This is a genomic window from Prosthecobacter sp. Pr1 (genome assembly GCF_057652315.1).
Map to the genome: position 1 here is coordinate 57,135 of NZ_JBYFBS010000007.1, position 57,279 is coordinate 114,413.

Sequence of the window (57,279 nt, forward strand, 5' to 3'; positions counted from 1 at the left end):
GTGAAACACCGGTACCAGCGGCTTCGGAAGCTGCTCCGTCAACGGTTTAAGCCTCTCACCAATGCCTGCGCCCAATACAAATGCCTGTTTCACGCGCGGCATTTACGCGGACACGATGGCGGCGCAAACGGAACTTGCCCCTGAGGATCAAGCAGTTCGCTTCTTTCGCAGCCAGGCGACGAGCCCAACAAGGACTGCCACGGATATCACCACCGGCAGAAAGTATCCTCCATCCGAACCGGTGCCGCACAGCGCGCACATGGGATCTGCGCCGTCCAGCGCATTTGCGGCCTGTACGGAATCCGCCGTGATGGGCGGCGGTGCCTTGGTGCGCGGCGTGAAGGTTTTCAAATCCAGCACGTAGCTCGTTTCACCAGGAAAGAGGATTTGGTAGCGCTCCACTTTCTTGCCCAGGGCGGTGTTGTGATACAGGACGCTCAGTGTTCCCGTCGGCAGGGCCTTGATCGAGTAGCCCGTGCTGCCTGCAGGAAGCTTGGTGCGCCAGGTGCCGGTGAGCATGACCGGGTCTTCTGGCAGTTTAAGCGGGGCATTTTCTGCTGCGGTAAACTCCCAGGCAAGATCAGGCTTCACCTCCACCACGGGATCGAGAACGACCTCGACCACCTTCTTCACATACTCACGGGCTTGGGCCTTGAGTTTTTCCTGCTGCTCCGCCGGGGTAACGCCCAGGTCGGCATTGGTAAGGTATGGGGCCACATTGGGATCCGGCTGGAAGCTGCGAGGGTCAATCTCTACCTGCATCATCCAGTCCCCGTTTTGCTCAAAATGGGCACGCACCGCGACATCTGGCAGCGGATGCGCCAGGCAGGGGGCTGTAAACGCCATAAAGGCGAATATGGAAAAGAGGGCCGGGAACTTCATCCAGCCAGCGTGGCACAGCCCGGGGCCATGTGACGAGCTTTTTTCAAAAACCCCACATTTTTTGATTGTCAGGGGGGGCGGCTTTCGTTTTGAATAGGTGCAAATCCGCTCGGTCACTTCCTGACGGAAAGCTAACCAAACTCAACTCAACATGAAATCCATCCTCACCACCCTCGCCGTCCTCGGCCTCTCCGTGTCCGCTTTCGCAGGCTGCGGCAAAACCGAAACCACCAGCGGCAAGCTCAAGTCCGTTAACGCTGACTCCAAGTCCATCGTGATCGACGCTGGCGGCAAAGACGTCACGCTCACCCTGACCGCTGCCGTCACCGGCGCTGACAAGCTCGTCGGCAAGAAAGTGACCGCCGTCAGCTCCCACAAGAAAGTGGAATCCCTCAAGGAAGGCTGATTTACAGCGAGGTGATTCATTCGCCTTTTGAAGCCCGGAAGCGCCCCTTCCGGGCTTTTTCATGCCTGGGAGCAGACCCAAGATCTCAGCGAATTTTTAATTATTCTTGAGATTGCATGAAATAACTTGTTTGTTTTGCCCTCTTAATGCTGCTCAGAGGTCATCCGACCTTTGCCAGTCACAAGACATACACACCACACACTATGAAATCACTTCTCACTCTTGCCCTCATCTCCTCCGGCCTCCTGCTGAGCAGCTGCGCCAATGGCCATTGCGTCTTCGCCAAGAAGAAAGAAAACTGCTCCTCCTGCTGCACGCCTGCCGCCAAGAAGAGCACCGCCGCCTGCTGCGCAACTCACACTCCCGCAAAGAAGAAGTAATTTCTGGCAGATCGGATCTCAAAACCCGGAGGGAACACCTCCGGGTTTTTTTTGTCATCGAATTAGACCACTTTTGTTCTCCACTGCGTCTCTATTGTTGCAGTTTGTTTAAACATGCATGCCATATGCAAGTTTAATCTCATGCACTCGTAAATCGAGGCATGCGACTCAGCCTTTTCTCTGATTACTCCCTGCGCGTGCTCATGTTTGCCGCGCTGAAGGGGGAAACATTTTCCCTCAGCGAAGCCGCTGAAGCCTACGACATCTCGCGGCACCATCTGGTGAAGGTGGTGAACTTCCTGGCCAAGCTCGGCTACCTCGAAACCCGCCGTGGCAGAGGCGGCGGCATCGCTCTGGGCATGCCGCCGGAGGACATCCGCATCGGCATGGTCGTTCGCCGCACGGAGGACACACCTTTCATCGTCGAGTGTTTCGACAAGCAGCACAACACCTGCGCAATCAACGGTTCCTGCCGTCTCAAGGGTGCGCTTGCCCAGGCCGTGAACGCCTTTTACGAAACTCTCGACCGCCACACGCTGCGCGATCTTGTCAACGGTTCCGCAGGCAAAGACATGAAAGCAAGGCTGCTGCCGCAGCAGTGACGAATACCGACTCATCCGCCATGACATCCCCTGCCTCCAAGTCTCCGATGCGCTCAACATTCTTGCCGTTGAGCCTGGCCATTTTGGCTTCGTCACTCCTCACGATCCATGCCGAGGATGAATATGAAAACGCTCCTATCCGCTATTCTGATAGCACACCCAACGACGCTGCTCAGCAGCTCGAAAGCCAGATGGCCGCAGGCAAAGTTAAAATCGACCGCACCGATGCCTGGACCGTTTTGCGCGATGTCATGAAGCAGTTCAACATACCGCAGGAGTCGCAGGTCATGGTCTTCTCCAAGACCAGCAAGCAGAACGACCGCATAAGCCCCCAAACACCACGCGTGGTCTATTTCGGTGACAACGCCTATGTCGGCTACTGTCTTGGTGGCTCGATCGAGGTTGCCACCATTGATCCGAAGCTCGGCCCCATCTTTTACCTGCTCGATCCTTATGAAGTGCCCGCCAAACCCCTGCATTTTCAGCGCGACAACAGCTGCCTGAGCTGCCACGGCGGCCCCTTCACCCCCGAGGTGCCCGGCGTCATTGTTCGCTCCGTGTATCCCGGCCCAGAAGGCCATCCCATCATGAGCCAGGGCAGCACCGTCGTCGATACGACAACCCCATTCACCGACCGCTGGGGCGGCTGGTACGTCACCGGCAGGCATGGCAGCATCCTGCACCGCGGCAACGTCACCGCCACAGAGAAGAATGATCAAACCATCAACATCGATTTCAAAGCAGGGGCCAACATCACCAACCTCGCCAAGTTTTTCGACGTCACTCCCTACAAGCGCAAGCAGAGCGACATCGTCGCCCTCATGGTGCTGGAGCATCAGACCAGCGTGCAAAACATCCTCACCAAGGCGAACCACGCCGCCCTGCGTGCCATGCACATGCAGACGAGTCTTCAGCGCGAACTGGGCGAAACCGTCATGAGCGAACCCACCGGCACTGCCCGCCGCATCATTGACCATGCCGCCGAGGACGTCGTCGAAGCCCTGCTCTTCAAAGACGAAGCCGCCCTGCCCGAAGGCGGCATCGAAGGAGATCCCGCCTTCCAGACGGCCTTCACCAAACGCGCCCCGCAGAGCAGTGACGGCCGCAGCCTGAAGGATTTTCAGCTCCTGCATCGCCTGTTCAAGCACCGCTGCAGCTACATGGTCTATTCCCTCACTTTCCAGCACCTGACCGCCCCGCTGAAGCAAACCGTCCTCACCCGCCTCTGGAACATCCTTGATGGCAAGGATACCTCCGGCCACTTCGACTACCTCACCACCACCGAACGCGGCCACATCCGCCGCATCCTCGCAGAGACACTGCCCGGAGCCCCGGCGGAGTGGAAAAAGGCGCTGGCCTCAAAGTGAGCAGAGCTGCGAGTTGAAAACCCGCGCTCCATCTTCAACCTGCGTGTATGAAACAGCTCCTCCCCCTCCTGCTCTGCGCCCTCAGCCTGACTTCCTGCGGAGAAAAACAATCCGCCCCGGTCGAAAAGCAGCCGGCAGAAGTCAGCTTCGCTGACAAAGAAGTCGAAATGCTCAACGATGGCAAAGAGGCGACCTACAAGGGCAAGCCCTACACCGGCCTCATCCGTAACAAACACTCGAACGGCAAGACGGCTGGTGAATACCCTTACATCGACGGCAAGATGCACGGCGTGATGAAAGAATGGTGGGAGAATGGCCAGCAGTCTGCTGAAACCAACTTTGACCACGGCCAGCGCCACGGTCTGAACCGCTACTGGGACATGAAGGGCCATCAGACGAAGGAGCAAATCTACGACCACGACAAATCCATCAGCGAGAAGCACCTCTAATCCAGCGTCATTCTGAGGTAATCATTCGTCGTCTTCCTTCATGGTCGCCCCTGTCATCGCACTGTTTATCATTGCCCTCGTCTCGCTGCTGGTGGTGCGGGTGGGTTCAACCGCGCTGATGATGACCGGCATCAGCTGGGACACGGCGAGTTTTCAGGCCTACTCCGCTTTTTTCGGGGTCGGATTCACCACCAAAGAGACGGAACTCGTCGTGAACCACCCCGTGCGCCGTCGCATCATCCGCGACCTCATTCTGGCCGGGAATGTGGGTCTCACCTCCGCGCTCGCCACGCTCATTGTCACCCTGCTGCAAAGCAGTTCGGGTGGAGACACCATGCTCATGCTCGGCTGGCTCACCGGAGGGCTCATCGTGATGCTTTTCATCAGCCGCCTCACCTGGTTTCAAAAAGTGCTCGACCACATCATCCAGCGCACCCTTGAGCGCACCGGCATGGTGCATGCGCTCGATTACGAACTGCTGCTGCGCATCCAGCACGGCTACGTTGTTTCTGAGATTGAGGTGCCGCCGGGAACCTACCTCGCGGGCCGCACTCTTCGTGAGTCACGCCCCTGGGATCGAGGCGTCGTGATCCTCGCCATCAAGCGCGACGGCCACACCCACTCTGGTATTCCTGCCCGGGACGATATGATCCTGCCAGGCGATGCACTCACCGCTTACGGCAAAGAATCCGCCATTCAGGCCATGACCCAACCCTTGGAACAACAAGGAACCAAGAACAAAGAACCATGAACCTCACCAACCAAGTCTGCGCCGTCACCGGCGGTGCCAAAGGCATCGGTCTCGCCACTGCTCAAGCCCTCCTCGCTCGCGGTGCGCGTGTGGCTTTGCTCGATCTCGAAAACGTCGCGCTCGACCATCCTCACGCCCTGTCGATCCGTTGCGATGTCTCACGCGCCGCTGATGTGCAGTCGGCCGTCAATCAAATCACTGAACGACTCGGCCCCATTGACGTCTGGGTGAACAACGCGGGTCTCGCACGTCATCGCTGGATTCCTGACTACACCGAAGAGGAGATCGACCTCATGCTCGCGGTAAACCTCAAAGGCACCATTCTCGGCTCTCAGGCCGCATTGAAAGCCATGATCCCGCACAAGCGCGGCCACATCATCAACGTGATCTCCACCGCCAGCCTGCGCGGCATTCCCAGCGAGACCGTTTACTGCGCCGCGAAGTGGGGCGTGCGCGGCTTCACCCAGGGCCTCGCCGAAGAAGCCGCCGCCCATCGCATCCGCGTCACCGCCATCCTGCCCGGCGGCGTGGACACGGCGTTCTGGGACGATGCCTCCCAGCGCCAGGCACCGAAGCAGCTCTTTCTCAAACCCGAGCACATCGCCAACGGCATTGTGAGCTGCCTTGAAATGGACGATTTCTGCGTTCCCCGTGAGCTCATCCTGCGTTCCCTCGACGACAGCGATTTCTCGGTGAAGCCTGCGTGATCATTGGATACCCGATTGTGCGGCCTTGGCGCACGAAGGGGGCGAACGGCATGTCTGCTGCGCGATGAACCGGCGCAGCACATGCCCGTATGAATTCCTCCCGCCATGCGTTCTCTCAGCATGAATTGAACCTCTGGAGCCATCACATGAACACACTGATCCATTCGCAGGCCTCCCGACGTGATTTCATCAAAACCTCGGCTTTCAGTACCTTGGCCAGCATGATCGCCGCTCGCATATCAGACGGCAAGACGCCGCCATCCGGCGAGGATGGCCAGCGCTTAGGAGGAGAGCTGCCACCCGCAGATTTCATTGATCTCTTCGATGGACGTACCTGGGCCAATTGGCAGCATGACCCGCATCTCGATGGCGTGTGGGAGATCACGAATGGCACCATCCGCCTGCGCACTGACGAACCACCGCGCGTGGCCGGCAAGGACTACAACCTTTCCACCTCGAAGGAATACAAAGACTTCACCCTGATGATCGACTGGCGGCTTACTGGCAAACCGGTGGTGAAACCGCACCAATGGCTCATGGACGACGGGCAGTTCCATACCGATGCCGCCGGCAAGGTGATCATGAAAGACAACCTCACCTGGGGCGACAGCGGCTTGTTTCTACGCGGCACACGTGCGGCTCAGATCAACATCTGGTGCCAGCCCTGCGGCAGTGGCGAGGTGGGCACCAAGTTCAAAGACACGCAGGCCACCAAGGAAGAGCGAATGAAAACCATGCCCAGCGTCCGCGCCGACAAAGGCCCGGGCGAGTGGAATCGCTTCATCATCACGCTGCGTGGAGATCGCGTGGATGTCTCACTCAACGGCAAGGGTGTGATCCAAGGCGCACGCGTGAAGGACATACCAGTCGAAGGACCAATCACCCTGCAAAACCACAAGGACGGGGTGGAGTTCCGCCACATCTTCATCAAGGAGTTGTAGCACTGAGCTTCCTCACCAACACCATGCCCCTATGAAGCTGTTCGTTTCCCTTCTCCTCTTCTCCACAAGCCTGCACGCCGCGGCTCCTCTCGACACCCTCATCGAAGAACAACGGCCCTCGTTGATCCAGCTTTATGAGCATCTGCATGCGCACCCCGAGCTTTCGTTTCATGAGGAGAAAACGAGCGCCCGCATGGCGGACGAAATAAGAAAAGCAGGCTTTGAGGTGACAGAAAAGGTTGGCGGTTTTGGCGTGGTGGCTGTGTTGAAAAACGGGCCGGGTCGGACGGTGCTCGTGCGCACCGATCTGGACGGACTGCCAGTGCGCGAGATCGGCTCTGTTCCTTACGCCAGCAAAACAACCACCAAGGATGACGCGGGCAACGAGGTCTCCGTCATGCATGCCTGCGGACACGACATGCATATGACCTGCTGGATCGGCGCGGCGCGCGCGCTGGCGGCTTCCAAAGATCAATGGAAAGGCACGCTCGTCTTCATCGCACAACCGGCGGAGGAACGTGGCATGGGTGCGCTGGCCATGATCGAGGACGGCCTGTTTCAACGCTTTCCCAAGCCTGATGTCTGTCTGGCGCTTCATTGCGATTCAAGTCTCGCAACCGGCACCTTCGGGTTCACCAGCGGTCCGGCCACCGCGAGCACCGACACCATTGATATCGTCGTGAAAGGCATCGGCGGCCACGGCGCGATGCCGAACCTGACCAAGGATCCCATCGTGCTCGCCTCGCAAATCGTGCTGGCGTTGCAAACGATCGACAGCCGTGAATTGCATCCGGTGGAACCGGTCGTGATCACAGTGGGCAAGTTCATCGGCGGCACCAAGAGCAACATCATCCCCGACAAGGTCGAACTCGGCCTGACCGTACGCACCACCAGCTCCGAGACACGCAAACAGGTCCTGGATTCGATCAAACGCATCTGCCGCGGTCTCGGCATCGCCGCCGGACTGCCGGAGAATCTGCTCCCGGAAATCTCGCTGGTCGGCCCTGGCACCCCCTCCCTGCACAATGATCCAGCGCTCACCACGCGCGTGACCCAAGTCTGGGCGGACGCCTTTGGCAAAACCAGCCTCGTCGAACGCAAGCCCACGATGGCTGGCGAGGATTTCTCCCGCTACACGATGACGCCTGACAAGATCCCCGTCTTCCTCGCCTGGCTCGGCACCGTGGCACCGGAGAAAATGGAGCAGTCGAAAGCGACCGGCGAAATCCTGCCCAGCCTGCACTCGCCTTTTTATCGTCCCGAACCAGCGCCCTCGATTACCTTCGGCGTCAAAGCGATGACACTCGCGGTGCTGAACGAACTCAATCGAGATTGAAGCGAAGCACCCGTTCGCGCCGTTGATAGTCGCATGATCCGCCTCCTCGCCGCATTCTTCATCCTCCGAAGCCTCGCGCTCGCCGAGTTCCAACGACAGTTGCCTGACGTCTTTCTCTGGCAGGACAACTGCAACGTCTATGTGCTGAAGCATGATGACCGCGCCCTGCTCATCAATCTGGGCGATGGCAGTGTGCTGGCTCATTTGGCGGAAATCGGCGTGAAGCAGGTCGATTGGGTTCTCTTCACCGATCATCATCGCGAGCAATGCCAGGGGACATCGAAGCTTGACCGCCAAGCGACCCAAGTCGCCGCACCAAAGGAGGAGCAGACTTTCTTCGAGACGCCCAACGAGTTTCGTCACTGGAACCCGCGCCTCAGCGACAAATTCACCGTGCATGGCTCCAGCTACCTCCGCCCGCCTGCTCAGGTGGTGAAGATCGACAAAGGACTCGTGGATGGCGAAACCTTCACCTGGAACGGCATCACACTCACCTGCATGAGCACACCGGGCCATTCCCCAGGCGGGATGAGTTTCATGCTGAAGCAAGGCGAGCGCACTCTAGCCTTCACCGGCGGCGTCATGCACGACGGCGCAAAAATGACCAACTGGTTTGACACCGAGTGGGACTACGGCTTTGCGAAGGGACTCGATGCGCTCACCGCCACGGTGGACCAACTGATCGCACGCAAGCCTGACACCGCCTTTTCATCACAAGGCCCGGTAATCGCAAATGCCACGGCACAGTTCGTGGTCTACAAGGAACGGCTCACCCAGTTTCGTCCGGATTACGTGCGCGGTTATCCCGTGGAATCCTTTGGCAAACGTCCACAGCACCCGGCAACAAAAACCACGAAAGCCCACTACATCGTGCAGGTGACACCCCACCTCTACATGTTCGGCCCGGAGATGGCGGGGAAGAACTTTGCCATCATCATCTCCGACAGCGGCCACGCTTTGCTGCTGGACTGCGGCCTGTTTCCGAAGCTCGTGCTCGAACGCATCATCAGCGACATGAAGGAGTTTCTGGGGCTGAAGCAAATCGATGCCTGCTGGATCTCCCACTCGCATGGCGATCACTTCACGCTCTTTCCGGCGCTCAAGGACCATGGCGTGAAATTCTGGACGATGGACACCATCGCCGACAAATGCGAAAACCCGCGCTACTATGACTACCCCGCGATGATCGGCGCCTACAACGCCGGATTTGAGCAGGCCAAGATCGACCGCGTCCTCAAAGCAGGTGAAGTGATCGAGTGGGAAGGCTTCAAGCTTCACATCGACTGGATGCCCGGCCAGACCGAGTTTGGAAATGCCCTGTGGCTGGAGCTCGATAGCAAAAAAATCGTCTTCACCGGCGACAACCTTTTTGGCGATCCCGCCGACCCCTCGCAGAACGGCCACGAATGCGTCAACGCACGCAACAGCGCCATCGTCGATGAGGGTTATCTCGTCGCTGCCAAATACCTGCAAAAGCTCCAGCCAGACATCATCATGGGCGCGCACGGCGTGCTCATGACCGAGCCCAAGGCTTTCATCGAGCGCTATCACGACTGGGCGCATCGCATCATCCGCGAATACAAGGAGCTGCTGCCCGACGCGAACTATGAGTATCTCTACGATCCCTACTGGGTCAGCGCCTATCCGTATCGTGTGGACCTCCAGAAGCAGAGCACCCAGGAAGTCAGCATCACTGTGCGTAATTTCCGCGACACTGTGCAGCAGCATCGCATCGTGCTTCAGCTTCCTCCCGGCATTACCGCAGATTCCGCCTTCCTCGAAGGCACTGTCCCTGCGAAATCACGCCAAAGCTTTAAGATCAAACTCACCGCCGATCCCGCCCAAGTCTCAGCTGGCGTGCAGATGGTGCCCATGGACATCACGCTCGACGGCAGGCATTACGGCCAGCTCTTTGATTTCATCATCCAGGCCAAAGAACCCGCAAAAAAAGAAACTGCTCCATGAACCGCCGCTCCATCCTGACCTTGCTGACCGGCCTTGCGGCGACGAAAAGCCACAGCATCACTCCTGACCGCATGCAAGCCGCCGCCCAGATCATCCAGCAACAAGTCGATGCCGGCATTCTCGAATCCGCCGTGCTGCATGTGAGGCAGGGCAAAGACACGTTTCAGCAAGCCTTTGGCCAAGCGGGAAATGCAGATGCTGTTTTCCTTCTCGCATCCATCACGAAAACGATGACAGCAGCGGGCGTGATGGTGCTGGCAGATCGCGGAGAACTGCGGCTCAGCGATCCCGCGATGAAATTCATCCCGGAGTTCAACGAAGGTGAACGCAAACAGATCACCATCGAGCAATTGCTCGCGCATACTTCCGGTCTGCCGGATCAGTTGGAGAACAACACTCAGCTGCGTTCCCGCCACGCACCCCTCGCAGAATTCGTGCAAGGTGCGATCCGCACGCCGCTGCTGTTCACTCCGGGGACGAAGTATCACTACCAAAGCATGGGCATCCTGCTCGCGGCTGAGATTGTGGAGCGCATCACCAAAACGCCACTGCCGGATTTTCTGGCAAAGGAGGTTTTCACACCGCTCGGCATGACTCACACCTCTCTGGGCCTTGGCCGCTTCAAACTGGCAGACACGATCCGCTGCCAGACTGAACACGCCGCGCCCGAAGCCGGTGCAGGCGATCCGCAAGCCGCCTCCTGGGACTGGAACAGCCCCTACTGGCGCAATCTCGCGGCACCGTGGGGTGGTGCGCATGGCTCCGCCGCCGATGTGGCGCGCCTTCTTGGAGCCTTCATGCACCCATCAGCCAAGATGCTTCGTGAAGAGACGATACGCCTGATGCTGCAAAACCACACCCCGGGCCTCGCCGCCCGTCGAGGCATCGGCTTCGCCTTGGGGCCGGAAGGATTCGGCAAAAACTGTTCCCAGCAGAGTTTCGGCCACAGCGGATCGACCGGCACACTCGCCTGGGCCGATCCGGCGACCGACACGACCTGCGTCATACTCACTTCCCTGCCCTCGCGCATCTCAGCCGAGACGATTTTGCATCCGGTCTCGGATGTGGTGGCCGCAACAGTCTGAAATCTGGGTCTTCACTACCGGATTTCCCATGCGCGATGTGAGAATATCCCATGCTTTGGTTCCGTTCTTTAGATGCACCCTTGTTATGACCAAACCAACCTGTCTTCTTCTGCTTGCCACACTCGGCCTCCACGCCGCCGAACCGCCTGTTCCCGCCAAGATCGAGTTCAATCGCGATGTGCAGCCGATCCTGTCGGACAACTGCTTCTACTGCCACGGCAACGATCCCAAGCACCGGGAGGCTGACCTGCGGCTCGACATCCGCGACGAAGCCGTGAAAGCGGAGGCGTTCATTCCCGGCAAGGCGGCGAAGAGCGAACTCGTCTCACGCATCTTCACCGCTGACGCGGATGATCTCATGCCGCCGCCGGATTCTCACAAGAAGCTAACGCAGCGGCAGAAGGACATTTTGAAAAAATGGATCGATCAGGGTGCGGCCTATCAGCAGCACTGGTCCTATGAGAAACCCGTTAAGGCAGCGATCCCGGCTGGCAAGAACGGTGTGGACGTACTGGTGCAGCAGCGCCTCGCACAGATCGGCCTCAAGCCTTCGCCACAGGCCGACGCTCGGACTTTGATCCGCAGGCTTTACCTGGATCTGATCGGCATGCCGCCCAAGCCGGAGGAAGTGGCTGCTTTTGAAAAGGACGCATCGCCTGCCGCCTATGCAAAGCTGGTCGAAAGCCTGCTCAAAAACCCGCATTACGGAGAACGCATGGCCATCGGCTGGCTCGATGTCGTGCGCTTTGCCGACACCATCGGCTACCACAGCGACAATCCCCACAACGTGTGGCCTTACCGCGACTACGTCATCCAGTCCTTCAACAGCAACAAGCACTTCGACCGCTTCACCCTCGAACAAATCGCCGGCGACCTTCTGCCGGACGCCACTCAGGAGACACGCGTCGGCTCCGCCTTCAATCGGCTGCTCCTTTCCACCGAGGAGGGCGGCGCACAGGCCAAGGACTACGAACAGCGCATGCTCACCGACCGGGTGCGCGCCGTCGGCAATGCCTGGATCGGTCAGACCACCGGCTGCTGCCAGTGTCATGATCACAAATTCGACCCGTGGACACAGCGTGATTTCTACTCGCTGGGCGCTTTCTTTGCCGACATCAAGGAGCCGATTCTTGGCCGCCGTGAACCCGGCATAATGGTACTCGATGAAGCAGGTCTGAAGCGTCAGACCGACATCGCGCAGCGCCTAGCTGCACTGCAGGCCGAATTTGCCAAACCACGCCCCGAACTCGCCCCCGCACAGACGGAGTGGGAAAAGCAGGCGCTGGAGGCCGTGACCGCCAGCGGAATGTGGCAGCCATTGAAACAAGTCACGGCGTCATCAGCCAAGAAAAATGTGGCTCTCAAGGCCGACAAAGAAGGCGTGGTGCGTGCCACCATCGACGCCAAACGCAATGAGCGGAAGCAAAACGACGGCACCGAAACCTACACCCTCACCACTAAGCTGCCGCTGGGCACCACCGGCATCCGCATTGAAGCGCTCAAGGAAAAGCTGCCCGGCATCGGCCTCGCCTCGAATGGCAACTTCGTCCTTAGCGAAGTCACTCTTACAAGCGGAAAGAACAAGATCCCCGTCGCTTTTGCCAGCGCCACTTATGAGCAAAAAACCTTTCCCGCCGCCACCGCTATAGATGGCATCGCGGACAAGAAAGAAAATGGCTGGGGTGTTCTGGGTGCCACAGGAGCAGATCAGTCCCTCTACCTCGAACTCGCCGCGCCTGTCACGGAAGCCAATGCCGCTGTGACGTTCACGCTTACTTTTGGCTGGGGAGAAAATCATGAGATCGCCAATCTGCGTCTCAGCTCCACCAACTCATCCAAGCCCATCCGTGCGCCCGGCACTTCACTCCCGGCTGCTGAAATCGCCGGCATCCTCAAGACAGCGACCGAGCAGCGCACACCTGAGCAAAAGCAGAAACTCACCGCTGCCTACAAGCAGATCGCCCCTGAACTCAGCGACCTCCGCACCAAGATCGCGACCGTCGAAAAGGAGAAGGCGGATTTCGAAAACAGTGCGCCCAAGTGCATCGTCTCCATCAGCGACACCAACAAGCGCACGGTGCGCATTCTGCCGCGTGGCAACTGGATGGATGAAAGCGGTGAAGTCGTGAAGGCCGCCCTGCCCGGCTACCTGCCAAAACCCAAAATCGAAGGCCGTGATCTCACCCGCCTCGATCTCGCCCAGTGGCTCGTTTCCAAGGACAACCCGCTCACCGCCCGCACCGTGATGAACCGCCTGTGGAAGCAGTTCTTCGGCACCGGATTGAGCAAGGTGCTCGACGATCTCGGCGCGCAGGGTGAGCCCCCTGTGAATCCTGCGCTGCTCGACTGGCTGGCCTGTGAGTTCATGGACAGCGGCTGGGACATGCAGCACATGATCCGCGTCATTGTAAGCAGCGCAACCTACCAGCAGGTCTCCACCTCCACGAAGGAACTCACCGCCGCCGATCCCTACAACCGCGAGTGTGCACGCCAGAGCCCGTTCCGTCTGGATGCCGAACTCGTGCGCGATAATGCGCTCACCATCTCCGGCCTGCTCGTCCCCAAAATCGGCGGCCCGAGCGTGAAGCCCTACCAGCCCGCCAAATACTGGGAAAACCTGAACTTCCCCACGCGCGAATGGCAGAATGACAGCGGCGAAGGTCTGTATCGACGCGGCCTCTACACCTGGTGGCAGCGCTCCTTCACCCACCCATCGATGCTCGCCTTTGACGCGCCAAGTCGCGAGGAGTGCGTGGCCGAGCGCAACCGCTCCAACATCCCGCAGCAGGCCCTCGTGCTGTTGAACGACCCGACCTATGTCGAAGCCGCTCGCGTCTTTGCAGCCCGCATCCTGACCGAATCAAGCGGCGACATCAGCCAGCGCATCACCTGGGCCGTTCAGCAGGCCCTGCAACGCAAGCCGAGTGCCGATGAACTCAAGACACTCTCGGCACTGTTCGCTCAGCAGCTCGCAGATTATCAAAAGGAGCCCGCCGCCGCGGCAGAACTTCTCAAAACCGGCGCCTCACCTGTCGCACCTGGTTTGAACCTTGGCGAACTCGCCGCGTGGACCCACGTGTCACGCGTGCTCCTGAACCTGCACGAAACCATTACGAGGAGCTGAACCATGAATTCGACCTCCGCCCAAACCCGCCGCGCCTTCCTCGGCCGCACCACACAAGGCCTCGGCAGCGTGGCCTTGGCATCGCTTTTGCAGCCCCAGCTCTTGAATGCCGCATCTCGTGGAGTCCTCGGCCCATTGCCACTGCCACAAAAAGCGAAGCGCGTCATTTGGCTCACGATGGCAGGTGGACCATCGCAACTGGAGTTGTTCGACCACAAACCGAAGCTGGCAGAAATGGATGGCAAGCCGATGCCGGAGTCGTTCACGAAAGGGCAGCAGCTTGCGCAGCTCCAGGGCCAGAAGCTCGTGTGCAAAGGGCCGATGTTCCGCTTCCAAAAGTATGGCAAATGCCAGATGGAACTCTCAGAACTGCTGCCTCACATCGGCGGAGTCGCGGACGATATCTGCCTTGTGCGCTCGATGACAACGGACGCGATCAATCACGATCCGGCTCACATGTTCATGAACACCGGAGCACAGATCGCCGGACGTCCCAGCATGGGGTCATGGGTGACATACGGCCTCGGCTGCGAGGCGGATGATCTTCCAGGCTTCGTCGTGATGATGTCCACCGGCAAAGGCCGCAATCCGCAGCCCATCGCCGCACGGCAGTGGAACAGCGGCTTCCTGCCTTCCAAGTATCAGGGTGTGCAATTGCGCTCGCTCGGCGATCCCGTACTCTACCTCACCAGCCCAAACGGCGTCACACGTGAGCGCCAGGGCCGCGATTTCGCCGCCATCAATTCTCTCAACAAACAGCATGCCGCGCTTTGTGATGACCCCGAAATCGCCACCCGCATCGCCCAGTATGAGATGGCTTTCCAAATGCAGGCCAGCGTACCTGAGCTGATGGACATCTGCGGTGAAGGTGCCAAAACGCTCGAACTCTACGGCTGTCAGCCAGGCGATGGTTCCTTTGCATCAAACTGCCTTCTCGCCCGCCGTCTCGCCGAGCGCGGCACCCGTTTCATCCAGCTCTACCATCGTGACTGGGATCATCACAGCCTGCTGAAGGAAGAACTGCCATTGCGTGCCAAGGAAGTGGATCAGGCCTGCGCGGCGCTGATCAAAGATCTCAAGCAGCGCGGCATGTTTGATGACACGCTCATCGTCTTCAGCGGTGAGTTCGGCCGCACGCCCATGGCGCAGGGAAACAAAGGCCCCATCGGCCGCGATCATCACAACAAGGCCATGTCCATGTGGCTCGCGGGTGCGGGCATCCAGCGCGGCGTCGCCTTTGGCAGCACCGATGACCTCGGCTATGCCGCGCAGGAAAACATCACCACCGTACACGACCTCCACGCCACGATGCTCCACCAGCTCGGCATCCAACACGACGCCTTCAGCTTCAAATTCCAAGGCCTCGACGCAAGGCTCTCTGGCGTCGAAGGTGCCAAAGTCATTCAAAAAATTCTCGCATGAAACCCACCGCCCTCATCCTTCTCGCTCTAGCACTCAACGCCGCCGCCTTCGATATCAAGGTCGCTGAAAAAGATCACGTCGATATTTCAAACGACGGCAAAGTCGTCGCCCGGCTCATGATGGCTAATGATATGAGCACGCCCGAGAAGCATCACGAAACCTACAAGCCCTATCTGCATGTGTTTGATGCCAGCGGTGCCACCCGCCTCACCAAAGGTCCAGGCTTCAACTTCACCCATCATCGCGGCATCTTCCTCGGCTTCAGCAAGATCAGCTATAATGGCAAATCCTACGACCGCTGGCACATGAAAGGTGGCGATCAGGTCGTGACCAAGGTCGAACCCGGCGTCTCCAGCTTCACTGCCGCCATCGACTGGCAGGGAGATACCAAAGATGCGTTTTTGACGGAAGAGCGCCGCTTCACCTTCTCCACACCCGCAAAGCCCTTCTATCTCGGCATCGACATGACCAGTGCCATCAAGCCCGTCAGTGGCGAAGCCGAGATGGGTGGCGATCCTGAACACGCCGGCGCTCAGTTCCGCCCCTCCGAACTGGCGGACACCAAAACGACGACCTACATCTTCCCCGGTGAGAACATTGACGCACACAAGGTCAAAGACCTGCCATGGGCCGCCGAAGTCTTCACCGTGGAAGGCAAGACCTTCACCGTCGTGATTCTCAATCATCCCGACAACCCGAATGGCACCGCCACCTCCGCCTATCGCGATTACGGTCGCTTCGGCATGTTCCCGAAAGGCAAAGCCACCGCCGAAGCTCCATTCAAGCTGCACTACCAATGGCTCGTGGCCGAAGGTGATGTGCGCGATGCCGCCGTGCTTCAGCAGGCATGGAATTCCTTCGCAGGCAAGAACGAGCCCGTGCCCGTGCTCACCATCAAAGGCTCTGAGCAGCCAAAGCCGAAAAAGGAGAAGTGAGGCAAAAACCGCGACGTCAGAAATACCAACTTTGGTCATCGAGCGACTAGGATTTTGCCCGGCATATGGTTTGGTGATTGCACCCCCTCAAAACCAAAAAACCGCTCCTCCATGCCTCCCCAAAGGTTCCCCTCATTCATCCTGCGTTCGTCGCTGTTTATTCTAGCGTCGTCGTTCCTGCCTTCTGCACAGGCCGTTCATCAAAAAAACGCCGGGCCTGAAAAGGTCGAACTGAAGTTCAAGCTGCCACCGCCCGCTCCATTGTCTCCGGAGGAGGCGATGAAGACCTTCAAGGTTGAAAAAGGTTTCCACATCGAACTCGTCGCCAGCGAGCCGATGATCGAATCACCGGTGGCGATGAGCTTTGATGAGCAAGGGCGGCTCTACGTCGTCGAAATGCGCGGCTACATGCATGACCTTGAGGGTGGCGGCGAAAAAGAACCCACTGGCCGCGTTTCACTGCTCGAAGACACCGATGGCGATGGCCGCATGGACAAAGCGACGTCATTTCTCGACAATCTCGTCATGCCCCGAGCCGTACTGGCCGTGAATGGCGGAGCCTTGATCGCCGTGCCGCCCAATCTTTACTTCTGCAAAGACACCGATGGCGATGGCAAAGCCGATGTGAAAGACGTCGTGGCAACCGACTTCGGCACCCTCGGCGGCCAACCGGAGCACATGGCCAATACTCCAATCTGGGCCATGGACAATGCCATCTGGAGCGCGGGCTATACCACACGTTTCAAACTGCGAGGTGGCGTGTGGCAAAAGGACACCGGTCTCGGTCGCGGCCAGTGGGGCCTGTGCCAGGACGACTTCGGCAGGCTCTACTTCAACTACAACTCCGACATGCTCCGTGCCGACCTCCTGCCCACGGAGGCCTTCACGCGCAATCCGCTGCTGCGCAACGCGACGAGCATCAATGCCAAGGTGGCCGCAGATCAAACGCTCTACCCTTCCCATCCCACCCCTGGCGTGAACCGCGGTTACGAGGCAAAATCACTTCGCGCCGACGGCACGCTGCCAAAACCGACTGGCACCTGCGGCGCACTGATCTATCGCGGCGATGCTTTTCCCGCCGCCTATCGTGGCAACGCCTTTGTGCCTGAGCCCTGCGCGAATCTGGTAAAACGATTCACCATGAGCGAAGCGGACGGCATCGTGAAGGCCACCAATACGGCCAAGACCACCGAATTCCTCACTTCCACCGACGAGCGCTTCCGCCCCGTGCAGGCCGCCAATGGTCCCGATGGCGCGCTTTACCTCGTGGACATGTATCGCGGCATCATCCAGCACCAGAGCTTCCTCACCCACTACCTCATTGCGAACATCAAGGATCGCAAACTGGAGACGCCGTTCAATCAGGGCCGCATCTGGCGCATCGTGCCGGACGCAAAGGAGCGCCCGCAGCCGGTGAAAGTGAGCAAAGACGTGAGCCTCCTCACCCATGCCAATGGTTGGGTGCGTGACACCGCACAGCGCCTCATCGTCGAATCTGGCGATGTCTCCGCCGTGCCCGCACTCAAAGAAATGCTGACCAACAAATCGGCACTCTCCCGTCTTCACGCGCTTTGGACTCTCGATGGTCTGGCAGCTCTCACTCCAGATCTGCTGCGCGCCACATTGGCGGACAAAGACGCCCAGGTGCGCGCTGCAGTCGTCCGCATCTCCGCACGTGACATGGCTCCGGATTTAATCGCACTCACCACGGAAAAAGACGCGCTCGTCCTCGCCCATCTCGCCATCAAGCTCACCTCATTCAATCTGCCGGATGCCGATACCGCCGTTGCAAAACTGCTCGCGAGCAACGGCAAAAATGTTTTGGTTCGCGAAGGTGCCATGACTGGGATGCGCGGCAGGGAGGCGGCCTTTGCCAAGCTCATGGCCGGCCAGCTCACCAAAGACAACAGCGCACAGATCATTCCCGTGATGGAGGCCCTCGGCTCGCTCCTGGCCCAGGCTGGCAAAGCAGGACCGTTTGAAGACATGCTCGAGCTCGCCGCCGCACAGCCTCAGGGCGGCGCGATGCAGATGGCCGTCATCAAAGGACTCGCCAACAATGGTGGCGACCCCAAATCCAAAACACCCGCCAAGCTGCTCTGGCTCGACGCCGAACCTGCATCCTTGAAAACACTCAAGTCCGTGATGAGCGATAAAGCGGGAGCCAAGCTGTTTACAAGTGTCGAGGCGCGTCTCGCATGGCCCGGAAAACCGGGTGCTCCACCGCCCCCGAAAATCGTGCCGCTGAACGAAGCGCAGACAGCCTTGTTTGAGAAAGGCAAAACCATCTACGTCACCCTTTGCGCCGCCTGCCATCAGCCGCACGGCTTCGGCCTTGATGGCCTCGCGCCACCGCTGGTGGACAGCGAATGGGTGCTCGGCAAGCCGGAGATTCTCACCCGCATCGTCCTCCACGGACTCGCCGGCCCGGTGAAGGTGGGCGGGCGTAGTTTCAACCTCGCCATGCCACCGCTGCCACAGCTCACCGACGAAGACATCGCCGGCGTGCTGACCTACATCCGCCGTGAATGGGAGCATAACGGCTCGCCGGTTGAAATCAAATCTGTCACCACCCTGCGCGCGCAAAACAAGGCCCGCATGGCGATGTGGACGGAAGAAGAATTGAAAAATCTCGGCAAGAAACCGAGTTCCAAGTAACCATGCACTCATCACCACTGCTCCAGCGTCGCGCTTTCCTCGGCAAAACCTCCCAAGGGCTCGGAGCAGTGGCGCTTGCATCGCTGCTCCAGCCAGCCCATGCCGCACCGGTGCGCGGCGTGCTAGGAACTCTGCCTCTCCCGCAGAAGGCGAAGCGAGTCATCTGGCTCACCATGGCAGGCGGCCCCTCGCATCTGGAGACGTTTGATCCCAAACCGAAGCTTGCCGAAATGAACGGCAAGCCGATGCCCGAATCGTTCACGAAAGGGCAGCAGCTCGCCCAGTTGCAAGGCAAGCCGTTGAATTGCTTCGGGCCGCAGCACCCTTTCGCCAAATTCGGGAAAAGCCAGACCGAGATCTGCGCGCTGTTTCCGCAGATTGGCAGCGTGATCGACGACATCTGCCTCATCCGCTCGATGACCACGGACGCGATCAATCATGATCCGGCGCACATGTTCATGAATACCGGGTCACAAATCGCTGGCCGGCCCAGCATGGGCTCATGGATCACCTACGGGCTTGGCACCGAGGCCTCGGATCTGCCGGGCTTCGTTGTTTTGACCTCGCTCGGCAAAGGCGGGCAGAACCAGCCCATCGCCGCACGGCAGTGGAGCAGCGGCTTTTTGCCATCGAAATACCAAGGTGTGCAACTGCGCGCCCAGGGTGATCCAGTACTGTATCTCACCAATCCGAATGGCATCACACGCGATCAGCAGGGCCGCGACGTGGCGGCGATCAACGCGATTAACAAGCAACACGACACCCTTGTGGACGATCCTGAAATCGCCACACGCATTGCTCAATACGAGATGGCCTTCCAAATGCAGGCCAGCGTGCCCGATTTGATGGACGTGAGTGCTGAAGGCGCGAAGACGCTGGAGCTCTACGGCTGCCAGCCCGGCGATGGCTCTTTCGCATCCAACTGCCTTCTCGCACGCCGTCTCGCCGAACGCGGCACGCGCTTCATCCAGCTCTATCACAAGGACTGGGACCATCATGGCGGCGTTAAAGAGGGCATCGCGCTCAAAGCGCAGGAAATCGACCGTGCCTGCATGGCGCTCATCGCCGACCTCAAACAACGCGGCATGCTGGACGAGACCCTCATCGTCTGGGCCGGTGAATTTGGCCGCACCCCGATGTCTCAGGGCGGCAGCGGCCGCGACCATCACAACAAGGCCATGTCCGTGTGGCTGGCAGGTGCAGGCATTCAGGGCGGCATCGTGCATGGAACCACCGACGATCTCGGCTATGCCGCCATTGAAAAAGTCACCACCGTCCACGATCTGCATGCCACCATGCTGCATCAGCTCGGCATCAATCATGATGCATTCAGCTTCAAATTCCAGGGACTGGATGCACGCCTGAGCGGCGTGGAAGGAGCCAAAGTGATCAAGGACATCCTCGCGTGAGATGAGTTTCCGCACCTTTGAATCAGCCCACATCGGCAACGGCATTCACCACGCCACGGTGAAGTCAGCCGCGCTAAGCCGTCGTGCGGACATCAGTTTCTACGTGCCGCCCGAGGCCAAGGCAGAAAAGCTTCCTCTCGTGATTCTGCTGCACGGCGTTTACGGCAGCCACTGGGCCTGGCTCTACAAAGGCGGGGCACATCAAGTGCTCGACCGATTGATCAAAGAAGAAAACCTTCCCCCGATGATGCTGGCCATGCCTTCAGACGGCCTGTGGGGCGATGGCTCGGGCTATGTGCGACATGCTGCGGCCGATTACGCCAGTTGGATTGTCGACGAAGTGCCCGAGGCTGCCGCTGAAATCGATTCACGCTGCGTTGAAGCACCTCGCTTCATCAGCGGCTTGTCCATGGGCGGCTACGGTGCGTTGCGGCTCGGGCTGCTGTACCCGAAAAAGTTTACGGCCATCAGTGCGCACAGCAGCATCACCGACGTCCCGCCGCAGATGCGGGAATTTGTGGAGGAGACCCTGGCAGAATTTGAACTGGCAGAAACCGAGCCACTCGCGGTCATTGAATGTGCTAAATTGAACTCACGCCTGCCTCATCTGCGCTTTGACTGCGGCAGCGAGGATGTTTTGATCGAGCACAACCGCACGCTGCACCGCGATCTGGAAGCCGCAGGCATCCCGCATATCTATGAGGAGTTCCCCGGCAGCCACACCTGGGACTACTGGCATGAGCATCTGGCGGACACACTGCGGTTTTTCAGCGCGTGCCTCTCTCTATAGCGTCACTTCTTCACCGACCTCGCCTTGTCCGTATAAAACACCATCGGCAGGCTCAGGTGTTCTTTGTCACCCACGGTCTGACCGACGAGCGGAATGAGGTTCTTGAAAGGAAACTCAGGGCTGGGGGCAAAATCACGATCGAAGGCGAGCATGGGTCCACGCACGATGAGGTCACGCCATTCGGCATAGGGGCCGGTGTAGATGTCGGTGATGCGCTCCACTTTGGCGGAGACAGGCGTCATGACGAAACCGGCCAGCTTCACACCACGTGCCTCGGCTTTTGATTTCATGACTTCGTAGTCGCCGCGCTGCGTGCACAGATCCACACAAGGCACATCGCCATACCAAGCGATGAATGCGGGTGAATCTGAGATGACGAACTCATTCTTCTCCATGAGCTGTGGCAGAAGTGAAACACGCTCCGGCAGGAAGGGCGGCCAGTGGGGCGGAATTTTGCCGCCCATGGTCAGGCCAAACTTCATCAGCACAGGCAGATTCACCGCCAGTGGCAGCGCGGTGATAAGCAAGGCCACCAGCGGCGCGCCCCAGCGTGCCATGAAGTCGCCGGACATGTGAAAGCGGGACCACAGCACTACGAGCATCGCCGCACCGAAGGTGCACATTGCGGGCATCAGCACGATGTACAGAGCGTTGTCGTCCTTCTCCTTGTCGGCCAGACCCAGGAGTCCCATGCCGATGGTCACACAGGCAAAAACAACCGCCAGCGTCCAGCGTGTGGAAGCGGCATCCGCCTTGCGAAAGCGGTGCATGAGGGAAAGGAAAAACAGCAGGGCGGGCACGACGTAAGCCAGATGCGCCATCAACAGCCCCAGCTGATCCTGCCAGCCAAGACCGAGACGCCGCAGCAGGTCATCCACCTGCAGCAGCGGCACGCTTGGGGAAAAGTCACGCAGCAGCAAATCATGCGCCACAGCAGAAGATTGCGCCTGGAACAAGGCCTTGATGCCACCGAGTGGATCACCGCAGAGCTGGACGTTCCACCAGCCCCAGGCGGCCAGTGTCAGCACTGGAAACAAAGCCACCAAAATGGCCCCAGCTTTCCCGCGAGGGAGAAACAACACCATGCCAATGATGATTCCCGTCACGATCCAAAGTGCCATCCAATGCGTGAGCACCATCAGCGAGCAGACGATTCCCAGCAGCGTGAGCGGCACAAACATGCCGCGATTTTCCACCGCACGTCCCGCCGCCGAGGCATACAGACGAAACGCCAGCGCAAACAGCAGCACCAGCAGTCCCCGTGGCGCACCGCTGACCATCAGCTCCCACGCCGGCTCGCACACCAGCAGCGCGATGGCGGCAATGGCGGCTACTTGTTCATCAAACAAGCGCCGTGCTGCGCCATGCGTGAAGAAAATCGTCAGCAGATACCACGTCACGCCGAAACACGCGATCACTCGGTCCAGCATGAAAATCGCACCGCCGGTCACCGGATCATAAACCTCCCAGCGCTTCAGGAAACGAAACGCCACCGACCACAGCAGCGGCTGGAGCGGCGGCTGCACGGTCTCGGGCATCGCCAGCGGCGTCGGTTGCTTTTGCGCCGCCTCCATCTGCGCCCAGGCGTAAGGCTCGATCACATGCGTCTGATACGAGCCCGTACGGGCGATCTGCCGCGCGAGCTGCGCCTGATTCATGCCTTCAGCACTGCTCAGGCCGCGAAACGTCACAAACACATGCAGCAGCGCCATGACGATGGCGGCGGCATAGAACACCAGTCGAAGCAGAGCGCCGGGGCCGGAGGAGTTGGGAGACATGGCCGTTACATGCCACAGACGGGCACTGCGTGCCAATAACGATCTCGCATCTCACTGATGCGGCTCGAAAATCACCCCGCCACACTGGCGCTGCCCGTCCGCGCCCGCACAGCGCCAGTACCAGCGCACCGCAGGCTTCACAAACGATCCCAGCTTGCCTTCCAGAATACGGAACTGCCCCAGCAGCTCGCCGCCATCCAGCACCTGGAGTGAACGCGCCGCCACAGTGCCTGACAAAGTGCCACCCTTTTCCAGGATCACCGGCCCTTCACACACAAAATCCCCCGAAGCATGGCCCGCGACGGTGATCGAACGCGCCCGCACCTCCTGCAAAAACGTCACTTCACAGCCTGCAGCCACTTCGAGGCGATCACAGACTATGCTGTCGGCAATCAGTCCGTCCATGTCGATCGTCCTTGAAGGCAGCTCCAAAGACTCCTGCTCGATGCGCTGCAGCTTTTTCATGCAGATCGGGCAGGAAGGCGTGGCAAAGTCGCCCGCCGTGGTCACGACAAAGAGAAAATCACTTTTTTCAGTCGGCAGTGCCCTAACCGCAGCATCCAGCGCCACCGCATCCACCGCTTCGATACGCAGTTCCTGCGCCGTGCTCAGCGCCGCCGGGCTGAAACCCGCAGGTGCGATCAAAATGCCACGGGTATCGCGGGCGGTGCGCAGCTCCTGCGCAAAACGCTGCACCGTCTCCGGCGTGGCCCCCCATTCGTTCCATGGGGCGGTCTTCACCATCGCTCGCCGCGCCTTCACCGATCGGGGTTCCTCGATCATCCCAAACAGCACCGCGCCATCCGGCATGATGCGTGAGCCTGAAAGTTCGCAGCCAGCCTGCGCAGCAATCGCACGTGCCAGCTCTGAAAGGCGCGCCCAATCCAGGCAGGCGATCAACTCCGGCGACCAGCCGGCCAGCCGGTCTACACCGCCACTCCGCCGCAGGGAGAAACCTGCTTCTTCGAGAGTGACAAACGGATCAAGCATGGGGGAGGACTGGAGTCTGGCAGCCGGGTTTCAGGTAATAAACGACCGTATTAATGCAGATTCAAGGAGGGCACCAGCCAACCATGGTTCAAACCATCCGGCAATCGGGCATCCAACAGCCGGCGGCAAGCAATCCGCCTTGCCGCTTCTCCAAAACCCTGTTTCTTCCGCGCCTCATGTCGAAGGCCGTCAAAACAGAAGAAACCAAATTTTTCCAAACCGGAAGCGCCAAGGAACCTTTCACGTTCGCCAGTGGCGCTCAACTGCCTGAAATCACGGTCGCCTACGAAACCTACGGCAAGCTTAACGCTGCCAAATCAAACGCCATTCTCCTGTTTCACGCCCTCTCTGGCAGCCAGCATGCGGCAGGCGTCACCACCGAAGTGCCAAACACGGATGAACGCTGGACGGAAGACATCCACAACGGCTGGTGGGATCTCTTCATCGGTCCCGACAAAGCGCTCGACACCAACCGCTACTTCATCATTTGCGCAAACTACCTGGGCGGCTGCTATGGCAGCAGCGGACCGGCCTCGATCAATCCTGCCACTGGCAAGCCCTACGGCAGCACCTTTCCCGAAGTACGCACGAGCGATGTCGTGAAGTCGCAGCTGGCCCTGCTCGACGGCCTCGGCATCAAAACACTCCACGCAGTCATTGGAGCCTCCGTGGGAGGCCTGCTGGCGATCAATCTGGCCACGCTGCACCCTGAGCGTGTGAAACTCGTTGTCCCCATCGCCAGCGGCTGCCGCACTACGGTGCTCACACGCCTCACGTTGTTCGAGCAGGTGCTCGCCATTGAAAACGACCCACACTTTCGTGGCGGAGATTTTTACGAAGGAAAAGCACCCGAGTACGGCCTCGCCTTGGCTCGCATGATCAGCCACAAAACCTTTGTCCACCTCGACGCCATTGAACGCCGTGCGCGGCAGGACGTGAAGTCCGGCGGAGCATCGCTCTCATGGTACCGCGTGCAGCACAACGTGGAGAGCTACATGCTGCATCAGGGAAAAAAATTCGTGAAACGCTTCGATGCCAACACCTATCTACGCATCGCCGACATGTGGCTGCGCTACGATCCGCTCGGGGATGCAGGAGTGAAAACCTATGAGGCGCTGTTCGCCCGCAGCGCCGCCGCCGGGCAGCACTATCTCGTCTTCAGCATCGACAGCGACTTCTGCTTCTACCCCGAGGAGCAGGCCGAACTCGTCAGCCACCTGGAAAAAGCCGAGGTCTCCAACATGCACATCACCGTGCATTCCGACAAAGGCCACGACTCCTTTCTTCTCGAACCCCAGCTCTACACCCCGCATCTCTCGTTCACCCTCGATGGCCGCTGGAACAAAGGCTCGGTGGATCGTCCGGTGGCGGAGGTCGAATAAATCCCATGTCCATGCAACTCACATTCCTCGGCACCGGCACCTCCGTCGGCATTCCGGTGATTGGTTGTGACTGCGACGTGTGCCGCAGCACCGACCCCAAGGACAAGCGGCTGCGCAGTTCCGTGTACATCCACACTCCTGAGGCGTCATGGGTGGTGGACACCGGGCCGGACTTCCGCATGCAGTGCCTGCGCGAAAACATCCGCAGCCTGGATGCCGCCATCTTCACGCATCCGCACATGGACCACCTCACCGGCTTCGATGATCTGCGTCGTTTCACCACCGAGGCGGATCATTTCCTCCCGATCTACGGCACACCGGAGTGTCTCGCCGTGCTGGAGCGCATGTTCATCTACGCCTTCAATGGAGAGAACCGATACCGCGGCTATTTGAAGCCGTTTCCGAAACCGATTCACGGCCCCTTTCATCTGGGCGAAACCACCATCACTCCCCTGCCCGTGCAGCATGGCAAGGTGGACACGATCGGCTTTCTCTTCTCACGCGGCGGCAAAAAACTCTGCGCCTACATCCCGGACTGCAAAACGCTGCTGCCCCATTCTCTCGAGTTGCTGAAAGGGGTCGATACGCTCATCATCGACGCCCTGCGCCACACGCCGCACCCCACGCACATGAGCTTTGAAGAAAGCCTGGCCGTGCAGCGCGAACTCCAGCCGCGCCAGACCTGGTTCACCCACATCCAGTGTGAGATCATGCACTCGGTGGAAGACCCCAAACTTCCATCCGGTGTGAACATCGCTTACGATGGACTTAAACTGGAGTGGACTTGAATGAGGCCAGGGATTCCAAACCTGAATCAGAAGATGCGCGGCAGAGCTGCGAGAGCCTTCATTCGTCATTTCTGCCTCTTCCTCCTGGCCTCCGCCTTCTCAGTCCACGCCCAGCTCATCGCCGATTGGGATGCCGCTGCTGAGACCGCTGTCATCTTCAATCCAGATTTTCCCGGCTCCGCTGAACTGGCCGCCTACTATGCCGAACAGCGCCACATCCCCAAGGAGCGCGTCATCGGCCTGCGCTGCTCGCAGGAGGACTCCATCTCACGCGGTGAGTTCGAAGCCCAGCTGCGCGGTCCGCTGCTGCAGCTCTTTGAATCGAGGCACTGGTGGAACGCAGCCCCGCCCCCCCCCGGCAAGCCGCTCACCGGAGAGGGCATCACCACCACCCCGTCCAGCAAGGTGCGCGTGCTGGTGCTCATGCGCGGCATCCCCTTTCAAATCCGACGTGCAGCGCAAAAGCCCAAACAATCCGAGGAGGACGAGGCCAGCGTCGACTCCGAACTTGCGGTGCTCGGCCTCAACAATCCCCCCGTCAAAGGCGGGCTGCGCAATCCCTACTTCGACCAGCAGACGCGGTTCCCCCATGCTCAAAACTCACTTGGTCTCCTGATCGTCGGCCGGCTCGACGGACCTGATGCCGCCACCGTAAAACGCATGATCGATGACGCGATCTATGCCGAGCAAACCGGCCTGCTTGGCCGCGCCGTCATTGATCTCGCTCAAAAAACCGGCGCCTATCAGGAGGGCGAGGACTGGCTCAAGAACAGCGCCGAATCTTATCGCCGTGCCGGCATTCCCGTGTTCATCGACCGCTCCGCAGAGGTGCTGCGCGATGGCTGGCCGCTGCCAGACACCATTTTCTACTTCGGCTGGTACACGGATCACATCGTCGGCGCGCTGGCCTCTCCCGCCTTCCGTTTCAAACGGGGGGCCATCGCATGTCATCTGCATTCGTTCAGCGCCAGCATCATTCGCTCGCATGACAAAGCCTGGGCAGGCCCGCTGCTCTCGCACGGAGCCGCCGTCACTTTTGGCAATGTGTTTGAGCCCTACCTCGCGCTCACGCTGCACTTTGACATCTTCAACAAGCGCCTCCTCGAAGGCTTCACCGTCGGCGAGGCCGCATGGAATGCCACACCGGCGCTGTCTTGGATGAATGTCGTGCTGGGTGATCCCTTGTACCGCCCCTTTGGCAAAGGCATCGGGGCCAAGCTCGGCGAAGGATCGGACCGCGACTATGCGCTCTATCAAGGCATGGCGCTGCGTCTGGCAGGCGAGCCTGATGGGCACATCAAGACCGCCCTCACAGAGTTCGCCGAGAAACGTCACAGACCTCGCCTCCTCGAACTCACCGCCCTGCTCTCCGCCCTGCAGTCCAAGCTCCCCCAGGCCATCGACCTGCTCGAACACGCCGAATCCACCACCCAGGATGCCGCCGAACTGCTGCGTTTGAGATTGTACCGCGCGGAAATGCTCCGCCGCAGTGAAAAAGCCGATGCCGCACGCAAGCTGCTGCGCGAGACACTCGGTGACGCCCGTTTCAAAGATCAACCCGCCCGAACTGCCGCCGAGTCCCTGCTCAAGGACATGGGCGGATGAAAAACCGCTGCCAGATAGAATGCAGCGAAATTGGCAGTCTGTGCTAAAACCGGGGGCTCGTTGCCCGTTTGAAAGGGGCCGCTCATTCACACCCATCCATGAAGATCACCACCACCGCTCTGTTCTTACTTTGCCTGACCCTCGGGGCCAGCGCTGAAATCCGCATCTGGAAGGACGCCTCAGGTGCCCACGAAATCAAAGCCGAACTCGTCAGTGTCGCCGGCGGAAAAGTCACCCTGAAGCGTGAAAACGGCACCTTGCTCACTCTGGCGGTCGCCTCTCTCAGCAAAGCAGATCAGGCTCTCCTCGGTGGAGGTGCCTCCAGCAGCGCTGGCGGCGCTCCAGGCGACTGGCCGCAGTGGCGCGGCCCGGGCCGTGACGATGTCTCCAAGGAAACGGGGCTGCTCAAAAAGTGGCCTGCAGGTGGCCCGAAGCGGCTGTGGGTGAACGAAGAAGCCGGGCTCGGCTATTCCGGTTTCGCAGTCGTCGGCGGCAAGCTTTACACCATGGGTTTGTACGATGCTGAGGAAAAGCTCATCTGCATCGACACCGCCACCGGCAAGAAGCTGTGGGAAACCGCCGTCGGCCCGATTCTCAAAAACGGCTGGGGAGATGGACCACGTGCCACCCCATCAGTCGCCAACGGCATGGTCTATGCCACAGGTGGCAATGGTGACATCATTTGTGCCGATGCTGCATCCGGCAAAAAAATCTGGGAAAAAAGCCTCCAAAAAGATCTCGGCGGCAAACTTCAGGGCTGGGGCTACACCGAATCTCCGCTGGTGGATGGTGATCTCGTCATTGTGACTCCAGGCGGCTCCAAAGGCGCTGTCGCCGCCTTGGATGCCAAGACCGGCAAAGTCGCATGGCAGACCACCGACGTGACAGAGAATGCCCAATATTCCTCTGTCATCCCCATCACCCAGGGTGGTGAGCGCGAATACGTGCAACTGCTCATGAACAGCATCCTCGGCATCTCCAAATCGGGCAAGGTGCTGTGGAAGACCGAATTCCCCGGCAAAACCGCCGTGATTCCAACCCCCATCTACAGCGACGGCCAGGTGTATGTGGCCGCTGGTTACGGCGTCGGCTGCAAGTCGGTCAAAATCGACGGCAGCACCGTCACCGAATTGTATTCCAACACCAACATGGTCAATCACCACGGCGGGGTGATACTCATCGACGGCCTGCTCTACGGCCATTCCGACAAGGGCGGCTGGACCTGCCAGGATTTCAAAACCGGGGACATCGTCTGGCAGGACAAGGGCATCGGTAAAGGCGCCGTGACCAGCGCAGATGGCAAGCTCTACTGCCTCTCGGAAGACTCCGGCACGGTCGCCTTGGTGGAAGCCTCTAAAAAAGGCTGGCAGGAGATCAGCAGCTTCAAACTCGAAGCCACCTCCTCTCAGCGTAATCCCAAGGGCAAGATCTGGACGCATCCCGTCATCAGCAACGGCAAGCTTTACCTGCGTGACCAGGAGTTCATCTCCTGCTACGATGTGAAAGGCTGATGCACAGTTTCATCAAATCTCTCGGAGGCAGGGCCGCATGGCTCTGCCTCTTTTTTATGCTCACGCACTGCGGTCCGGCGCCCCGCAGCGAGTGGAAGCTGCTCTCTGAGGAGTTTGCACCTGCCTGGAAAGCCTCCGGCATGCCCGAAGAAGGCAAAGTTTTGATCCACGACGGCGAGATCACCTTGCGGCCCGGCCAGCCAATGACCGGCGTACGTTTTGATGCCTGGATGTCCGCCAACCTGCCGCTCACACGCTATGCCATCGATTACGAGGCCATGCGCGTGGAGGGGAATGACTTCTTCGGTACCGTGACCTTTCCGGTCAATGATGCTCATGTCTCGCTAGTCGTCGGCGGATGGGGAGGCACGCTCGTCGGCATCTCCAGCATCGATGAAATGGACGCCAGCGAGAACAGCACCCACGGCAACGGCTACTTTGAAAACAACCGCTGGCACAAGGTGCGCATCGAGGTGCGCGATGATGAACTGCGGGCCTGGATCAATGACAAGCTCTTCGTCAATATCAGCACCAAAGGCCACAGGCTCGGCCTGCGTACCGGTGACATTGAAAAATGCGTCCCCTTCGGCTTCTCCAGCTATGCCACACAGTCGCGCATTCGTGGCGTGCTGATTCGGCGCCTCTAAACTATCCGACCTGAGGCTTGACCTTGCATAGCCACCCCATATCCTCCGCAATCATGGCAACCGAGCACTTTCAACGAGGTCAGGTCATTTTTCGTGAAAACGACAAATCGAAGGAGGCCTACTTCATCGTTAGTGGGCTGGTCGAGATCTCCATCAACACCGCTCACGGGGTCCAGTCACTCGCCCAGATCGGCCCGGGTGAAATCTTCGGTGAGATGGGCATGATCATGGACCGCCCGCGCTCCGCCACCGCCACCGCGCTGGAAAACACCACGCTTGAGACCATTGCTGAAGAAGAGTTTGAACAGCAGATCATCCAGCGCTCCGACCGCCTGCATGTGTATCTCGCCACGTTGTTTGAGCGCATCCGCAGGACCGATCTGCTGCTGACCACCACCACCAATGTCACCGTGCCACTGGTGACCAAACCCAAGCCAGCCAAGGAGCCCGTCTTCCGCGTGAAAATCCGGTCGCATTACGATGAAACCGGTTTCGATCATCCTCCGGTGGAAAAAACGATCACCAAGCTCCCCTTCCGCATCGGTCGCACTTACTTTGACACCGCAGTGTCATCCCTTGCCCGCAACGATATCTCCATTGAAGAGCATCATCCGTATCAGCTCTCGCGCAATCATTGCGAGATCGATTTCGAGCATGGTCATTTCGTCCTGCGTGATCGCGGCAGCAAGCTCGGCTCCTGGGTGAATGGCGAGCACGTCAGCGTTGATGCGGGCTGCATCACCAGTCTGCTGAAAACCGGCGAAAACAAAATCATCTTCGGCAACGCCGACAGCCCGCACCGCTACACGATCACGATTGAGGAGCTGCCGTAAGCACGCGCTTCACTTCGTCTGCACGATAGCCAAATCCCGGGCCGCTGAGCGTGCTCAGGTCCACGATGCCATTGCGCCGCTGGAACAGGCCGGGGTGAATCTCCTGCTCCGGCAGTGACGCGTCGGGATAGAACTGCATCGCATTGCACTCCACGCCCTGAATCGTTCCTGCATGGGCGGCCAGCCGCACGTGCGGAATCATCGCCAGCATCGGATTCGTCAGATCCTGCACCATCAGCGGCATGCCATGTGCCTTGGCCCAGCACAGGCTCAGCAAAGCGCCAGTCTGGGTTTTGCAGGTCTTCAAGGCCACACCAGACCAGCCGAGGCGGCGCCCCAGGCGCACAAACTCCCAGTCATGCGCGCTTTCGTCCAGGAACAACGGCTTGCGCGCCGAGACGCTGCGCACGTCGATTTGATGCGCTTCAAGATCATACGGGAAGGGCTGCTCCACATACAAGGTGCGGGCAAAAATTTCTGGTTCATCACGCAGCAACCGGTCAAGGATGTCATTCACATACCCAGGCTCCTTGACGGTGCAGTTGAAGTCAGCGCTGAGCCACTGGACGCCCCCGGCGAAACCAATGCGGCCGATGCGCTGCATACGCTCAAAATCCCACGCTGCATCCGTGCCGCGCAGCTTGACCTTGAGGCATTTCAAGCCATCGCGCTTGATCCAGTCTGCCAGCAACAGTGGATGCTCGTCTTTCGGCTCCGTGCCGTTCAAATCCGCTGCCTCCAGCGCATCCACACCGCCCACGAGATGCCACACCGGCAGTTGCTTCGGCGCATCCATCACGAGGTAATCCTGCGGATAGCGTCCCTTGAAATCAATGCCGCTGCCTTCTTCAGGTGTGATGAACGCAGACAAATCCCGGCTCATGAACTCCGCGTTGTAGGTGGAGTAGATGTCACGGTTGTGCAGCACGCCATACGCATCATGCACGGCGATGTCGAAGGCGCTGAACGCCACGAGCGAGCCTAGGTAGGGCATCTCATCCCCGCCTGCAGCAGCGTTGGCTTCCTTCAGGGTGGCCGCCAGCGGGCCGTGCATGAAGTCCTGGCCGATCTCCATTGGGTGGCCGGTAAAACCGCTTTCAACGAGGCGCTTGGCCAGCAGTGTGGAAAAATCCTGCATCCGCTGCGCACGCACCGCCACGCTCAGGCTGCTGGGCCAGACCCATGACACGCTGAGCGGCGTTTCGCCCCAGCCCTGCGCCGTTTTGCCACTGCGGTCCGCCACCGTCACGCGCACCCGCAGGCAGACGGCGCTGGTCACTGTTTCCGGGCCAAACTTCAGCGGCACACGCATCGTGACAGGCAGAAAGAAAACTTCGGCGGCGGTGACTCGGACGTCAGTGGGTTTGGTGGTGGGCATGAGTTCAAAATGAAGCGCCTCAGCAAGCTCGCAAAGAAAACATTGCCGTGGCGATCTGCTTCCGCTTCATTCCTCTCCATGCGCATTTGGGATCTGCACTGCCACATGTCCGGTGTCCCCGGCCTCACCCCGGAGGAACGCCTCAAGGCGCTGCTCGTTTATGCCGACCGCATGGGCATCGAGCGGCTGTGCGTTTACATGGGCTTGAAATGGTCGCAGGATCCCTCCCCGGCCGATCTGGTGCAGCAGAACAATGAAGTGTTGCGCGCCATCGCAAAATTCCCTGATCGGGCCTTTGGATTTGTCTATCTCAGCGCCAAGCATCCTGAGGAAAGCCTCGCGGAGCTGGAACGCTGCGTGGCCAACGGCCCGATGGTGGGCGTGAAGCTTTGGGTGGCTGAAAGATGCCACGTGGCCGCCATCGATTCGATCATCCGCCGCGCCGCTGAACTGAAAGCCGTCATTTTCCAGCACACCTGGTTCAAAACCACCTCCAACTACCCCGGTGAATCGACTCCGGACGATCTCGTCGCGCTGGCAAAACGCTTTCCTGATGTCCCCATCATCTGCGGCCACACGGGCGGCACTTGGGAGCTGGGCATTCGTGCCATTCGCGCCCAAACCAATCTCTATGCCGATCTTGCCGGCTCAGATCCCACGGCAGGCTTCACGGAGATGGCGGTGCGTGAGCTCGGCGCCGAGCGCGTCATTTACGGCAGCGACTGCGGCGGGCGCAGCTTCGCCAGCCAGCTTGCAAAAGTTCACGGCGCGCAGCTCAGCGATGCCGACAAACAAAAAATCTTCTGCGACAATCTGCGCAACCTCATGCTGCCCATCCTGCGGGCCAAAGGCATCAAAGCGTGAGCTCAGTCCTTCTTTTTGCCGAATCCAAAGAGACGCCTCAGGAACCCACCGCCTGATTTGGTCTCGGCGGCCTCAGTGTTCGGGGCGTTCGGTCCGGCCAGCCTGCGGACCCCTGAGTCCGATTTTTCTTCAGCAGGCTTTTTGGCCGCCACAGGCGCAGGTCGGCCTGCCGGGGTCGGCAACGATGCCGCCCACCAGGCAGGCGCCAGCGCGGCCACCGTCTGCCAGGCTTCCAGTCCCGCATGCCAGATCAGAGAATCCGAAGACAGCTTTTTGGCACGGACCAGCTCGGTCATCGCCTGGTCATCCATCGGACCCTCGGCTGCGCCTGCGTTGTTGTAGTACCAGTTCATCTTGATGTGTCGTTAGGCTACCTTCACATCAAAACAGCGCAAGGCAGGAGGAAATGCTTTTCACAGCCCCCGAATCGTTCAAACTACCGGCATGAATCGCCGGAATTTCATGCTGACCTCCAGCGCCATGCTTGCAGCCACATCCCTGCGCGCGGTGGATGAGACGAAAAAACTAACCGACTGCCACGTCTATCTGGGCTCCCATCCGTTTCGGCAGCTTGGTGCTGAAAATGCCAAGGAATTCATTCAACGTCTGAACCTGCGCGGCGTGACGGAGGCCTGGACCGGTGCCTTTGAAGGCCTGCTGCGGCGTGATGTGGCCAATGTGAACCGAGAGCTCGCCAAAGCCTGCCAAAACTCCATTCTCCGCCCCTGCGGCACCATCAATCTCTCCCTCCCAAACTGGCAGGATGACGTCAAACGCTGCGCTGAAGATCACGACATGCGCGTGATTCGCCTGCATCCGAACTATCATGGCTACGACTTGCAAGCCCCGGCCTTTCGCCAGCTGCTCCCCCTCGCTGCCAAGCACCGTCTGCTGGTGCAATTGGTGATCCAGATGGAGAATGAACGCACTCAGAACCCGCAGGTGCGTGTGGCACCGGTCGATCTCAAGCCGCTCTCAGGCATCCTGCAGGAAATCAAGGAATCGCGTATCATGCTGCTCAATGCCAACGCCACCATGCTGCTTCACGATTTGCAGGAATGCCCGAACGTGTGGATCGATTTCGCGATGATCGAAGGCGTGGGCGGCGTGGAAAACCTGCTCAAAACCTGGCCTCTGGAGCGGCTCGTGTTCGGCTCATTCGCCCCAGTGTTCTACTGGGAGTCCGCCCGCCTGAAAATGCAGGAGTCTGCGCTTGATCCAGCGCAAACACAGGCAGTTCAAGAGCGCAATGCAGCCGCCTTGCTGAGCTGAGCAGCAGATCGTTCACCGGCTAACAGCAGCCTGCCAAGGTCAACCGCCAGAGCGGCGATAACCAGATTGAACACAATTCGTAACGCCTGCAGAACCTGCTCCGACACGCCGAGATCATCCACTCCACTGGGCACATAGCAAAGATAGAGAACCCAAGTGATGAGACGAGATCGCTGGAACCATGACAGCGAAGGGTGGGCGGGAGAGCAGGCGATCCACAGCACTGGCAGGCCATACATGTGGGAAAAAATTCGCGAGCTGACCGCCAGGAGGGACAGCAGGAGCAACACCGCCGTCCATCGAATCAAGTTGTGGCGGTCAGTTTTTTTTCTGCGCAGCCAAAGCCACAGGAGCCCGCCCAGCATCAACAACAGGAGCATGGATCCAGAGAGCTGAGCCGGAACAGCAAGATTCGGAAACATCTCGTTCCATGAGCGAAACGGCATCCAGACCGTCAGCAGGCTGTTGCTGTTAAAGACCCTCGTGTTGCCGCTGAGGACATCCGCGAAAATCGTGATCGGATTCGCGTTGATGATGCGGCATAGAACCAAATGCACTCCAGCGTGAATGCCCCCTCCGACCAGCAGGCAGCGCCAGCGCCATTGCATGATGAAGAAAAACAGCACCAAGGGCCAGATCAGCGCATATTTAAACACCCCAAAGGCGAGCAGCACCCCGGCCAGCAGGGGCCGCCGGGCGCAGTCGGCACGAAATGCAGCCAGGGTGAGCGCCATTGAGAAAATGGACGCCTGCCCCATGGCAAGACAGCTCCAGAATGGAATGCCACAGATCCAGAGACAGGTCATCAGCATCTGATCCCCATTGCATGGGCCGCCCGCTGCCATCATCCAGCGCATGGTGCAAACAAGCAGCACCAATGCCCCCAGGTTGATGAGGAGCCACAATGTTTTGACTGCATTGAAAGGCAGCCTGGCCATCAGCAGAACTGGCAGCAGGGTCGATGGAAAGTAATCTGCGCCTACAAGCTGGCCCGCGCCAAGCAAGCTCGCGGTGCGCAGATTGAGGTCTTTGGAGGCGTCGAGTTGATAAATATTCTCCCCCATCAGGAGCATGCGCACCTCATTGTGACGCAGCAGAAGATCCTGTGAACCGGACAACGCGTTTCGCACATTCCCATCAAAGCCCCGGGGTTCACTCAGGGCAAAGAATGCTCCCACACCCAAAAAAGCGGCGGCAAACAACACGGCGCCCACTCGAATGATCCGCATCAGCCAGGGTTGGAACAAAGAACGCTTCATGGTGAATGGGCGGAGGTGCGCCTGCGCATTAGGCTCAAATAGGCCCATGCCGAAAGCAAAGTCACATAAACAGAGTCCAGCAGATGTTCAAAATGGTGCGCTGCAGCAAGCTGCCACAGACCTGTCTGCCGCTGCGCCAGGGAGCCGATGTTCACCTCTCTCAGCCGCCAGACAATCCAAAGAGGGATCAGCGTGGCCAGGACAACCCAAGCCACCCCCAGCCGGATCATCCGCCAATTGACCACTGGCAGCCTGGATGAAGCGGCAAAGCGCAGATCAAGCAACAACAAGCAGGCCAGCGCCGGACAGAGCGTCAATAACCGGTGAGTTTCGATTTCTCGTGCCTGATGCGCGAGGTAGAGCGGATCTGTCAGCGCTCTGAGCGGCGATCCAAATCCCAGGGTGATCACGACAAAAGCCACCCCCAGGACCGCCAGCCAGCCGAGCGCTCTTCGATTCAAACCACCCGCATTTGTCAGCCCTCGGCTCACCAGCAGCATGCCCATGCAAAACAGGAAGCTGTCCACGATGTGCAGGAGATGGTAGCGCCAGTGGGAACCAAAATCGGCCAGTTCATCCCGTGTGCGATACTGGGCGAGTTCGGTCCAGGCTTCGTTCCGGTCATATTGCACCCAGGTGATGGTGATCGCAGTTGCTGCCATCAGGAGAGCGGCCAGACCAGCATGGCGGCATGCTTTTCTCGACTGTGCGGAGCTGTCCTGCTCCAGCGGCGAATGCAGCCCCGCCAGCATCCCCAGCGCCATGGCGATCAAGGTGTTCACTGGCAGTTCACGCACGAAATGCCTAAAATAGAAAATCGTTTCCGTGAGCGTGTAACGACCATTCTCATGCACCACGACTGGAAATACATTCCAAACCCCATGATGCAGTGCCAGCAGTACATAGGACCCCAGCAAAACGGCAGCAGGACACCCCAGCAGAATCATCCAGATCCAGTGAGCCTGCCGGGTCGTCCGAGTTTCAAGAGCGCTGGCCTTCATAACTTATGCTGCGCCTGCACCAATGCAGCCACCACATCATGCCCGGCACGCAGCATGTCATGCGTGTGAGTGTAGCGGAATTCTCCGTTGCGGCCCAGAATGGTGAGATTTTCAAACCGGGAAAGCGCATCCATAATCCGTTGCACCCGCTCCCGGATGCCTTCTTCGAGAACCGGGTAGGCTGCGGGAAGACGCTTCACGCAGCCCCCCAGCACTTCGTCCTCTCGAAACCACCCGCAGACTTTGAGCTTGTCCGCCACGAGACGGACCAGTTCGGCGTCATCCTGCCGCCACACCTCATCGGCTGCATTGCACGGAATTTCGACCGCCAGCATGGTCTGGCCAGCAGGTGCCATGGCAGCACTGCGGTTCCGAGGTTCATAGACGCGCGTCATGGGGAAATCCGGATCGGAGAAATACACTGATCCCACCTTCGTGACGGAAGGCTTGTTCAAATACAGGGCCACCAGTACGACATTGCGAAATTTGAGTCCCGCGACGTCATCTCGGATTGAGGCTGGCAGCCCAGAAGCAAGGAGACTGGCCATCAGCGGTAGCGGCAGGGTGCTGATGATTCGCTCCACCGGGACGGTTTCTTCGCCGTTGATTTGCAGCGAGAGAATGCGCCTGCCATCATGCTGCATGCCGGTGACGCGCGCGTTGGCCCGCAGGCGCTCCCGCCCGCAGGAGGCGGCCAGTCCTTCCGTGATCATGCCAAAGCCGTGACGAGGATAATAAAAATGGCCGTCGAGGTGCGCAGATTTGGCGCTCCTGCCACGAAACGCCTCCAGCAGAAATGTGCGCAAATCCAAGCCCTGCAAACGCTTGCCGGAAACGGAAGGACAAAGCCGCGAACAGGGCAACCCCCACAGCTTGGCAGAGTAACGCAACAAAAAACGATCCGCGATGTCACGGCCATAAGCCCGGATCGCCTGCATCTCAAATGACTGCGATGCGCTGCGTCGCGACATCCTCGCAGAAATAAAAGCACCCAATGCCCGCACGCTGGCAGGCACGCCCAGCGCACGAATCAGATTCAACGGCGACAGCGGAAAATCGACAAAATTCCCATCGTGATAAATCTGGCTCGGAATGTTGCATTCAAGCAAATCATCTCCGAGCAGAGCTTTGACTTCCTGCGTCATGGCCTTGTCCCGGTCATGCAGCCGGTGCGCCCCTGAATCAAAACGAAATCCGTTTTCAACAAAGGTCGTCGCATTGCCGCCAAAACGGGATGAAGCCTCCATGAGTTGAAATTCGAGTCCTGCTTTGCGCGCAAAGTGCCCCAAGGCAAGCCCCGCCGGACCGCCACCAAGGATCATCAGTCTGGGGTGCTGGCCGGAAACGCTGTTGGCTATGTGATGTTCAGAGCCAGAGATTGATTCGGCCATTTTTCAGGTATGACGCCCCCCCGCGCAAGTTCAAGAAAAGACTCCTCCCCTGTCGAGAATAACGGCTGGCCCCACTTGCCCTCCCTCAGCCGGTCATTTTTTGTCAAAGCCAAACCTTGCGCTCCAGCCCTCTGCATCCATCAATCCTATCTACCGTATCCCCATCCCCCGACCATGATCAAACTCACCGGCATCGCAGACGAAGCAGGCGCATCTTTGGATGTGCAAATCCAGGCCCACCAGGAACTCGGCTGGGACAGCATCGAGTCACGCATCGTCGAATTCGACGGAGTGAAGGGCAACCTGCATGAGATTCCCGAAGCCACCTTCGACAAGGTCGTGGCACGCCTGGCTGAGAAAAACATGAAGGTCAGCGGCTTCGGCTCCCTCATCGGCAACTGGGCCAAAAAAATCACCGACGACTTCAGCATCACCGAGGCAGAGATCGGCCGTGCCATCCCGCGCATGCAGCGCCTCGGCGCCAAGCTGATCCGCGTCATGAGCTACGCCGTCTGCAAGGACGAGGCCGGCAAGGATCTGGAGGAGCAGTTTGCCCCCGAGCGTATCAAGCGCATGAACGAAGTGAACAAACGCTTCGCCGATGCCGGCCTCACCGTCGTGCATGAAAACTGCATGAACTGGGGCGGCATGAGCCCCACCTACGTGAAGCGCATGGCCGAAGCCGTTCCCGGCATGAAGTGGGTCTTTGACACCGGCAACCCCGTCTTCATCGACGACCGCGACAAGCCCGGCCACAAGCAGGACGCCTGGGAGATGTACCAGGCCGTGAAGCCCTTCATGGCCCATGTGCACGTCAAAGATGGCATCTGGGACAAAACGAAGAACGATGCCATCTACACCTTTCCCGGCGAAGGCGAAGGCCAGACCGAACGCATCATGAAAGACTTGGTAGATACAGGCTACAATGGCTACATCAGCATCGAGCCGCACGTGGCCGTCGTCTTCCACGGCGCAGGTGCTGCGGATGAACTCTCCCCTGAGCAGAAGGCCAAGGAGCAGTACGACAGCTACATCAAATACGGCCGCATGCTGGAAGCGATGCTGAAGAAGGTGGGCGCCAAGCTGAGCTGAGTCAGAGCTTCACACTCGAAATTCGTCAAAGGGGCAGGAGGCGCTCAATGAGCTGCTCCTGCCCTTTTGGCTGTTCAGCCCTTAAACCTCAAACACGCCAGTCCCGCCTGCGAGAAACATCTCCCAGTCGCGCACGCGGTGGTGGTTCTTGATGAGGTGCGTCACGGGAATCTCGCGTGGCACTACGGGACGCCGCAGGAGTTTCAGACCCGCCTCCTCGGGCAGTTTGTTCCCCTTGCGGCTGTTCACCCGGCGGTCGGCCAGCACACAGTTTTCCCAGTTGCTCGCGCCACCACGGGAGACAGGAACGATGTGATCAATGTTGCCCTCATGCGGACGCAGCTTGCGGCCCGTGTACTGGCACATGCCGCCATCGCGCTCCCAGATCGCCTTCGCACAAAATTTGGGACGGCGCTTGGGCACCTTGTCAAAGCGGGCCAGCACCAGAACGGACGGCACACGCACGCGACCATGTACGGTGCCTATGCTGTTGTCGCCTTCGCGTACTTCCAGCTTCAGCCAGTCATCCCAGGTCACAGGACGCATGTCACCCGCGGCTTGGATATCGAGTGCGGTCGCATTGCCCGCCGCCATCATGCTGAAGGACTCAATGGGCGTTTTAGAGTCGATGGCCTGCCAGTGCCGATTCAGCACCAGTACGGTCGTTTTGGTCAACGTTTCATTCATGCACAGCTCCTAAGTTGGAATTTCGGCACGAAGGAACTCACACTCGCGGTGATCGTTCCTTGATGTTGGACCCCTATGCTGGCGAGTCTTGGCCGTTTGCCAAGTGCCAAGATCGTTTCCGCGCCCAAATAGGCAAAATGCCGCCGGGTTGCCCCGGCGGCACAGGTCATTTGGCCAGAAACATCTCCCAGTCGCGCACCTGGTGCGTGTTGCGGATCAGGTGGGTGACGGGCAGTTCCCGGGGCACGGCAGGTTTTCGCAGCAGCTTCAGGCCGGCCTCTTCAGGCAGCTTGCTGCCTTTGCGGCTGTTGACGCGCTTGTCGGCAAGGACGCAGTTTTCCCAGGAGGTGGGCCCGCCACGGGACAGCGGCACGACGTGGTCGATGTTCCCTTCATGAGGACGCAGCTTGCGGCCGGTGTACTGGCACAGGCCACCATCGCGTTCCCAGATGGCGCGCACGCCGAACTTGGGCCGCTTCTTCGGCACTCTGTCATACCGGGCCAGCACCAGCACGGAAGGCACACGCACCGGACCATTCACGGTGCCGATGGCGTTGTCGCCATCACGCACCGGGAGGCCCAGCCATTCCTTCCATGTCACCGGACGAATGTTTCCGTCCGCTTCGATGTCGAGCGCTGTGGCAGCTCCGGTGGCGATCATGCTGAAGGCCTCCAGCGGCGTTTTCACGGCGATGGCCTGCCAGTTGCGGTTGAGCACCAGGACGGTGGATTTGGTGAGGAGGTCTTTCATACCTTTCTTGAACTTCATTTTTTAATCTTCTGCTTTCTCTCCAGCCGGACACATCTTGACGATGCGTGGCTCAAACTTGCCGAGGACTTCGACAAGATCCTGCTGCGCGGCCATGACGCTGTGGATGTCCTTGTAAACACCCGGCACTTCATCAAGACCGGCGCTGAGCAGCTCGACACCTGCGGCGGCAAGCTGTCTCTTCACATTTCCCCAGGCGAAGCTCTGCAGCGCCTGGCTGCGGCTCATCACACGACCTGCGCCGTGAGAGGCGCTGTGGAGTGACTCGGGCTTCCCCTTGCCACGCACCACAAAGCCGGGCGTCGCCATCGAGCCCGGGATCACTCCCAGCACGCCTGCTCCTGCAGGTGTGGCACCTTTGCGGTGCACGATGACTTCGCGCGATTCGCCGTTCACCACATGCGTTTCCTTCCAGGCAAAGTTGTGGTGGTTCTCGATGTCAAGCATGACATGGGCCCCAACCTTCTTCGCAATGTGCTTGTGAATGAGCGCATGATTCGCCTCGGCGTAACGACCCATGAGATTCATGGCCGCCCAGTATTCCTGTCCGGCCTCTTCCTCAAAGGTGAGCCACGAGAGGTGCTTCATCTCGTTGGGCAAATCGTAGCGACGATCCATGGCGATGCGGCTGTAGTGCTGGCACACCTGCGCCCCTGCACCGCGTGAACCGCTGTGAGTAAGCAGCGCGATGTACTCGCCCGGCTTGATGTCGAAGCCCGACTCCTTCAACGCGACGGCATCATCTGCCGACACACTGAATGAACCAAACTCCACGAAGTGATTCCCCGAACCGCTGGTGCCAAGCTGCGCCCACGCCTTGTCTTTGTGACGACGCGTGATCGGAGACACGCTCCAGTCCTCGTCCATCACATCGTGCTGACGGCGCTGCTTGAACTCACAGCCCATGCCAAAGCGGGTTTCACTTTCGATGATGTTCGCCAGTCGGTCCTTCTGCCCCGCAATGGTGCTGGCCTTGCGGTCATAAACCGTGAGACGCATGCGGCACGCGATGTCCACACCGACAGCATAAGGAATCACACAATCCTCCGTCGCCAGCACGCCACCAATCGGCAGGCCGTAACCTGAATGAGCATCCGGCATGAGTGCCCCCGCCACGGCGACTGGCAGCGCACAGGCGTTCGCCAGCTGCTGCACCGCACTCGCATCGAGTCCGACGCCCCATTGATGCCAGGGCGCAATTTGATCGCGCTGCTTGTAGGCAGGCGCATAGAGATCACGAGCGAAGGCCTCCCGCAAAGGATCGCCCAGGAATGATTCCGGCTTGGAGATGATGGCGCCAAGCTCTTCCTCCAGGCGCGCGGACTCGCCGCCTTGGGAGATGAAATTCGCAATGAATTCCATGCCAGACTTGAGCGCTGCGCCCTGTGGCACGCCAAGGCGTGTGAGTTCTTGAGTTTGCATGATGAGATAGAATGAGATGTTGAAAAGCGGGCACGGCCCTCCCGGCAGCGGTGTTCGTTCTTGGAGTTTGGGAATTGCAGCCCGGGAGGAATTGGAATCCTCCCAGGCTGCCGGCTTTGCAGGAATGATGGCTAGTTCTTCAAAGCATAACGCCGGAAGAAGAGGTCGAGTTCATCTAGGTCACCCATGGTATCCTCAGGATCGTTCAGCGCCTTGAGCCTCTGCAGTTCCGTGACGATGAATCGCGAGAGCGTTCCATCCGGAGCGGACTTGCTGAGTTCATCTCCCGCGCGCTTGCGGACCAGAAGAGCCTCCAGAGCCAGCCGGACTTCGTGATCATCAAGCACGGCATCCACCAGTTCCTGAAAGAGCATGGGCACCTGACCCAGCGAACGCTCGATCCAGCGGCAAGCGAGCAGCGGCCGGAGGACGTAGAGATACTTTTTCAGGCTCACCTGATCCCTGCCCTCCAGATAGCTTTTCCAGTTGCCGGAGGCCATGTGCAGGTAGTGTGCAAAGCAGCGGCGCGGCGAATAAAACATCCCGGCCAGTTCCTCGAACTCACGGGTGAAGTCCGGATCACGATGGTACACCATCGGTGACTTCATCCATTCAAGGAGCGGCGGATTGCTCTTCCGCAGCAGGCGCAGCGCCTTGCGCAGTTCCCAGCCGCTCACGTCGAGTTCATCGCAGAGCGGTTCCTCGATCACATCGCGCCGGCTCTCGATGGAGAGATACCATTCACGACGGTGCACGTACAGAAAGCGCACATCGTAGTCGCTGTCCTGGGACGCAAAACCCCAGGCACGGCTGCCGCTTTCGCAGGCATAAAGCACCCGGACATCTTGTTCGGTTTCGAGACGGTTGAGCGCATTGCGGACGCGCTGAGAGACTTCATTGTTTTGCATGGTGAACCTCCTTTTCCAGGGAGTGGTAAAATGAAAGGCCCGCCGCTCGGAATGGGCGGCGGGCCGTGTGTGTGTTGTTAATGTTATAGCTCCACGGCTTCGATCATTCGGATCAGTGCGCCTGGGTCGGAATCCAGCAGCTTCAGAGTCTCCAGCGTTTTGTCGCTGAAGCCCGCAAGGCAGCAAACCTGGCGCTCTGGGAACTGCAGGGAGCCGTAGCCGTTCAGGTCAAAGCTGAACACTTTCGGATCGCAGCGGTGGCGCTCCTTCCAGCGGCGGAATGTCTCCTCGGGTGCGTGGTGTCCCACCCAGCCCTGCATGTCAGAGAGGATGATGACACGGTCATACGCCCGGTCTGCGCACTGGAAGATGGAGTGGAAGTCGGTTCCCGCAGACTGCGCCTGGCCTTGCAGCCATTGGGCCAGCGAGAGCGTGCTGTCGCGCTTGTTAAGCGTGACGTATTTGGCGCTGTCGCTGAAGAGAATGACATCGGCGTCATTCGCCTTCAGCAGCGTGGCGGCAAAGAGCGAACCGATCTGCAGCGGGCGCCCCATCATGGAGCCGGAGCCATCCAGCGCGACAAGCGTGCGACCTTCAAAAGAAGGCACGTTGGCGAGCGAGATGTCCACGGCATCGCTAAGGGCGGCCAGGGCATCGGCTGCACGCGGCAGATTGCTGGCCTGCACGGCATCGAGCGCGGTCTGAAAGCGGAACGGCAGCACGAGCGATTTGCGGATGAGTTTTTCATCGCGCAGCATCGCCAGCGCCTCGTTCACAGCTTCAGGAGCCGACTCGAGCACATTGCGCAAGTTTCGCAGCAGGGCGAAGTAGCCCAGCTTCCGCGTGCGGATGAGCTCCGACCAAGCCTCGCGTTTCAGCGAGGCAAGATCATCGTCATTCTGCGCCGCAGCACCAGCCTGCGTGAGCTTGGTTTCCCAAGTTTCGGCAGCGGCCAGTGTGCCTTTGACGAGCTTGCCCAAAGCTTCCGTGGCAGGTGGGTGGACGAGATTCACGACATCGACCAGCGAAAGGTCGGCGCTGTCCTTGCGGTATTTCGCGAGCTGATACTCGTCGAAACGCGCGAGGGCGCGGCCAAGACCTTTCTTGAGCGAATTCGGAATCACTTTCCCATGCGCACCGCGGTAGCAGGCGAGGATCTCGATGGCGTCATCCGGGCGATGCACGACACGGTCATAAAACCGCGCCGTCCACGACTGCCCCTTCACGCTTTTGGCCAGCTCCGCCGCAGCGAGGTGGCTCACACTGCGCATGCCGGCGGATTTGCGGGCATAGAGCGCGGCCTTCGCCACAAAGCACTTGTCACTCTGGGCGGAGATCAGTTCCCGCAGGCGCTGCGCGGTGGCATCACCGCTGCGGTAGAACTCATCCTTGAGCATGGACGTGAGCATGATCGATGCGAGCTCCAGCTTGGGAGTCTCGGTGAAGGCCTCGCCACCCGCGAGGTTGAGCGTGTCAGCACGCGGGCGTTTCTTGAGGAAGTTGAATTTCATGGTGTTGGTTTGCTGGGTGGAATGCGGAGAAAGTTTGCCAGGGAAACGGCCCGTGATAAGCCGCCGGCGCTCTTGCGAGCACACCGGCTCCCGAAGTAACCCCGGCATCACTGCCGCATGGTGTTCTTGATTTTGGAAAATGGATTTGGGGAGGAAGGTGACTTGAGTGATCAGCCCCGGGCATGACCTGCCTAAGGCTGAAATGCTCTACCACAGAGCTATTGGCCCGCGTTGGCGGACAAAGCCGGATTCGAACCGGCGGCAGTTTCGTTATCAGCGAAGTAACTCCAGTCTCACTGCCCCAAAAAGGAATCGCGGAGAAAAGTAGACAGGCTCTAACTGAGAAAGCCGGGAATCGAACCCGGCGCCGGCTTTCACCGACCCCCAACTCATGGGCAATCGCACTTCAGTTTGGGTTTGGAGCGAAGAAATCCTGTCTTCACTGCCGCGAAATTGAAAAAGAGAATCTGAGGAGAAAACCGGCCAGGGCTTCACCCTGTTGCCAGGATGATGGGATTTGAACCCACGATATCCGGAGTATCCCCGGCCTTGCTGCCTCAGAGTCGTGTACTAAAAATGAAATGCGTGCGGCACACTTGCAGCATGCCGCACGCACAGGGATTGAACGTGTCGGATTGAATCAATCAAGGAAGGCCAGATTGCTGCGCGAAGGAGCACGGTGCTCCTCGTTCATCAAAACCTGGTGCCAGTCGTGAAGCACGATGGTGGCATGGTCGGCGTGACGAATCGAGCCCCGGGCATAAACACCGGGGTTTCGGCGCATCTGGCGCCATGGCCAGTTTTTCGCGGCAGGACGGCGCAGCAGCAGGTTGTCATACTGCTTCTGCGTGAGTCCGCGTGGATGCTGTTGGTGGACATAGACGACCTCGCCTCCGGTGCGGTAGAGCTGCTCCACGAGGTGCGGCTTGCTGCCGCCTCCGCGTGAGATAGGCTCGTGACGCAGGATGAGCTTGGGATCAACGACCAGTGGTTTTTCCACAGGCACAAAGAACCACTCCCCCTGCCTGCGGAAGGCCGCATTGTTCCGGGTGTTGGCCTGGCGGGCATTCAGGTTCTTGCGAGCCTGCGCCTCACGCACGGGAGCTGGTTTGAGCGCCTCCTTGGCCTGCACCACAGTGGATGCATTGCTGGGGACGGCGGCGACAAACCATTCGCGCTCATCGTGACCGCACAAAAAGCGGTCCTTGCGTTTGCTGTCCTCGTTTTTCACGAGGAGCAGCAGGTGGCGGTTCTCCTTCTGCTTGTGCAGCAGGGAGAACTCCACCTCCGCAAGGCTCACATCATCGCCACGAAGGGCGAAGAACTGTCCATGACGGTCATGTCCGATGTCGAGCGAGTATCCCGAAGAGGCGCCCCGGCTGCGAGCCGGAGCCTCCACACGAAGCCGTGCACCGATGGATTCAAACGCACGTTCGAGATGTTCGAGTTTCATAAAGGAATCATCGAATCATCATCCGTACGATCTGCCTGCGAGCAGGCACGCTGGACGGATGTGACAGCGATCTTCCAAACAAGGATGATGCCAGCGGGAAGATGCGCTGGCTAGCTGGGCTGGTGTTTCATGGGTTGTATTGGGTGAAGTTGAAAAGGATTGCGGAGGAAGGCGAACGAAGTGTTGAACAACCGGTTTCCCGGCCGTTCGGCAGGACTCGAACCTGCTGCCACTTGTGCAAAACAAGTGCTCTACCGATGAGCTACGAAGTAACTCCGTTCTCACTGCCGCAAAGGGATGTGGCGGTTACTCATCGCGAACCAGAGCATAGAGCTTTCCGTCGTAAAACTGACCATCGCGGTGGTAGGCAAGGCGCATCAGGGAAGCCTCCACGAGGAAGCCATTCTTCTCCAGCACGCGGCCGGAACCTGTATTCGGCGCAAAGATGGGGGCGGTGATGCGGCGCACGCCAAACTCTCGAAAGCCACGCTCCACAACTGATTTGACCACCGCCGTCATGATGCCGCGGCCCCAGAAAGGTTTGGCCAGCCAGTAGCCGATCTCGGAGACGTGCTGCTTGCCAGCGCTGCCTGCCTGCAGTTCAATCGCGCCGATCATGCGCCCGGCGGATTCTCGGATGGCCCAGATCGTCTCGCGGCCATTCCGCTGCACGTCATCCGCAATGCATGCGATCCAATCATGCGCCATCTCCAAAGTGTACGGATAGGGAATGAGCAGGGTGTAACGGCTGACTTCGTGATATTGAAGATGCTCGGTGATGTCTGCGGAATCTGCCAACGTGATGGCGCTGAGATGAATTTCGGGTGTGATGGCAAAGCACATGTTGGGAATGAAAAAAAATGGATCGCCCATGAAGGTGCTGCCCCCTCGATTTCTGGATGTAAGCCAGACGTGATGCTGCTTCACCAACAGGCGTGGAAATGGTCGGTCCACAGGGACATGCACCCTGCTATGCCGGTTAAAAGCCGGCTGCTTCGCTGTCTAAGCTTTGGACCGTGAATGGTGCTCATGGCAGGATTCGCACCCGCACTGGCGACGTTCTCGACGTCGTGCCTCTGCTGTTGGGCTACATGAGCTTTGAAAATGGAGCGCAGCCTCGTCATGCAGGCTGCGCTTCTGAAATGGAATGCGAGGGCTGAGACTACACCTCGCGTGCTGCTCCGTTGGAGTCATTATCCAAGGGTTTGCGGCCCTTGGTTCGACTCGTATCGACCCCGCCGAGCGGGGTCGAACAGCATAGCTGCCTTTTTTAAAGTGTGGCGTATCACTTGTCGCGTGACGACTGTCGGCACTGCACCTACCACCGACCTTTCGGCCGTTCAGGGGAGCTACCCCTTGTGTGCGGATTCATACCGACATCTCCGGGCTTGCGGCCCTCGGATGCCTCCATTGCCCCATGGCTGGAGGATTGAGCTATTTCACTCGTCACGCCGGACACCTCTTTACGTTTTTCTGATTACGAGTCATACCTGCGACGATGTGGATGTCCTGCGGTTGTCGCCGCCTTTTGGGCTGCGAAATGCCGCACATCGTCTGCCTTTCACCTGTCGGTTACTCAACGGAGTCTCAAGACAACGTCCGTGTTTGCACACGTCCGCCACCTCTCGCTCTGCGCCATCACCCTTGCCGACAAGGCTCGGATGTTTTTTGGCACTACCCTTGGCTATATGGATCGCAGTCTGGTTGGTCGTGAGGCCGGCACCACCCGCTGCTCTCCGGCGGCTGATGTTCCCCGTTTCCGGGCATCTAAACCGCCGTTCGTTCCACGACGCACTGCTTTCCCAAAACGACCACGGCCTTGAGGGCCATGATCGCCCGCTTTTGCGGGAAGCCTGGGCTTGCATGGACTGTCCGTGATCCCTCACGGCGCGAAGGTTTTCAGGCACCTTCGCCTCTGACCGGCTCACGCCGGCTGTCGGAGCCATGCCCCCATCAGTTTCTGAGTTTCCCCACGGCACCGACGGCCCGTTGTTAAAAAATAAAATTGGCAACCCTGGCGGGATTTGAACCCGCAATAACCCGATAGAAAGTCGGGTGCCTTGGCCAGTTAGACGACAGGGTCTTTTGAAAATGGCAGAACGCCGAGGACATGCTCCTCATGCCACACGATGGCAGCACGATCTTGTTAGCAACAAGTCCCGGCACGCTGGTCCGGTTGGCGTTCCATGATGAAATAGTGCCCATGACAGGAGTTGCACCTGCACTGCGCCGCTTTTGAGACGGCTGTCTCTGCTGTTGGACTACATGGGCGTTAGCTGGCACTCCCGGAAGGACTTTCGCCTCCAGCCTCCGCGTTCGAAGCGCGGTGCTCTGTACATTGAGCTACGGGAGCATTGAGTTGGTGTCTCCGGCAGGATTCGCACCTGCGGCCTGCTGATTCGTAATCAGCCACTCTATCTACTGAGCTACGGAGACTTTGAAATGGTGCCCATGGCAGGACTCGCACCCGCACTGGACCGCTTCTGAGGCGGTTGTCTCTGCATTGGACTACATGGGCATGAAACTGGCAGCCTCGGGTGGGTTTGCACCACCAACCCTCCGCTTCAAAGGCGGATGCTCTGACTGTTGAGCTACAAGGCTAGGTTGGCATGGGCGTGGAGACAGCAGCACAGAATCATCTGTGTGCGTGTCATGCTCACTGCCCCATGCTTTAAATGGTCGGTCCGGCTGGAGCGCTGCGCGCGATAGCGCAATGATGAATGCGCAGCCTTGCTGCACAGGCTGCAAAGCAGCCAGTTGCACCAGCACCCTGCGGGTTATGAGCCCGACGCTCTGACTGTTAAGCTACAGACCAATGATGAAAATGGTCGGATACCCCGGTGCTGCCCCGGGCGTGTCTTGGTCCCAAACCAAGCGAGAACGGCTGGCTCTCTCGTATCCGATGAAAAGGTGGACGTGCGCCCCAGACTTGCACTGGGTAATGCGGTTTTGCGGACCGCTGACTCGGCTCTTTGTCTTGCGCACGAAATAAATAAAATGGTTCCCTCAGCCGGTTCTGCCCCGGCGCCGCTTCGTTCACAACGAAGAATGCTGCTGTTACACTATGAAGGGTGTGTGTTGAAATGGATCCTCCGGTGGGATTTGCGCCCACATGAACCTGTTTACGAAACAGGTGCCTTTCTGTGTCGGCCACGGAGGAGTCTGAAAATGGTGCGGTCAGCCGGAACGCCATGCGCGACAGCGCATGATTCAGAGCGAAGCCTGTTGGCGTGGCCGAAGGCATTCGCACCGGCGTTTCGGCCTTGGCATAGCCGTGTCCTGCTGCTGGACGATGATCACATAAAAATGGTGCGGCATGTCGGAACGCCATGCGCGATAGCGCAACATTAAGACGAAGTCATTTGGCGTAGCCGAAGGCAACTGCCCCGACGCGCCCTGTTTGGAAGACAGGCATGCTTGCTGTTACATCAATGCCGCAATGAAATGGCCGCTGGAGTTGGTAGCGCGCCAACCTCTGCGGATCTTCAATCCGCCGCTCATCTGTCTGAGCCATCCAGCGTATGTTAAAAAGGGTCCCTCGGCGTGGTGACGCTCCACGGTCTGCCGGTTATCGACCGGCTGCTCTGCTGTTGAGCTACAGAGGGATTGAAAAGGGTATGAGCCAGAAAGCCGGCACAACTGCACGCAAGGCGGCAGCGACAAACGAAGCTTCTGCACCAGACTACCGTCCGAAATATGCAGGCCTCCAACACTCGATCCTATACCCGCCGCCTTCTGCTGGTGACCGCCTATTTGGGCTTCATCAGCCTTGGGCTGCCGGACACGCTCATCGGCGTGGCCTGGCCTTCGGTGCGGGATTTTTTCGGACGGCAGCAGAGTGACATCGCGTGGATCTTCTTTGGTGCGGGAGCCAGCTATTTTGTTTCAGGTTTGCTCACGGGAAAACTCCTCAAGTCATTTGGCATCGGTCTTCTGCTGGGTGGCAGCAGCCTGCTGGTGGCGGCTAGTGCCTTGGGTTATTCGGCTGCGCCTGCATGGATCTTGTTTGCGGCCTGTGCGCTGCTGCATGGGCTAGGCTCCGGTGCCATTGATGCCGGGCTGAATCATTATGTGGCGAATCATTTTTCGCCACGGCACATGAACTGGCTGCATGCCTGCTACGGCATTGGTGCCACTCTGGGGCCGCTGATCATGACCTCCATGCTGGTCACACTGGGATCATGGCGGGCGGGTTATGCAACGGTCGGCGCCTTGCTCCTCATCTTAACAGGTCTGTTCGTTTACACTCGCAAGCTGTGGGACACTCCAGGCGAAACAACCGATACGTCTTCTGCAACAGAAGCCTCCGTGAGCATGCTCGGAGCCTTGAAACATGGCGGTGTCTGGGCGCATGCGCTGCTCTTTTTCATCTACACCGGTCTTGAAGTGACGGCAGGACAATGGAGCTTTACGCTGATGACCGAAGCACGCGGCATGACCAAAGAAACCGCCGGCATGTGGGTGACGATTTACTGGGCCAGCATTGCCACCGGTCGTGTGGTGTTTGGCTTCATCATTGAGTGGCTCGGCATCGACCTCCTCCTGCGCCTGAGCATGCTGGCAGCGGTCCTCGGCACCGCCTTATTTGCGGCAAACCTGCCTTTCTCAGCAGGAGCGCTGGCACTCACAGGTCTTGGACTGGCCTCCATTTATCCGTGTCTGATGACTCGCACGCCGCAGCGTCTTGGCAAAGCACATGCAGCCCATGCCATCGGCTTTCAAGTCAGCGCTGCCATGGTGGGTGCAGCAGCGCTGCCAAGCGCCTGCGGATGGCTGGCGCAATCTCGAGGACTAGAGGCCGTGACATTGGCTACCATAGCCATGGCGGTCTGCCTGCTGCTGGTTCATGAAGCGTTGCTGCGGTTTGATCGCAGGATTTAGCGGAATGGCGGAGCACCAGTGAATGGCTGGCGCGATAGCGCATCATTGGACGCTCGGAGGATTTGGCCAGGCCTCGGAAGAGGCAATCGCACTCTGGACGCCTTGATAGGGCGCAGCGGTTTTCGAGAACGTTTCCTCGTCTATGCCGGACGTGCTCCATTAAAAGGTGCCCACACCAGGACTTGCACCTGGAACCACGGCCGTTAGAAGCGGCGTATGCATGTTCTATTACACCTTGCGGGCATGAAACTGGCTCCTCAGGTTGGATTCGCACCAACACAGCCGCTTTAACAGAGCGGCATCCTGCTGTTAGATCACCGAGGATTCTGAAATGGTGGAGCCGGACGGTAACGCTCCGTCTCTTGCTGGGTGCAAGCCAGCCGTGCAGTCTTCTACACTACGGTCCCTTTGAAACTGGCGGTCCGTGCGGGCTTTGCTCCCGCGACCCTCCGCTCGACAAGCGGGCGCTCTACTGGACTGAGCTAACGGACCTTAATTGAAAATGGTGGAGCCGGACGGTAATGCTCCGTCACTTGCTGGGTGCCACCCAGCCGTGCAGTCTTCTACACTACGGTCCCATAAAATTGGACGCAGGGGATGGAGTTGCACCAACCAAGACAGGCTTATGAGACCCGTCAGAGCACTGGCTCTCCCTGCATTTGAAAAAGAAAAAATGAAAACACCCACGAAGGGCACGGGGCTGCCACGGTGGGCCGTTTGCGGCGTATGAAGTTGCTGCCGTGCGCCTCGTGTTTCGTGGGCATAAATGGAATGGTGCGGCGTCACGGTAATGCTCCGTGTGGTCTCTCGATGAGCTTTGGAGTTACAGTCCAGGTCGCCTCTTTAACGATCTACCGCCGCGTTCTTGATTTGGAATAAAATGGCACGGCGGGTGGGTATCGCGCCCACATCTTCGGGTTTTGGAGTCCCGTGCATTGCTTGTCTGCCACCGCCGTATTGCTTATTGTATTGGAAAATCCTTTCCGTTCTGCCATTCAAGGACACGGAGACAGCCTTGCCACTGTACACACTCTCCCAAGGTTACATCACTTGTTGCTGTGCTCCGCGCCCTTGAATGGCAGATCAGCCTCGTTGTGAGGTGATCTGCCATATAAAGAACGAACACCGCTGCCACGCACGGGATGGAGTGTTGGTCACTCCATCGCTGGCGTCGCACCCGCAGGTATTTCACGGCGGATGTTTCGGTGTTTATGGCACACCTCCCGGGGAAGCCGTTTCGTGATGTCAAAAATGGGCAATGAATTCCCACATTCCTCGTCTCGACGTAGGAATATTGCGTATTCGATGGCTGCTTCAGTTGACATTCGGGAGGAGGGTGCAAACCTATGTGAGGTCTTGCTCTTGCGTCTCTAAACGACTCCTCCGGGAGTCAGCTTGGCTGGCCTTGCCCCGGTGTCCGTTAGCGCGGATGCCGGGGTTTTTTTCGTGCTGTGGGGAAGCGGTCAAAGGACCGCAGGTTCATTCAATGTGTATGGAAAAGGGGTGTGTGGTTCGTTTCGTGGCCAAAAAAAAGCCCTGCTGCCTTGGAGTGGGCGAGCAGGGCTTCCTTGGGAAACTGGCCTTCGGGGGCCTAATGGGGTGTCAAAGCACCCTGCTCGCTATATCTCTTTGTTGGGAGACTCCAATCTTGTGCTGGATAGGCGGCCATAAAGCCATGATCCAATATCGCACACACGATCGCTCCCCGACGCTCGGTCAGCGCGGATGAGTTAAGATGTGTCTGGTTGGTTTTCATGGCTTGTTGTGAAGGTAACGAATGATGACACAGCCTTATTAGGCCGTCAACACGATAATCTATATTTTTCTTATTCGGTCGAGCTTCAGATGTTTTTTCACACCTAAAACTCCAGCACGTTACAGAAACGCCTTCTCCATCGCCTCCACATTCGCTTTCATCACGGTCATGAAATCACCGCTTGCAGGCACATTGCCACAGGGATCAAAGACAACGCTCTGCAGCCCCAGTGATGCAAGCTTGTCAACGTTGTCCTTGCTTGGCTCGCCTTCCCAGATCATCCACCGTGCGCGATGACCGGCAAGGACGCCATTGAGATCGCTGAGCGCTGTGGCATCCAGCGCAGTGTCGGGCTCCCAAAGGACTGACTTCAAGTTCAACCCATATCGACGTGCCAGATAGTGGTAGACCGGATGAGAGGCCACCAGCGGATACTGCACCAGGCGACGGCTGAGCGCACTCATGCGATCATCCAGAGATTCCAGCTCATCTTTCAGGGCCTCTGTGTTCTTGCTGATGGAGTCTTTGGCAGCGGGCACCAGTTTCGCCAGTGCATCACTGACCGCCTGTGCCTGCAGAGAGGCCTGTTTGAAATCAATCCAGGTGGTGAATGCGGTGCCATTGTGGCTGTGCTCCCCGCCCGGGCCATGGCTGTGCGTGGTGGCATCGCGCACTTCAATGAAATTGTTGGCAAAGGCGGCCGAGGTATCCACCACCTTCGACTCTGGCAGCGTGATTTTGTCAGCCCACTTGGAGTAGCCAGCACCATTCATGAGAATCAGATCGGCATTTTGAAATGCCGTGATGGCGGCCTCATCCGGCTGCCAGAAAGCAGGGTCTTCGTCTTTCGGTGCGAGGAAGCGCACCTCCACAGCATCTCCCGCGATGCGCTGTGCAAAATACTGCAGCGGGTAATTCGCCACCAACACCTGTGGCTTGCCGGATTTCGCGGCAGGCTGGGAAGCCGGGGTCTCAGCAGCTTTTTCCGCCGAGGGTTTGCAACCCGCCATGACAATGGCGAGGCAGGAGAAGAGAAGGGTGCGCTTTTTCATAAAGGGTTATGGCATCTGGTAGGGCATGGGAAGTCAATCGCAAACTGACAATTCAAGCACTGAGCCGGAACTCTCCGCGCTGGAGCAGGTCGTTCAATGCCTTACGATACGGAGCAGGCATGGGTGTGGATTCAAGTTCAGCGACAGGGATCACCCGATGCGTATCAGGCCATTCCCCTGCCTGCACATGCGGCTCATGCACCCAGAGCGTCACCTTGTACCGCGTGATGCCATATTGCATGCGCAGCAGCACAGGCGGCGGTGAATCCTCATGCATGGGATGCAGCGCCGGCAGCTTCCACAGACCGGTGCGGCGTTTGCCGGTCTCCAGCTCCAGCAACACGCCCTCGCTGGTGCGCAAAAAAATGACACGCTCTGTGACGGCGGTGATCTGCTGCCGCGCATTCTTCACAGGCAGTGCTTCCGGATCAGTCGCACGGCAGTGGGCGCGCACCGGGCAGAGATCACAGGCAGGCTTGGTCGGCGTGCAGTGGGTTTGCCCGAGCTCCATCAGCGCCGAGTTCAAGGCACGCGGATCATCCGTCGCTTGCACCAGGGCTTTCGAGCGCTCCCACAGCAGCTTTGTGCCGGCGGTGGAGTCCACCGGCGTGGCATCGTTGTAGATGCGCGAAAGCACCCGCGCGATGTTGCCATCGACGATGGGCTCCGCGAGACCAAAGGCGAAGCTGGCCACCGCACCGGCCGTATACGGCCCCACGCCCGGCAGATCAAGAATGATCGCATGCTCGCTTGGAAACACCCCGCCATGCTGCGCCATCACCTCCTGGGCAAGCCGCTGCAGATTGCGCGCCCGGCGGTAGTAGCCCAGTCCCTCCCAGGTTTTCAGCACCTCCTCTTCACGCGCTGCCGCCAGTGTCTTGAAATCAGGAAACCGCTCCAGCCAGCGGGCGTAAAAACCACGGTCCAGCACCGTCGCGATCTGCGTCTGCTGCAGCATCACCTCCGAAACAAGAATGGCATAAGGATCACGCGTGCGGCGCCAGGGATAATCACGCGCATTATGCCCAAACCAGTTCACCAATTCCATGGCGATAGCTTGGGGATCAGGCCTGGCAGTTCGAGAGCGCATCGTGCCTCACTTATGAACGATCCGGCGCATTTTTCATGAGTCTTTCGCCACTCCTGTGATTAAAATCACGCCCATGCCAGCCCTGACAAGCTACACCCACGCGCTCACCTCCCCTCAAGCGGTAAAACTGCGCACCCTGCTGGAGGAACGTGGCTTTGAGTTTCAAACCAAACCCTACTGCCTCTACGCCGCCGCCAAATCCAAGGTCAACGTGTGCGTGTATGAAAAAGGCCCCAAGATCGTCGTGCAGGGGAAAGACACCGAGGATTTCATCACGAACCTGCTTGAACCTGAGGTGCTTGGGGAGGCAAAGCTAGGCTACGAAGAAGTGCACAACCCCGAGATGTTCCAGCCTCACATCGGGGTCGACGAAAGCGGCAAGGGCGACTTCTTCGGCCCGCTGGTCATTGCAGGTGTTTATGTCGATGGCGATGTCGCACGCCGCCTGCGTGACGCCGGAGCTGTTGACAGCAAACGCATCAGCAGTGACGCGCGCATCTATAAAATTGCCGCCGACATCCGCACCATCCCCGGCCTCGCCTGGGAGGTGATCGCCATTCACCCAGGACGGTACAACGAGCTCTACACCAAATTTGGCAACCTGAACCGCCTGCTGGCCTGGGGCCATGCCCGGAACATCGAAAACCTGCTGGAGCGCGTCCCCGGCTGCCAGCGGGCCATTTCGGACCAGTTTGCCAATCCCGCCGTGCTGCAGCGCGCTCTGCAGACCCGCGGCAGGGAAATCGAACTCGTCCAGCGCACCAAGGCAGAAAGCGACCCCGCCGTGGCCGCCGCCTCCATTCTGGCACGCGAGGCTTTTGTGGGCTGGCTGATGTCCCAAGGACAGAAACTGGGTGTGGAACTCCCCAAAGGAGTTTCAGATGGCGTGAAAAAAACGGCCGCCAAGCTCGTAGAACAGCACGGCAGCGATATTTTGCCAACGCTGTGCAAGATGCACTTCAGGACTTCTTCTGAGGTTTTATCGGGTATAGTTTCGGATCTCCCCAAATAAACCTACTGACTAAATCGTAGGTAGGGACAATAATTCGACACAGAAATTAGTTGCACCCTGTTAATCGTCTCGCTAGTCACCTCATTATGACCACGATCACCAAAAAAGATTTGGTTGCGGAACTCAGCAACGCAACGGGAATCAAGCATGCCGACACACTGGCCATGGTGGAGGCCTTTATGGAGTTGGTTTCGAAGAATCTAGCTGAGGGGAACGAAGTGACGCTGCGCACTTTCGGCACCTTTGACCTTCGAGTTGCGCGTGGCAAAATCGGTCGAAACCCAAAGCAGCCGAATTCTGAGGTGATGATCCCGGACCGCTGTGTCGTGCGTTTCAAGCCCAGCAAGGAGCTCAAGTCCCGTGTCGCGTCGCTGTCCGTGCAAAATGTACATGATGGCGTTGCCCTGAACGGTAGTAAGCTCAACGGCAGCCAGGTCTAGCCTCGGCTGACCAGCTCAGCGTACGTGTTTGCCAAAGGATGGCAATCGTGTGCAACGTCAGGTGATTTGGTGCGTACTTTTCGCCCACCATGTTGCCTCGTATTCTCTCCACGTTCGCCGCTTTCGCCCTCCTGCTGAACACCGCCTCCGCTGCCCCGCAGTGGATCTGGCTGTCCAAGGATGGCAACAAAGACCCGCAGGTCACCTTTCGCTATCGTTTTGAAGCGCCGGCCAAGGTGCAATCAGCCCTGCTGGAACTCACCTGTGACAACGGCGCGGACGCCCTGCTCAATGGCCAAAAGGTTCTCACCAATCCCGACTGGCAGGAGGCCACGAAGGTGGACATCAGCAAGAATCTCAAGCTCGGTGCGCAGAATGAAATCATCGTCAACGGTCGCAACAAAGGCGGCGTCGCGGCGCTCATCGCCCGCCTCACCCTCAAGCTGCCGAATGATGCAAAGCCCATCGTCGTGGAAACCACGGAGAAATGGGAGGCCACCAAGACTGGCACGGAATCCTGGAAGCCTGCCATCGTCATCAATGAGTATGGCAAAGGCCCTTGGGGACTCGCGCTGGATGGCAAACCGGGTGGCGGCAGAAACAGCGGCCCGGCAGAAAGCATCGCAGCATCCGAGATCACCGTGCCCAAAGGCTTCAAGGTGGAAAAACTCTACAACGTGCCCAAGGACCAGGAAGGCTCCTGGGTGGCTCTCACCGTGGATCCGAAAGGCCGCCTCATCGCCTGCGACCAGTATGGCAGCATCTACCGCATGGGAGTTCCAGCCATTGGCAAGACCGAGAACCTCAAGCCGGAAAAGCTCGCCATCGAATTGGGCAAGGCCCATGGCCTCCTCGCCGCCTTCGACAGCCTCTACGTCATGGTCAACGAAGACGGCAAGAACAACGGCCTCTACCGCCTGCAGGACACGAACGGCGACGACCAGTACGACAAGACCACCAAGCTGCACACCATGGCCGGCGGCGGTGAGCACGGCCTGCACAGCATGACCGTCAGCCCGGATGGCAAGCGCATCTTCTTCAACTGCGGCAACCACACCAAACTCCCCGAAGGCCTCACGGACAGCCGCCCCGCCAAGATCTGGAGCGAAGACCACATCCTCCCGCGCATGTGGGACGCAAACGGCCACGCACGCGGCATCCTCGCACCAGGCGGCTACATTTGCAGCATGAACCCCGATGGCACCGGACTGGAGCTCTTCTGCTACGGCTTCCGCAATGAGTTCGACATCTGCTTCAACGACCAGGGCGAACTCTTCACCTACGACGCCGACATGGAG

48 protein-coding genes and 14 tRNA genes (2 of these 62 running past the window's edge) are annotated in these 57,279 nt (G+C 59.0%); 30 read left to right on the plus strand and 32 right to left on the minus strand.

The features are described 5' to 3' along the window. Both AC24GY_RS13580 and AC24GY_RS13585 read right to left on the minus strand, forming a co-directional pair. On the minus strand, positions 1-93 hold the 5' portion of the coding sequence (locus tag AC24GY_RS13580) for a nucleotidyltransferase family protein (protein WP_487683772.1). 828 nt of this gene lie to the left of the window's left edge; only the first 93 of its 921 coding nucleotides appear in the window; it begins with the start codon at positions 91-93; its stop codon lies beyond the left edge, outside the window. Positions 94-147: 54 nt separating this feature from the next. Next, positions 148-846: a hypothetical protein gene (locus AC24GY_RS13585; RefSeq protein ID WP_487683775.1), complete on the minus strand. Its 699-nt coding sequence runs from the start codon at positions 844-846 to the stop codon at positions 148-150. A gap of 187 nt (positions 847-1,033) precedes the next feature. Between AC24GY_RS13585 and AC24GY_RS13590 the strand changes: the two genes are divergently transcribed. From AC24GY_RS13590 to AC24GY_RS13670, 17 genes are all read left to right on the plus strand, one after another. After that, entirely contained in the window at positions 1,034-1,288 is a 255-nt protein-coding gene (locus AC24GY_RS13590; protein WP_395730981.1) for a hypothetical protein, read from the plus strand. A gap of 203 nt (positions 1,289-1,491) precedes the next feature. Continuing rightward, positions 1,492-1,668, plus strand: a complete 177-nt coding sequence (locus tag AC24GY_RS13595) for a hypothetical protein (RefSeq protein ID WP_397385210.1) — start codon at positions 1,492-1,494, stop codon at positions 1,666-1,668. A gap of 161 nt (positions 1,669-1,829) precedes the next feature. Continuing rightward, on the plus strand, positions 1,830-2,270 hold the full coding sequence (locus AC24GY_RS13600; protein ID WP_397385209.1) for an Rrf2 family transcriptional regulator: 441 nt from the start codon (positions 1,830-1,832) through the stop codon (positions 2,268-2,270). 20 nt (positions 2,271-2,290) lie between these two features. Continuing rightward, positions 2,291-3,637 carry a hypothetical protein gene (locus AC24GY_RS13605; RefSeq protein WP_487683778.1) on the plus strand — a complete coding sequence of 449 codons (1,347 nt, stop codon included), beginning with the start codon at positions 2,291-2,293 and terminating at the stop codon, positions 3,635-3,637. A gap of 47 nt (positions 3,638-3,684) precedes the next feature. Further along, positions 3,685-4,086, plus strand: a complete 402-nt coding sequence (locus AC24GY_RS13610) for a toxin-antitoxin system YwqK family antitoxin (protein WP_487683781.1) — start codon at positions 3,685-3,687, stop codon at positions 4,084-4,086. Positions 4,087-4,126: 40 nt separating this feature from the next. Then, the gene (locus tag AC24GY_RS13615) at positions 4,127-4,837 is read left to right on the plus strand and encodes a TrkA C-terminal domain-containing protein (RefSeq protein WP_487683783.1); all 711 of its coding nucleotides are present in this window, start codon (positions 4,127-4,129) and stop codon (positions 4,835-4,837) included. After that, positions 4,834-5,544, plus strand: a complete 711-nt coding sequence (locus AC24GY_RS13620) for an SDR family oxidoreductase (protein ID WP_487683786.1) — start codon at positions 4,834-4,836, stop codon at positions 5,542-5,544. Before AC24GY_RS13615 ends, AC24GY_RS13620 begins: the two co-directional genes overlap by 4 nt. Before the next feature lie 146 nt (positions 5,545-5,690). After that, positions 5,691-6,485, plus strand: coding sequence for a 3-keto-disaccharide hydrolase (locus AC24GY_RS13625; protein ID WP_487683789.1), 795 nt, complete (start codon positions 5,691-5,693; stop codon positions 6,483-6,485). Between the two features lie 31 nt (positions 6,486-6,516). Continuing rightward, positions 6,517-7,821, plus strand: coding sequence for a M20 metallopeptidase family protein (locus AC24GY_RS13630; RefSeq protein WP_487683792.1), 1,305 nt, complete (start codon positions 6,517-6,519; stop codon positions 7,819-7,821). 33 nt (positions 7,822-7,854) lie between these two features. Beyond that, entirely contained in the window at positions 7,855-9,786 is a 1,932-nt protein-coding gene (locus tag AC24GY_RS13635) for an MBL fold metallo-hydrolase (RefSeq protein ID WP_487683795.1), read from the plus strand. Then, on the plus strand, positions 9,783-10,871 hold the full coding sequence (locus AC24GY_RS13640; protein WP_487683798.1) for a serine hydrolase domain-containing protein: 1,089 nt from the start codon (positions 9,783-9,785) through the stop codon (positions 10,869-10,871). The genes AC24GY_RS13635 and AC24GY_RS13640 overlap by 4 nt, the downstream gene beginning before the upstream one ends. Before the next feature lie 85 nt (positions 10,872-10,956). Beyond that, positions 10,957-13,995, plus strand: a complete 3,039-nt coding sequence (locus AC24GY_RS13645; RefSeq protein WP_487683801.1) for a PSD1 and planctomycete cytochrome C domain-containing protein — start codon at positions 10,957-10,959, stop codon at positions 13,993-13,995. Positions 13,996-13,998: 3 nt separating this feature from the next. Further along, a complete protein-coding gene (locus tag AC24GY_RS13650) occupies positions 13,999-15,417 on the plus strand; it encodes a DUF1501 domain-containing protein (protein WP_487683804.1) in 1,419 nt (472 codons plus the stop codon). Continuing rightward, the gene (locus tag AC24GY_RS13655) at positions 15,414-16,352 is read left to right on the plus strand and encodes a DUF6807 family protein (protein ID WP_487683807.1); all 939 of its coding nucleotides are present in this window, start codon (positions 15,414-15,416) and stop codon (positions 16,350-16,352) included. Before AC24GY_RS13650 ends, AC24GY_RS13655 begins: the two co-directional genes overlap by 4 nt. Positions 16,353-16,463: 111 nt before the next feature. Beyond that, a complete protein-coding gene (locus tag AC24GY_RS13660) occupies positions 16,464-19,010 on the plus strand; it encodes a DUF7133 domain-containing protein (RefSeq protein ID WP_487683811.1) in 2,547 nt (848 codons plus the stop codon). Positions 19,011-19,012: 2 nt separating this feature from the next. Next, positions 19,013-20,419, plus strand: a complete 1,407-nt coding sequence (locus tag AC24GY_RS13665) for a DUF1501 domain-containing protein (protein WP_487683814.1) — start codon at positions 19,013-19,015, stop codon at positions 20,417-20,419. A gap of 1 nt (position 20,420) precedes the next feature. Continuing rightward, positions 20,421-21,209: an alpha/beta hydrolase gene (locus tag AC24GY_RS13670; protein ID WP_487683817.1), complete on the plus strand. Its 789-nt coding sequence runs from the start codon at positions 20,421-20,423 to the stop codon at positions 21,207-21,209. Between the two features lie 2 nt (positions 21,210-21,211). Here AC24GY_RS13670 and AC24GY_RS13675 read toward each other — a convergent pair whose 3' ends face one another. Next, on the minus strand, positions 21,212-22,987 hold the full coding sequence (locus AC24GY_RS13675; protein WP_487683820.1) for a hypothetical protein: 1,776 nt from the start codon (positions 22,985-22,987) through the stop codon (positions 21,212-21,214). A gap of 51 nt (positions 22,988-23,038) precedes the next feature. After that, positions 23,039-23,977, minus strand: a complete 939-nt coding sequence (locus tag AC24GY_RS13680; RefSeq protein WP_487683823.1) for a polymer-forming cytoskeletal protein — start codon at positions 23,975-23,977, stop codon at positions 23,039-23,041. 176 nt (positions 23,978-24,153) lie between these two features. Here AC24GY_RS13680 and metX point away from each other — a divergent pair, with 176 nt between their 5' ends. From metX to AC24GY_RS13710, 6 genes are all read left to right on the plus strand, one after another. Beyond that, positions 24,154-25,359 (plus strand): homoserine O-acetyltransferase MetX, encoded by a 1,206-nt coding sequence (metX, locus tag AC24GY_RS13685; RefSeq protein WP_487683826.1) that lies wholly within the window; start codon positions 24,154-24,156, stop codon positions 25,357-25,359. Positions 25,360-25,370: 11 nt separating this feature from the next. Further along, positions 25,371-26,147, plus strand: coding sequence for an MBL fold metallo-hydrolase (locus AC24GY_RS13690; RefSeq protein ID WP_487683829.1), 777 nt, complete (start codon positions 25,371-25,373; stop codon positions 26,145-26,147). Positions 26,148-26,180: 33 nt separating this feature from the next. After that, positions 26,181-27,752 (plus strand): TIGR03790 family protein, encoded by a 1,572-nt coding sequence (locus tag AC24GY_RS13695; RefSeq protein WP_487683832.1) that lies wholly within the window; start codon positions 26,181-26,183, stop codon positions 27,750-27,752. A gap of 98 nt (positions 27,753-27,850) precedes the next feature. Beyond that, positions 27,851-29,263: an outer membrane protein assembly factor BamB family protein gene (locus AC24GY_RS13700; RefSeq protein WP_487683835.1), complete on the plus strand. Its 1,413-nt coding sequence runs from the start codon at positions 27,851-27,853 to the stop codon at positions 29,261-29,263. A gap of 56 nt (positions 29,264-29,319) precedes the next feature. Beyond that, a complete protein-coding gene (locus tag AC24GY_RS13705; protein ID WP_487683838.1) occupies positions 29,320-29,910 on the plus strand; it encodes a 3-keto-alpha-glucoside-1,2-lyase-like domain-containing protein in 591 nt (196 codons plus the stop codon). 53 nt (positions 29,911-29,963) lie between these two features. Continuing rightward, positions 29,964-30,743, plus strand: a complete 780-nt coding sequence (locus AC24GY_RS13710) for a cyclic nucleotide-binding domain-containing protein (protein WP_487683842.1) — start codon at positions 29,964-29,966, stop codon at positions 30,741-30,743. On the opposite strand, the gene AC24GY_RS13715 is transcribed toward AC24GY_RS13710, so the two are convergent. Then, a complete protein-coding gene (locus AC24GY_RS13715; RefSeq protein WP_487683845.1) occupies positions 30,721-32,121 on the minus strand; it encodes an enolase C-terminal domain-like protein in 1,401 nt (466 codons plus the stop codon). The genes AC24GY_RS13710 and AC24GY_RS13715 overlap by 23 nt on opposite strands. Before the next feature lie 105 nt (positions 32,122-32,226). On the opposite strand from AC24GY_RS13715, the gene AC24GY_RS13720 reads away from it, so the two are divergent. Next, positions 32,227-32,985: an amidohydrolase family protein gene (locus tag AC24GY_RS13720; protein WP_487683848.1), complete on the plus strand. Its 759-nt coding sequence runs from the start codon at positions 32,227-32,229 to the stop codon at positions 32,983-32,985. A 2-nt stretch (positions 32,986-32,987) separates the two neighbouring features. On the opposite strand, the gene AC24GY_RS13725 is transcribed toward AC24GY_RS13720, so the two are convergent. Next, entirely contained in the window at positions 32,988-33,338 is a 351-nt protein-coding gene (locus AC24GY_RS13725) for a DUF4339 domain-containing protein (RefSeq protein WP_487683851.1), read from the minus strand. A 91-nt stretch (positions 33,339-33,429) separates the two neighbouring features. Between AC24GY_RS13725 and AC24GY_RS13730 the strand changes: the two genes are divergently transcribed. After that, positions 33,430-34,257, plus strand: coding sequence for an amidohydrolase family protein (locus tag AC24GY_RS13730; protein ID WP_487683854.1), 828 nt, complete (start codon positions 33,430-33,432; stop codon positions 34,255-34,257). Here AC24GY_RS13730 and AC24GY_RS13735 read toward each other — a convergent pair. Genes AC24GY_RS13735 through AC24GY_RS13745 form a run of 3 tightly spaced genes read right to left on the minus strand, consistent with a single transcriptional unit; the run spans position 34,224 to position 37,908 of the window. Further along, positions 34,224-35,516 (minus strand): glycosyltransferase family 87 protein, encoded by a 1,293-nt coding sequence (locus tag AC24GY_RS13735; protein WP_487683857.1) that lies wholly within the window; start codon positions 35,514-35,516, stop codon positions 34,224-34,226. The genes AC24GY_RS13730 and AC24GY_RS13735 overlap by 34 nt on opposite strands. Continuing rightward, complete coding sequence (locus AC24GY_RS13740) at positions 35,513-36,517, minus strand: hypothetical protein (protein ID WP_487683860.1); 1,005 nt, start codon at positions 36,515-36,517, stop codon at positions 35,513-35,515. The genes AC24GY_RS13735 and AC24GY_RS13740 overlap by 4 nt, the downstream gene beginning before the upstream one ends. Further along, positions 36,514-37,908 carry an FAD-dependent oxidoreductase gene (locus AC24GY_RS13745; protein WP_487683863.1) on the minus strand — a complete coding sequence of 465 codons (1,395 nt, stop codon included), beginning with the start codon at positions 37,906-37,908 and terminating at the stop codon, positions 36,514-36,516. Before AC24GY_RS13745 ends, AC24GY_RS13740 begins: the two co-directional genes overlap by 4 nt. Positions 37,909-38,082: 174 nt before the next feature. Between AC24GY_RS13745 and AC24GY_RS13750 the strand changes: the two genes are divergently transcribed. After that, a complete protein-coding gene (locus AC24GY_RS13750) occupies positions 38,083-39,000 on the plus strand; it encodes a sugar phosphate isomerase/epimerase family protein (protein WP_487683866.1) in 918 nt (305 codons plus the stop codon). A gap of 81 nt (positions 39,001-39,081) precedes the next feature. Here the strand turns inward: AC24GY_RS13750 and AC24GY_RS13755 are convergent, their stop codons facing one another. From AC24GY_RS13755 to AC24GY_RS13840, 18 genes are all read right to left on the minus strand, one after another. Next, positions 39,082-39,687, minus strand: coding sequence for an HNH endonuclease (locus tag AC24GY_RS13755; protein ID WP_422320106.1), 606 nt, complete (start codon positions 39,685-39,687; stop codon positions 39,082-39,084). 166 nt (positions 39,688-39,853) lie between these two features. Continuing rightward, the gene (locus AC24GY_RS13760) at positions 39,854-40,438 is read right to left on the minus strand and encodes an HNH endonuclease (protein ID WP_422320107.1); all 585 of its coding nucleotides are present in this window, start codon (positions 40,436-40,438) and stop codon (positions 39,854-39,856) included. 21 nt (positions 40,439-40,459) lie between these two features. Continuing rightward, entirely contained in the window at positions 40,460-41,878 is a 1,419-nt protein-coding gene (locus tag AC24GY_RS13765) for an RtcB family protein (protein ID WP_487683870.1), read from the minus strand. A gap of 131 nt (positions 41,879-42,009) precedes the next feature. Further along, positions 42,010-42,786 carry a nucleotidyltransferase domain-containing protein gene (locus AC24GY_RS13770; protein ID WP_487683873.1) on the minus strand — a complete coding sequence of 259 codons (777 nt, stop codon included), beginning with the start codon at positions 42,784-42,786 and terminating at the stop codon, positions 42,010-42,012. A gap of 83 nt (positions 42,787-42,869) precedes the next feature. Next, positions 42,870-44,297 (minus strand): TROVE domain-containing protein, encoded by a 1,428-nt coding sequence (locus tag AC24GY_RS13775; RefSeq protein ID WP_487683877.1) that lies wholly within the window; start codon positions 44,295-44,297, stop codon positions 42,870-42,872. A gap of 640 nt (positions 44,298-44,937) precedes the next feature. After that, entirely contained in the window at positions 44,938-45,750 is an 813-nt protein-coding gene (locus tag AC24GY_RS13780) for a hypothetical protein (RefSeq protein WP_487683880.1), read from the minus strand. A 203-nt stretch (positions 45,751-45,953) separates the two neighbouring features. Next, positions 45,954-46,017, minus strand: a tRNA-Gln gene (locus AC24GY_RS13785). A 39-nt stretch (positions 46,018-46,056) separates the two neighbouring features. Further along, entirely contained in the window at positions 46,057-46,623 is a 567-nt protein-coding gene (locus AC24GY_RS13790) for a GNAT family N-acetyltransferase (RefSeq protein WP_487683883.1), read from the minus strand. Positions 46,624-46,771: 148 nt separating this feature from the next. Beyond that, positions 46,772-46,847, minus strand: a tRNA-Leu gene (locus tag AC24GY_RS13795). 909 nt (positions 46,848-47,756) lie between these two features. Beyond that, positions 47,757-47,833 (minus strand) — tRNA-Glu (locus AC24GY_RS13800). A 115-nt stretch (positions 47,834-47,948) separates the two neighbouring features. Beyond that, positions 47,949-48,021, minus strand: a tRNA-Leu gene (locus AC24GY_RS13805). 6 nt (positions 48,022-48,027) lie between these two features. Continuing rightward, a tRNA-Arg gene (locus AC24GY_RS13810) sits at positions 48,028-48,103 on the minus strand. A 7-nt stretch (positions 48,104-48,110) separates the two neighbouring features. Further along, positions 48,111-48,186, minus strand: a tRNA-Arg gene (locus AC24GY_RS13815). 7 nt (positions 48,187-48,193) lie between these two features. Continuing rightward, positions 48,194-48,268, minus strand: a tRNA-Leu gene (locus AC24GY_RS13820). 7 nt (positions 48,269-48,275) lie between these two features. Further along, positions 48,276-48,351, minus strand: a tRNA-Gln gene (locus AC24GY_RS13825). A gap of 75 nt (positions 48,352-48,426) precedes the next feature. Further along, positions 48,427-48,565, minus strand: a tRNA-Met gene (locus AC24GY_RS13830). Positions 48,566-48,834: 269 nt separating this feature from the next. Next, positions 48,835-48,910 (minus strand) — tRNA-Thr (locus AC24GY_RS13835). 147 nt (positions 48,911-49,057) lie between these two features. After that, a tRNA-Gly gene (locus AC24GY_RS13840) sits at positions 49,058-49,188 on the minus strand. A gap of 258 nt (positions 49,189-49,446) precedes the next feature. Here AC24GY_RS13840 and AC24GY_RS13845 point away from each other — a divergent pair. Next, a complete protein-coding gene (locus AC24GY_RS13845) occupies positions 49,447-50,631 on the plus strand; it encodes an MFS transporter (protein WP_487683886.1) in 1,185 nt (394 codons plus the stop codon). Between the two features lie 250 nt (positions 50,632-50,881). On the opposite strand, the gene AC24GY_RS13850 is transcribed toward AC24GY_RS13845, so the two are convergent. The 5 genes from AC24GY_RS13850 to AC24GY_RS13870 form a co-directional block, all read right to left on the minus strand. Continuing rightward, positions 50,882-50,955, minus strand: a tRNA-Asn gene (locus tag AC24GY_RS13850). A gap of 91 nt (positions 50,956-51,046) precedes the next feature. Beyond that, positions 51,047-51,123: transfer RNA gene (locus AC24GY_RS13855), tRNA-Asp, on the minus strand. Between the two features lie 389 nt (positions 51,124-51,512). After that, positions 51,513-51,587 (minus strand) — tRNA-Trp (locus AC24GY_RS13860). A gap of 919 nt (positions 51,588-52,506) precedes the next feature. Beyond that, positions 52,507-53,439 (minus strand): metal ABC transporter substrate-binding protein, encoded by a 933-nt coding sequence (locus AC24GY_RS13865; RefSeq protein ID WP_487683889.1) that lies wholly within the window; start codon positions 53,437-53,439, stop codon positions 52,507-52,509. Positions 53,440-53,491: 52 nt separating this feature from the next. Further along, positions 53,492-54,487, minus strand: a complete 996-nt coding sequence (locus AC24GY_RS13870) for an A/G-specific adenine glycosylase (RefSeq protein WP_487683892.1) — start codon at positions 54,485-54,487, stop codon at positions 53,492-53,494. Positions 54,488-54,602: 115 nt separating this feature from the next. On the opposite strand from AC24GY_RS13870, the gene rnhC reads away from it, so the two are divergent. The 3 genes from rnhC to AC24GY_RS13885 form a co-directional block, all read left to right on the plus strand. Then, positions 54,603-55,541 carry a ribonuclease HIII gene (gene rnhC, locus AC24GY_RS13875; protein WP_487683895.1) on the plus strand — a complete coding sequence of 313 codons (939 nt, stop codon included), beginning with the start codon at positions 54,603-54,605 and terminating at the stop codon, positions 55,539-55,541. An 86-nt stretch (positions 55,542-55,627) separates the two neighbouring features. After that, positions 55,628-55,981 (plus strand): HU family DNA-binding protein, encoded by a 354-nt coding sequence (locus AC24GY_RS13880; RefSeq protein WP_422322688.1) that lies wholly within the window; start codon positions 55,628-55,630, stop codon positions 55,979-55,981. Positions 55,982-56,070: 89 nt separating this feature from the next. Then, positions 56,071-57,279 carry the 5' portion of a c-type cytochrome gene (locus AC24GY_RS13885; protein WP_487683899.1) on the plus strand. 1,908 nt of this gene lie beyond the right edge of the window, so the window shows 1,209 of its 3,117 coding nt (coding positions 1-1,209); the start codon lies at positions 56,071-56,073; its stop codon lies beyond the right edge, outside the window.

Coding starts and splice junctions, on each gene's coding strand:
- AC24GY_RS13735 (WP_487683857.1), bottom strand. CDS start 35,516: ATGAAGCGTTCTTTGTTCCAACCCTGGCTGATGCGGATCATTCGAGTG.
- AC24GY_RS13755 (WP_422320106.1), bottom strand. CDS start 39,687: ATGAATGAAACGTTGACCAAAACGACCGTACTGGTGCTGAATCGGCAC.
- AC24GY_RS13665 (WP_487683814.1), top strand. CDS start 19,013: ATGCACTCATCACCACTGCTCCAGCGTCGCGCTTTCCTCGGCAAAACC.
- AC24GY_RS13790 (WP_487683883.1), bottom strand. CDS start 46,623: ATGGGCGATCCATTTTTTTTCATTCCCAACATGTGCTTTGCCATCACA.
- AC24GY_RS13725 (WP_487683851.1), bottom strand. CDS start 33,338: ATGAACTGGTACTACAACAACGCAGGCGCAGCCGAGGGTCCGATGGAT.
- AC24GY_RS13780 (WP_487683880.1), bottom strand. CDS start 45,750: ATGAAACTCGAACATCTCGAACGTGCGTTTGAATCCATCGGTGCACGG.
- AC24GY_RS13690 (WP_487683829.1), top strand. CDS start 25,371: ATGCAACTCACATTCCTCGGCACCGGCACCTCCGTCGGCATTCCGGTG.
- AC24GY_RS13640 (WP_487683798.1), top strand. CDS start 9,783: ATGAACCGCCGCTCCATCCTGACCTTGCTGACCGGCCTTGCGGCGACG.
- AC24GY_RS13865 (WP_487683889.1), bottom strand. CDS start 53,439: ATGAAAAAGCGCACCCTTCTCTTCTCCTGCCTCGCCATTGTCATGGCG.
- AC24GY_RS13645 (WP_487683801.1), top strand. CDS start 10,957: ATGACCAAACCAACCTGTCTTCTTCTGCTTGCCACACTCGGCCTCCAC.
- AC24GY_RS13680 (WP_487683823.1), bottom strand. CDS start 23,977: ATGCTTGATCCGTTTGTCACTCTCGAAGAAGCAGGTTTCTCCCTGCGG.
- AC24GY_RS13590 (WP_395730981.1), top strand. CDS start 1,034: ATGAAATCCATCCTCACCACCCTCGCCGTCCTCGGCCTCTCCGTGTCC.
- AC24GY_RS13750 (WP_487683866.1), top strand. CDS start 38,083: ATGATCAAACTCACCGGCATCGCAGACGAAGCAGGCGCATCTTTGGAT.
- AC24GY_RS13595 (WP_397385210.1), top strand. CDS start 1,492: ATGAAATCACTTCTCACTCTTGCCCTCATCTCCTCCGGCCTCCTGCTG.
- AC24GY_RS13585 (WP_487683775.1), bottom strand. CDS start 846: ATGGCGTTTACAGCCCCCTGCCTGGCGCATCCGCTGCCAGATGTCGCG.
- AC24GY_RS13765 (WP_487683870.1), bottom strand. CDS start 41,878: ATGCAAACTCAAGAACTCACACGCCTTGGCGTGCCACAGGGCGCAGCG.
- AC24GY_RS13770 (WP_487683873.1), bottom strand. CDS start 42,786: ATGCAAAACAATGAAGTCTCTCAGCGCGTCCGCAATGCGCTCAACCGT.
- AC24GY_RS13625 (WP_487683789.1), top strand. CDS start 5,691: ATGAACACACTGATCCATTCGCAGGCCTCCCGACGTGATTTCATCAAA.
- AC24GY_RS13880 (WP_422322688.1), top strand. CDS start 55,628: ATGACCACGATCACCAAAAAAGATTTGGTTGCGGAACTCAGCAACGCA.
- AC24GY_RS13615 (WP_487683783.1), top strand. CDS start 4,127: ATGGTCGCCCCTGTCATCGCACTGTTTATCATTGCCCTCGTCTCGCTG.
- AC24GY_RS13760 (WP_422320107.1), bottom strand. CDS start 40,438: ATGAAAGACCTCCTCACCAAATCCACCGTCCTGGTGCTCAACCGCAAC.
- AC24GY_RS13655 (WP_487683807.1), top strand. CDS start 15,414: ATGAAACCCACCGCCCTCATCCTTCTCGCTCTAGCACTCAACGCCGCC.
- AC24GY_RS13620 (WP_487683786.1), top strand. CDS start 4,834: ATGAACCTCACCAACCAAGTCTGCGCCGTCACCGGCGGTGCCAAAGGC.
- AC24GY_RS13600 (WP_397385209.1), top strand. CDS start 1,830: ATGCGACTCAGCCTTTTCTCTGATTACTCCCTGCGCGTGCTCATGTTT.
- AC24GY_RS13730 (WP_487683854.1), top strand. CDS start 33,430: ATGAATCGCCGGAATTTCATGCTGACCTCCAGCGCCATGCTTGCAGCC.
- AC24GY_RS13720 (WP_487683848.1), top strand. CDS start 32,227: ATGTCCGGTGTCCCCGGCCTCACCCCGGAGGAACGCCTCAAGGCGCTG.
- AC24GY_RS13635 (WP_487683795.1), top strand. CDS start 7,855: ATGATCCGCCTCCTCGCCGCATTCTTCATCCTCCGAAGCCTCGCGCTC.
- AC24GY_RS13775 (WP_487683877.1), bottom strand. CDS start 44,297: ATGAAATTCAACTTCCTCAAGAAACGCCCGCGTGCTGACACGCTCAAC.
- AC24GY_RS13605 (WP_487683778.1), top strand. CDS start 2,291: ATGACATCCCCTGCCTCCAAGTCTCCGATGCGCTCAACATTCTTGCCG.
- AC24GY_RS13695 (WP_487683832.1), top strand. CDS start 26,181: ATGCGCGGCAGAGCTGCGAGAGCCTTCATTCGTCATTTCTGCCTCTTC.
- AC24GY_RS13845 (WP_487683886.1), top strand. CDS start 49,447: ATGCAGGCCTCCAACACTCGATCCTATACCCGCCGCCTTCTGCTGGTG.
- AC24GY_RS13715 (WP_487683845.1), bottom strand. CDS start 32,121: ATGCCCACCACCAAACCCACTGACGTCCGAGTCACCGCCGCCGAAGTT.
- AC24GY_RS13740 (WP_487683860.1), bottom strand. CDS start 36,517: ATGAAGGCCAGCGCTCTTGAAACTCGGACGACCCGGCAGGCTCACTGG.
- AC24GY_RS13670 (WP_487683817.1), top strand. CDS start 20,421: ATGAGTTTCCGCACCTTTGAATCAGCCCACATCGGCAACGGCATTCAC.
- AC24GY_RS13610 (WP_487683781.1), top strand. CDS start 3,685: ATGAAACAGCTCCTCCCCCTCCTGCTCTGCGCCCTCAGCCTGACTTCC.
- AC24GY_RS13870 (WP_487683892.1), bottom strand. CDS start 54,487: ATGGAATTGGTGAACTGGTTTGGGCATAATGCGCGTGATTATCCCTGG.
- AC24GY_RS13710 (WP_487683842.1), top strand. CDS start 29,964: ATGGCAACCGAGCACTTTCAACGAGGTCAGGTCATTTTTCGTGAAAAC.
- AC24GY_RS13650 (WP_487683804.1), top strand. CDS start 13,999: ATGAATTCGACCTCCGCCCAAACCCGCCGCGCCTTCCTCGGCCGCACC.
- AC24GY_RS13630 (WP_487683792.1), top strand. CDS start 6,517: ATGAAGCTGTTCGTTTCCCTTCTCCTCTTCTCCACAAGCCTGCACGCC.
- AC24GY_RS13705 (WP_487683838.1), top strand. CDS start 29,320: ATGCTCACGCACTGCGGTCCGGCGCCCCGCAGCGAGTGGAAGCTGCTC.
- AC24GY_RS13700 (WP_487683835.1), top strand. CDS start 27,851: ATGAAGATCACCACCACCGCTCTGTTCTTACTTTGCCTGACCCTCGGG.
- AC24GY_RS13745 (WP_487683863.1), bottom strand. CDS start 37,908: ATGGCCGAATCAATCTCTGGCTCTGAACATCACATAGCCAACAGCGTT.
- AC24GY_RS13675 (WP_487683820.1), bottom strand. CDS start 22,987: ATGTCTCCCAACTCCTCCGGCCCCGGCGCTCTGCTTCGACTGGTGTTC.
- rnhC (WP_487683895.1), top strand. CDS start 54,603: ATGCCAGCCCTGACAAGCTACACCCACGCGCTCACCTCCCCTCAAGCG.
- AC24GY_RS13660 (WP_487683811.1), top strand. CDS start 16,464: ATGCCTCCCCAAAGGTTCCCCTCATTCATCCTGCGTTCGTCGCTGTTT.
- metX (WP_487683826.1), top strand. CDS start 24,154: ATGTCGAAGGCCGTCAAAACAGAAGAAACCAAATTTTTCCAAACCGGA.